Genomic DNA, 57,223 nt, shown 5'->3' with positions numbered 1-57,223 from the left:
TTCGCGGCGTTCATGAAAGGCTGATCTTCAGGCCGCGTGCTTTTTCGGCCCGCGCTTCTGCGCCACGGCCTTCTTGGCGGCCATGGCGGCGATATTCTCGTCATGCCGCTTCGCCGCACGCTCGCATTTTTCGCGGATCTCCTCGACTTCGGATTCGGTCAGGTGTTCGATGCCGATGAAGTGGTTTTGGCCCTTGCCGACCCGGATCAGTTCGTCGAGCTTGGCCTGGATCGCCGCGCCGTCGCGGTTCTGGGTGTTCTGGATGAGAAACACCATCAGGAAGGTGATGATGGTTGTGCCGGTATTGATCACCAGTTGCCAGGTATCCGAAAAGCCGAAGAACGGACCTGTCACTGCCCAGACGACGACGATCAGGCAGCAGACGGCAAATGTCAGCGGCAGGCCGGTTACATGGGCGACCCAGTTGGCTATCTTGGTGAAAAGCTTTTCCATCTATCCAAATTCCTCAATGCCGCGGCGCGATGAGAAACAACCGGCGACCGCTCCAGGTTCCCGGCGCAAACAAATACGTCAGCTACAATTGAATACACGCATAGGGAGAATAGAGCGAAAACACGCTTTATGGGTTTAATGTCACAGTAACCGTGCAGGCAAGAGTGCCTGTTCCTTCCGCTTCACGGCGGTTTACCTCCAGCCCCTTCCGCTGCGCCACCCCCGCATGGCGGAAGGGGTTTCAGTCCGGAAACGCAGCCCGCTTCAGGTCAGCTGACGTCGTTTTCCCAGCGATCGAGGAAGGCTTCGATCGGCATTGCCTGCATGTCGGGAACCGCTCTGGCGAGCTTTTCGACCGGCCAGTCCCACCAGGCGAGACGCTCGATGCGTGCCGCGACAGTGGCCGGGAAGCGTGGTCTGAGGGGTCTGGCGGGCACGCCTGCGACAATCGTGTAGGACGGCACGTCCTGTGTCACCACCGCATTGGCGCCGACCACCGCGCCATTGCCGATGGTGATCCCGGGCATGATCACCGCGCCGTGGCCGATCCAGACATCGTGGCCGATGGTCACGGCTTTCGCCTGCCGCCGCGCGCGGAATTCGGCGTCGACGCCCAGCCAGCGAAAATACTCGTTCGGCCGGTAGCTGACCTTATGCTGGGTCAGCCGCTCGATGGGATGTTCCAGTGCATTGATGCGGCTGTTGGCGGCGATCGAGCAGAATTTCCCGATCGTCGTGTAGATCGCTTCGCAGTGGCGTTCGAAATAGGAGAAGTCGCCGACAGTGACCTCGCGCAGCACCGCCCGCTCACCGATCGAGGCATAGCGGCCGAGCTTGCACGCCTTCAGTTCCGCGGTCGGATGGATGCGGGGCTCGGAGTCCTTCGGGACGAGATCTTCGGAACGGTCCATGCCGGCGGCTTTACGTCAGAGCGATTGGTCCCGCAAGCGGGACCAATCGTCCGTCATACCGGTTCCGCGAAGGAGTTCGACCCGCCTATTTCGGCTTGCCGTTGCTCCACACCACGTTCTGGCCGTAGAGCGGCACGGTGGTGACCGACATTTTGGCCGAGCCGTTCTGCACCTGGCGCGAATGCGAGAGATAGATCAGCGTCTCGTTGGCCTTGTCGTAGATGCGGTTCACCACCTGCTTCTTCCAGATCAGGCTGATGCCTTGCTTGAACACTTCCTCGCCGCCCTCGCTCATGTCGATGTCGCCGATGCTGATCGGACCGGTCTGGCGGCACGAGATCGAGGAATCGGAAGGGTCCTCGAACCAGTTGCCCTTGTGCAGGCGGTCGATGATGCCGCGATCGAAATAGGAGACGTGGCAGGTGACGCCCTCCACCTTCGGATCCTTGATCGCCTCGACGATGATGTCGTTGCCGAGCCAGTCGACGCCGACCTTGCCGACTTCCTCGGCTACGGCGGCACCAGCGCCAAGGACAACGCACGCGGCCAACGCGCCGCCGATCAGTTTTCGCCCAATCAGTCGTCGCCCAGTCAGTCGTCGCAAACTAGCCTCCTGCGGTTCGAGTTGCCGGTCTCAGGTGGGGCGAAGAGCACGGCATTGCAAGCGGCGGCACCGGATGAAACCGCCGCATCCGCCATGGCCGGTTGCGTCAACGCGGCACCTTTGCGTGTACCCGGTCAAACCGCTAAGACTGTTCGCCGAACCAAAGGCTTGCCTGTGGCCTTGGCCGGCACGCCGAAGAAATTGCAAGACGGACCTTACTGATGATGCGTTCTATTCTGGTCGGCATTCTCGTCCTGATGGCGGCCGGCATCGGCTGGCTGACCTTCGACTGGTACCGCGGCCACTATGGCGGCGAACCTTTCGGCGCCGCCTTTACGCTGGTCGACCAGAAGGGCGCGCCGATCACCGAGGCTGCCTTCAGGGGCCAGCCCAGCGTCGTCTTCTTCGGCTTCACCCATTGCCCCGAGGTCTGCCCGACCACGCTGTTCGAGCTGGCCGGCTGGCTGAAGACGCTCGGCGACGACGGCAAGAACCTGCACGCCTATTTCGTCTCGGTCGATCCGGAGCGCGACACGCCCGATGTCATGAACGCCTATGTCAGCAATTTCTCCGACCGGATCACCGGCATCACAGGCGATCCGGACAAGGTCCATGCGATGGCCAAGTCGTTCGGCATCTACTGGAAGAAGGTCGACACCGGCGACGGCGACTACACGATGGATCACACCGCCTCGGTGCTGCTGCTCAACGCCAAGGGTGACTTTGCCGGGACCATCGCCTATGGCGAAAGTTCGGAAACGGCCGTCGCCAAACTGAAGCGGCTGGCGGCGAAAAGCTAGAGCTTGATCCCGAAAAGCGGGACCCGGTTTTCTCGGACAAACGGAGACCCCGTTTGTCCTGAGATCATGCTCAAAAAGAAACACATTTCATGACCCAGACGCGCCTCTATTTCACCACCGGAAAGACCGAGTCCGTCAGCATTTTCGCGGCGCTCGAAGCGGCTTTCGAGGATGAAGGCCTGCCGATCGCCCTGCTGGAGGTCGACGAGGACAAGGACATCCACGAAGTGTCGCTCTACGCCGATGACGACGTCGATGCGGTCGAGACCCGCTTGAAGGACATCCTTGCAGGGCTTTCCCTGTCGAAGCCGATCGAGCGCGAGAGCCTGCCCGACATCGACTGGGTGGCGCGCTCGCTGGAAGGGCTGAAGCCGGTGCGCGCCGGCCGTTTCTTCGTCCACGGCGCGCATGACCGCAGAAAGCGCCACAGCGGCGAACTCGCCATCGAGATAGAGGCCGGCCTCGCCTTCGGCACCGGCCATCACGGCACCACGGCCGGCTGCCTGGAAATGCTGGAAAAGGTGGTGCGGCGCGAACGCCCGCGCAACGCGCTCGACCTCGGCACGGGTAGCGCCGTGCTGGCCATTGCCGTCGCCAGGCTGGCGCATATTCCAGTGCTGGCAACCGATATCGACCCGGTGGCGGTGCGGGTGGCCGCCGCCAATGCGCGGCTCAACCACGTCAAGGCGTTGGTGGAAACAGTGACCGCGCCGGGCTTTCACCACCCGATCTTCGGCAAGCGCGCGCCTTTCGATCTGATCGTCGCCAACATACTGGCACGGCCGCTCATGCGGCTGGCGCCGCAAATGGCCGATCACATCGCCCTCGGCGGATCGATCGTGCTGTCAGGCATCCTCGAGCGGCAGCGCGACGCCGTCGTCTCGGCCTATGTCGGCCAGAACTTCCGCCATGTCAGAACCTTGCGCCGCGAAGGCTGGGTGACGATCCACCTCAAACATTGAAGCCGAGAACGAGCTTGGACCAAGGCCCGGCGGTTGTCAGTCAATTGATGCCGTAGCAATTTGCCGTTGCCGGAAATCGATTCCGGTTTCCGCGACCGTACGCTACGGTTGTGCTGACTGCAGGAGGCCACCATGTTCCAGACCTTCGATTCCGCGGGCGAACCGGCCGTCGGCAAACCGCGCGTGGCGCTGCTGCGCCAATGGCTGGCTGCCAACGGACTGGATGGCTTCATCGTGCCTCGCGCCGACGAGCATCAGGGTGAATATGTCGCGGACCGTTCGGCGCGGCTGAAATGGCTGACCGGCTTCAGCGGTTCGGCCGGCGTCGCCATCGTCCTGCGCGACCGCGCCTTCGTCTTTGTCGACGGGCGCTACACGCTGCAGGTGCGGGGCGAGGTCGATCTCGACGTCTTTTCGATCGAAAGCCTGGTCGACAACCCGCCCGCCGTCTGGCTCAAGGACAACATCGGCAAGGGCGCGCGGCTCGGCTTTGACCCATGGCTGCACACGATCAGCGAAGTCAAGGCGCTGCAGGCCTCTGCCGACAAGTCGGGCGCGGTGCTGGTGCCGCTGGACAGGAATCCGATCGACATCATCTGGAACGATCAGCCCGACGCGCCGGTGGCGCCTGTCGAGCTTCACCCGATCGGCTTTGCCGGCGAGCTCGCCAAGGACAAGCTGGCGCGGCTGGCGGCCGCGATCGGCAAGGACGGCGCCACCCATGCGGTGCTCACCGACCCCTCCTCCATCGCCTGGGCCTTCAACATCCGTGGCGGCGACGTGCCGCACACGCCGCTGGCGCTCGGCTTCGCCATTCTCGCCGCCGACGGGTCGCACCAGATTTTCATGGACAGGCGCAAATTCTCGCGCCAGGTCGCGGCCTACCTCACCCAGCTCGCCCAGCCGCATGAGCCCGGCGAATTCGAAGCGGCGATCGTGGCGCTTGCCAAGAGCGGGGCGAAAGTCGCGCTCGACCCGGTGCTGGCGGCCGACAAGCTGCGCATGCTGATCGAGGCCAATGGCGGCACCGTGATTGCAGCAGTCGACCCCGCCCGCATTCCGCGCGCGACAAAAAACCAGGCCGAGATCAACGGCTCGCGCGCCGCGCATCGGCGTGATGGCGCCGCCGTGGCGAAGCTCTTGTGCTGGCTGGAGCGGCAAGAACCCGGCTCGCTCGATGAGATATCTGTCGTCACCAGGCTGGAGGAGTCGCGCCGGCGGACAGGCGAGGAAACGCAGATGCCGCTGCGCGACGTCTCCTTCGACACCATTTCCGGCGCCGGCCCGAACGGCGCCATCATGCATTACCGCGTGTCGCGCGCCACCAGCCGCAAGCTGCAGGCCGGCGAACTGTTCCTGCTCGATTCCGGCGCGCAGTATCAGGACGGCACCACCGACATCACGCGCACCGTGCCGATCGGCCAGCCGACCGAGGAGATGCGCGAGCGCTTCACGCTGGTGCTGAAAGGCATGATCGGCATTTCGACGCTGCGCTTTCCCGCCGGCACGCGTGGTTCGGAAATCGATGCGGTCGCCCGCATGGCGCTATGGAAGCACGGCTGCGACTTCGCCCACGGCACCGGCCATGGCGTCGGCTCGTATCTGGCGGTGCATGAAGGGCCGCAGCGCATTGCCCGCACCGGCACCGAAAAGCTGTTGGAAGGCATGATGCTGTCCAACGAGCCCGGCTACTACAAGGAAGGCGCCTACGGCATCCGCATCGAGAACCTCATCCTGGTGACGCCAGCGGAGGAGATCGAGGGCGGCGACATCGCCATGCACGGCTTCGAGACATTGACGCTGGCGCCGATCGACACCCGCCTGGTGCGCACCGATCTCCTGACGCGTGACGAACTGCACTGGCTCGACACATACCATGCCCGCGTGCTGGCCGAGATTGGGCCGATGCTCGACGGCGAAACGCTGGCCTGGCTAGGAAAGGCCACCGCGCCATTGCCGCACGATCTCAAGCAATAGTCGCGGCGGCAACCTTGCTCGGTATTGGGGAGCCTTGCTCCACAAGCAGCTCCCGCAAAGCCTGGACATTGGGAGAGCCTGCTCCCTTGCGCCAAAACAATACCGTCAGGGCACTGTCCTCGTCCGAAGGCAGTTCATGCTCCTGCAGCCTGCCACTTTCAGGGAAGCCCTTGAGCACGCTTTTTGGCATCAGCGCTATGCCCATGCCGGCCGCCACGCAACCGAGCATCGCATGATATGAACCAAGCTCGACGATTTGCTCGGCCATGAAGCCTCGGCGCGCATACCATTCTTCCAGCCGCCTGCGATGTGGACAGCCATGCTCGAAGGCTATCATGGTTTTGGGCATGTCGCTGCGGTCCTCGATCGAACCGCGCGATGCCGCCGAGACAATGACCAACTCCTCGCGAAATGCAGCCTGCTTCGTCTGCGATCGGCTCGGCCGCGAGCGCGGCGTCGAGTTCGCCGGCGAGCATGGCGGCCGCGAGAACCTGCGGGTTGCCGGTGCGCAGTTGGATCTCCACCTCGGGATAGCGAGCGTGGTACTCGGCGAGCAGGCCAGGAAGCCGAGCCGCGGCGGTGCTCTCCATAGCGCCAAGCCGCAGCTTACCGCGTGGGCGCGGATCGAGGACCGCCGTTCGCGCTTCCTCGGCAAGCGCCAGCAACCGGTCCGCGTAGACAATCAACCTTTGGCCGGCGGCCGAAACCTGCAGCCGCTTGCCTTCGCGGATAAAGAGCCGCACGCCCAGATCCTCTTCAAGCTGCCGGATGCGAGTGGTCACGTTGGACTGCACGCGAAACAGCTTTTCCGCCGCCTTGGTGATACCGCCCTCGCGCACCACCATGCGAAAGATGCGAAGGTCGGTCAAATCCATCCATCTCTCCCGGAGAATAAAATGATCTTAATAATTCATTTTATCTGATGATCAACGGCGCGTAAACCGCCTGTTATTGACGCCGATTCGGGCGGTCAAACACGGGAGATGGAAATGTCACCTGAACCTGCCGGCCGCTGGCCGATCGATCTTGGCGCATTGACTCCGATGCAGCGCAACGCCCTTTACACCGACGTTGTGCGTCGCGCCCATCAGGAGAGATCGGAGGCAATTCGGCTGAGCGCGGTGTGGATCGCTTCGATTTTCAAGAAGCGCCTGACAGGAATTATTGCCTCGATCATTACGCGTGTCGGCGCTGGGTCCGTGAGCATACATGGACTGACTGGGACAAAAAGTCAGCCGGCGAACTGCCTGGCAACGATCAACGCCGCCGCCCCGGCCAAGAACATCGCCATCAGCCCTCCGCGCAGTGACACGACTGATGTGACGACCAATGCCGCCCATTCCGCCGGTCCCGCGTTCAGCAGCTCGGGCGCCACCAGTGTCGTCAGCACCGCCGCCGGCACGGCATTGAGCCCTGCCTCGACGCGCGGATGGATGGTGTCGAAACGGGAGATGACCAGATGCCCGCCGACCCGGGTGAGATAGGTGGCGATCGCACCGGCGATGATGATCCAGAATGTCGTGCTCATGGCCGTGCCTTCACGCCGCTGTGGTGGGGTGGCAGGATAACAGCCAGCAGCACACCGGCAATCGCGCCGATCGAGACATGCCAGGGCGAGCCCACCGTCTTGTAGGCGATGATCGAGGCGGCACCGCTGGCAATGACCACCGGCAGCCACAGCGGCCGCTTGCGGAAGCCCAGCACAAGACCAAGAAAATAGATCGGCAGCAGGAAATCGATGCCCAGCGCATGCGTGTCGGGGATAAGCTTGCCGAACACCGCGCCGAGCGCGCTTTCGACGATCCAGAACAGATAGACCGGCAGGCCGAGCCCCAGATACCAAGCAAAGCCGACCGTCTGCCCGGATTGCGCCCGCGCCTCGGCCACCGCGAATTGCGGGTCGGTGAGGATGAAATAGCCGAGCGCTTGGCTGATGACAGGCCAGTGCGCGATGCGCCGGCCAATGCCGGCGGAATAGAGCACATGACGAAAATTGACGGCGAAGATCGACAGCACGACCAGCCACGGCGCCACATGCTGGCCGAACAGCTGGATGCCGACCATCTGGCTGGCGCCGCCATAGACCAGCGCGCTCATCAGGAAGGCTTCCAGGACCGAGAAGCCGTTGTCGACGGCGAGTGCGCCGAACAGCACCGCGAACGGCGCCGACGCCACAACGACAGGCATCGAGAGCCGCACGCCTTGCCAGAAATCGCTGCTCACGGAATTCGCGGTCAAAGTCTCAGCCGACATGTCACATTCCTAACGTCGCGCCGGTATTTAGGGGTGCGCGGTTGAAAAGTCAGACGAATTCGCTTGAGCCAACAAATCAGCGAAACTGATATGTCCTGGATCGAGCAAGGCCGCGATACGCGCCCTTCGGGATCCCCTGATTCAGTTGGCTCCCTGGAGGCGCACATGCCTGTACTTCATCGGCTGCGCAGGATGACGCCAGGGCCCGAAACGCAAAACCCGCCTCTGCGGCGGGTCGTTGGCGCAAATCAGCACCATGGTTATATGGATAGCATAACTGCCCTCATAACGCAACCAGGCCGTGCATCGGCCGGCGCCTCGACTTGAAATCCGAAACGGCTACGGGATGGCCGAATGCTCCGAAACCTTGCCCTCGATCGCCCTGCCCCAATCGAGCAGCGGCTTGGCGCGCAAGGTGAAATCGACGAGTTCGTCGACCAGATCAGCCGTATGGATTCCCGCCGGATCGATGACATGCTGGACGACAAAATGCCGGTTGCGGATGGCGGCGACCAGATCTGCATCGCTGATATGCTCGAAGCCGCGTGGCGTGCGCTTCATGCGGCCTTCCGTCTGCAGTTCAAGACGGTTCTTCTTCAACGCCATCACCAGGGCACGAAACCTGTCCGGCCAGGTCGCGATGGCATTGCGCATCGCCAGCAACAGCGCCGGCTCCGGCTGCCACCAGGCAATGTCGGCGAAGCAGCGCTCGAGCCCGATATGCACGTAGAACACCCCCTGCTCCATCTTGGTGCCGTCGGGCGACAGGATGGCCGACAGATGCCGGTTGTAGGGCCGCTTGTCCTTGGCGAAGCGGACGTCGCGATTGATCCGGAACAGCGACTTCTTGCGGTCGCCGCGCAGGCCGATGCCGGCCTTCGCGAAGCGCTCGGTCAGCGTCTCGACAAGATCGCCGAAGGGATCGCGCAAATCCTTTTCGAAGAGGTCGCGATTCTCCAGGAACCACTCGCGGCTCTGGTGGAAATCCAGCGCCTTAAGGAACGGAATGGCTTTGGGGCCGAAGCCGGTGAACGATCCAGTCATGCCTTGCCGATCCGCGCCAGCCAGGCGTCCTCGTCGATCACCTCGATGCCGTGTTCGCTGGCGAGCTTCAGCTTGGAGCCGGCACCCGGCCCGGCCACGACAAGATCGGTCTTCGCCGAAACCGAGCCTGCGACCTTGGCGCCGAGGCGCTCCGCCATCGCCTTGGCTTCGGAGCGTGTCATCTTCTCCAGCGAGCCTGTGAACACGATCGTCTTGCCGGCGACCTCGCTGTCGGCAGAGACGTTGACGATATAGGGCTTCGGCTTGACCTGCTTGAGCAGCGCGTCGAGCACGTCGTCATTGCGTTGATTGCCGAAGAAATCGCGCAGCGCATCGATCACCGTGTCGCCGATGCCGTTGACCGATGGGAAAACCGAGTGCGGATCGGCAGCGGCCGCTGTCTCCTTGCCGACGCGGATCAGCTCCTCGATGGTCGAGAACGTCCGGGCAAGCACCGCGGCCGTCGTTTCGCCGATATGGCGGATGCCGAGCGCGAAGATGAAACGGTCGAGCTCCGGCTCGCGGCGCGAATCGATGGCCGCGAACAGCTTGTCGAGCCCTTCGTAATTGCGATCCTCGACGCTGCGCACATTCCTACGCGTCTTGCCCGATGCGGCCTCGCGCTGCCTGGCCTGCTCCTCGCGGCGCTCGGCCAGTGCCCTGGTGACGGCCGGACGGCGATCCCTGAGCGTGAAGATATCGGCGGCGGTCTTGATCAATCCCGCATTGAAGAAGGTGTCTATGTTCTCCGCCCCCAGGCCTTCGATGTCCAAGGCGCCGCGTGACACGAAGTGGCGCAATCCTTCCACCGCCTGGGCAGGGCAGATCAGTTCGCCGGTACAGCGGCGGCGGGAATCTTCCTTGCCGGTCTTCTCGTTGATCTCGCGCGTCGCCGGCGAGCCGCAGATCGGACAGGTGTGCGGGAACTCGTATGGCACGGCATCGGGCGGCCGCTTGTCGATGACGACGCTGACGATCTGCGGAATGACATCGCCTGCCCGCTGGATCACGACCGTGTCGCCGATGCGCACGTCGATGCCGTCGCGGATCGGCTGGCCGGTGCTGTCCAGGCCCTTGATGTAGTCCTCATTGTGCAGCGTCACGTTCTCGACCACGACACCGCCGACCGTGACCGGAGCCAGCCGCGCAACCGGCGCCAGCGTGCCCGTGCGGCCGACCTGGATATCGATCTTGAGCACCGTCGTCATCGCCTGTTCGGCCGGAAACTTGTGCGCGACGGCCCAGCGCGGCTCGCCGGTGACGAACCCCCATCTGCGCTGCAGCTCCAGCTGGTCGACCTTGTAGACGACGCCGTCGATGTCGTAGCCCAGCGCCGAGCGCTGCTCCTCGATCCGGTGATAATGCGCGATCAGGTCATCGGCCGATTTCGCCCGTACCATCAGAGGACTGACCTTGAATCCCCACTCCGCGAACTTCTGCACCGAATCATACTGGGTCGGGGCCGGATCCGCTGTCGTGTAGCCCCAGGCATAGGCGAAGAATTTGAGGTTGCGGCTGGCGGTAACGGACGGATCCTTCTGGCGCAGCGACCCGGCCGCCGTGTTGCGGGGATTGACGTAGTCCTGGCCGCCGACCGCCGCCGAGCGTTGCTTCAGCGCTTCGAATTCCGCATAGGTCATGTAGACCTCGCCGCGGATCTCGATGATTTCGGGCCAGCCCGAGCCTCTCAGCTTCGAAGGAATGTCGGCGATGGTCCTCAAATTGGCGGTGATATCCTCGCCGACGGCACCGTCGCCGCGCGTCGCACCCTGCACGAACACGCCCTTCTCGTAGCGCAGCGAAGCCGACAGCCCGTCGATCTTCGGCTCGGCCGTGAAGGCGATATCGAGATCCTTGTCGCGGTCGAAGAACCGCCGGCCGCGCTCGATGAAATCGATGACATCCTGGTCGGTATAGGCCTTGGCAAGACTGAGCATCGGCACCGCATGGCGCACCTTGGTAAAGCCTTCCGCGGGTGCCGCACCGACCCTGCGCGACGGCGAATCCTCGCGCACCAGCGCCGGAAAGCGCTCCTCGATGGCGAGATTGCGCCGCGCCAGCGCATCATACTCGGCGTCGGTGATAACAGGCGCGTCTTCGGTATGGTAGCGCCGGTCGTGCTCGGCGATCTGTTCCGCCAGGCGCTTCAGCTCGGCTTCGGCCTCGATTTCGGTCAGGGCATCGACTGGTTTTTCGGACATGATTTGCACCTGGCTGCTGTTGGCCCGGGACAATAGATCAGGATTCGGATGGAAGGGAGCTGAATTCTGACAAAACCACGCTGAAACAGCGGGATGGAGCCATATGCTGACTCTGTTCGGACGCCGAATTTCACCGACCAGAAGCAGCCCGATCGAGAAGTAGCGCCGTCAGGAAGCGCCGGTGTTCTCACGCAGCAGCCGCTCGGCGGCGGCGCGGGCCTCGTCGGTGATGGTGGCGCCGGCCAGCATGCGCGCGATCTCCTCCTGCCGCGCCGGCCGGTCCATCTCGGCAATGCCGGTGGCGACACGGTCTGTGGTACCGGATTTGGAGATCAGGAAATGCGTCGCCGCGCGCGCTGCCACCTGTGGCGCGTGCGTCACCGACAGCACCTGGACGCGCTTCGACAATCGCGCCAGCCGCTGGCCGATGGCATCCGCCACGGCGCCGCCCACGCCGGTGTCGATTTCATCGAAGACCAGCGTCGGCGCCGAGCCACGATCGGCCAGCGCCACCTTCAGCGCCAGCAGGAAGCGCGACAGCTCGCCGCCGGACGCGACCTTCATCATCGGGCCCGGCCGCGTGCCTGGATTGGTGCGCACCCAGAACTCGATCTGGTCGATGCCCTCTTCCATGCGGCTCTCGGCCTCGCTCTTCATTTCCACGATAAAGGCGGCGCGTTCGAGCTTCAGCGCCGGCAATTCCGCCATAACCGCCTTGGTCAAGCCGACCGCCGCCGCATGACGAAGCGAGGACAGCTGCGCGGCGGCGATGTCGTATGTCTCGCGCGCCGCTCCGGCCTGCTTTTCCAACCCGTGCAGGCGCTCCTCGCCGGCGTCGAGATCGGCAAGATCGGCAACCATCGTGTCGCGCAACTGCGCCAGGTCGTCGACGGCGACGCTATGCTTGCGCGAGGCGGCGCGCAGCGAAAACAGCCGCTCCTCCGCCTTCTCCAGCCGCTGCGGATCATATTCGGTGGCGCGCAGCGCTGCCTCGACGCCCGATTGCGCCGCGTCGAGCGACAGCATCGCTTCGTCCAGTGACTTGACCACTTCATCGAGCAAGCCCGGCGCCTCCGTCACCTTGCGCTGCAACCGCCTCAGCAGGCTCGCCAGTTGCGGCAAAGGCGAGGACGGACCGGACAGCACATCCTGCGCATCATGGATTTCCGAGGCGATCTTCTCCACCCGCATCATCGACGCGCGCAATTCGGCAAGGTCCGTCTCCTCACCCGGCTGCGGATCGAGCTTCGTCAGTTCCGCCACCGCAGCCCGCAAATAGTCGGCCTCGCGCGCGGCCGCCGCCACCTTGGCGCGGTGTCGCGACAGCTCCTGCTCGCAGGCGCGCCAGTGCCGCCATGCCTCGGCCGTCGAGCGGACGGCGCCGAGATGGCCGCCGAAAGCGTCGAGCACCTCGCGGTGCGCGCCGGGATCGACCAAAGCGCGTTCATCGTGCTGGCCATGGATCTCGACCAGTGCACGGCCGACATCACGCATCAAGGTCACGCTCGAAGGCTGATCGTTGACGAAAACGCGGGTGCGGCCATCCGCCGTCTGCAAGCGGCGCAGGATGATGTCGCCGTCATCCTCGATGGCGTTGTCGGCAAGCAGCGTGCGGGCCGGATGGTTGCGCGGCACGTCGAAGACCGCGATGACCTGGCCTTGCGCCGCCCCATGGCGCACCAGCGATGCGTCGCCGCGCGCGCCGAGCGCCAGCGACAAGGCATCGAGCAGGATGGATTTGCCGGCGCCGGTTTCGCCGGTCAGCACCGAAAGACCCGGCTGGAAGTCGATATCCAGCTTCTCGATCAGGACGATATCGCGGATCGACAGTCTGGAAAGCATCAGAACCCGAATCTAGAACGGCACGCGACCATTGCAGCCGCAGCGCCGCACTATCTTTTTGTTTGAGCATCGGATCAATCCGAAAAAGCGCTTCGTGCGCTTCGGTCCGACAAACAAAGAAAAACCAAGCAGACGGCGCGTTGGCGAAGCCCGCGAGCTTGCTTGGGGTCAGGCGCCGGTGATCATCTTCCCGGCCTTGGATATCCACGACCCGGCATTTTCGCGCGGTGCAAGCCCATTGCTCTGCAGGAGCTTGTAGGAATCCTTGTACCACTGGCTGTCAGGATAATTGGTGCCGAGCACTGCGGCGGCGGTCTGCGCCTCGGAGGTCAGGCCCATCGCGTAATAGCTTTCGGTCAGGCGGGCAAGCGCCTCCTCGACATGGCGCGTGTTGGAATAGGTCTCCACCACGGTGCGGAAGCGCTTGACGGCGGCGATGTATTCGCGGCGCTCGAGATAGTAGCGGCCGATCTGCATTTCCTTGCCGGCCAGCTGATCGTTGGCGAAGCGGATCTTTTCCTTGGCGTCGTCGACATATTCCGATGTCGGCCAGCGCGTCACCAGATCCTGCATCGTCTGAACGGTCTGACGCGCTTCTTTCTGGTCCTGCGTCACGTCCTTGATCTGGCGGTAATAGCTCAAGCCGATGATGTACTGCGCGTAAGCGGCGTCATCGGTCGACGGATAGAGCGTGAGATAGCGCTTGGCCGAGCCGATCGCCTCGTCGTAATTGCCCTGGCGGTAATCGGCGAAAGCGCCCATCACCATCGATTTGCGGGCCCACTCCGAATAGGGATGCTGGCGGTCGACAGCGTCGAACTTGCGGCTAGCCTCTTGCAGGCGTCCGGCGTTGAGATTGGCAAGGCCCTGATTGTAGAGAACATCGGCCGGCTCGGTCTGGTCGACATAGGTCGACAGGTCGATATCTTTCTCCGACGACATGCAGGCCGACAGGAAGAGCGATGGAACAACCACCGAAAGCGCCAGGAAAACAGCCCTCCGCGGCGCTTTCAATTGACCGACTCGCTTGAAGAACATGATTGGATTCCGCCCTTTCGGCGTTATTTTAATGTCCGCTGCACGCCGTTGTCTCAAAACTGGTCCCCACTTTTGAGCGCCATGCACTAATCGACGGCAGCAGCCATAAACCATTACCGCCTTGCCCGGCAACGCTATCTCCGGCCAATCGCGCATTTTTATGGCGGCCGGACACAGCTTGAATATCGGTGCAATTTCACCGACAGGTGGTGCATTCGTGCAACACCGGCCGCTCGCCATGGAACCCTAGAAATGAAAAAAATCAGATCATCCAGGGCGCGTAGAGCGGTGCGTTGACGGCGTTCATCTCGGCGCTGCGGCCGCGCTCGCGGCGTGTCGTCTCGACGATTTCGAACGCGGTGCGGTCGGACAGCAGCCGGCGCAGAGCCGCGGCATTCATTCTGTGACCGCCGCGATAGGAACGGAAGCAGCCGATGAAGCGGGCGCCGGCCAGTGCCAGGTCGCCCATGGCGTCCAGCGTCTTGTGGCGCACGAATTCGTTGGGATAGCGCAGGCCGCCCATGTTGATGACGCGGTTGTCGTCACCGATCACCAGCGAATTCTCCAGCGAGGAGCCGAGCGCGTAGCCGGCGGCCCACAGCCGCTCGACATCCTTCATGAAGCCGAAGGTGCGGGCGCGCGCGATGTCGCGGCGGAAGATATCGGCATTGAGGTCGGACGCAAACAGCTGACGGCCGATAGCCGGGCTTTCGAAGTCGATCTCGATCTCGAAACGAGTGCCGTCATAGGGTCTGAATTCCGCCCAGGAGGCGCCGTTCTCGATGCGGACCGGCTTGATGACCCTGATATAGCGGCGCTTGACCGACAGCGTCTCGATGCCGGCCTGGTCGATCGCTTCGACAAAGGCCATGGCGCTGCCGTCGAAGATCGGAACCTCGGAACCATCGATCTCGATGGCGACATTGTCGATGCCGACCCCGAACAGCGCCGCCATGATGTGCTCGACCGTGGCGATGTGCTCGCCAGCGGGATCACCAAGCATCGTGCACAGGTCGGTAGCGCCGACTTCCGAGACCAGGGCGCGGAACTCGCGACCCTGCTCTGCACCGTCGAAAAGCTGGAAAACGACGCCGGTGTCGGCATCCGCCGGCACGAAGCTGATGGACACTTCCTTGCCGCTGTGGACGCCGGTGCCGGTAAGCGACGCGCGCGTCTTCAATGTCGTCTGATAGTCGTGCAAGACAATCCCCATAAGCCCGTAATGCCTAGGTCCGCTTCTCCAGCCCGAGGGCGCGGCTCTTGTGTGAATCGGCAGGCAGGGTCACTTCCCCCGAAATCCCGGCAAACCGACGATGGTAGGCAGCGAAGATAATGTCCCGTCAGGGAGACTCCAAATCACGGTTTCTTACTCCGTGTAACCGCGAACTGAAGCAGGCATGACTTTGTAAGTGATTGAAATCACATAACTTAAAACGTTAACAGGCAAGCGATTCCTCGCTTGCCTGTTAACAATCGTTACAGTCCGTTTACCAGTCAGTTGGCCTGGCGGCGCAGGAACGCCGGAATCTCCAGCTGATCGTCTTCCTGAGTCGCCCTCACCTGCGGTGTAAGACGGCCGTGGTCGTCGAGCTGGCCACGGCGCGGTGCGTAGAGCTGCGCGTCCTGGCTGGCAAGACGGCGCACTTCGGGCGCGGCCTGGCGCAGCTTGGGTTCGCGCGGCTGCGCCGGCTGCAGCCGCGCAGGCTCTTCTTCGCGGCGGGTCAATCCGTTGGTCAGGCGCTTCAGCAGGCCCATCGGTCCGCTGTTGTTCTCGTGGTCGGCCGGGCGGCTCTTGGCATCCACCTCGGCCTTGACGACGGGCGGAAAGTCCTCGACGCGCGGCATACGCTGCGGCGCCATGGCAACCGGCTGCGGGGCTTCGCGCAGCATCTCGCGCGGCTGCGGAGCCGGCTGCATCTGCTGGACCACGGGCTGCGCCATCGGCTGTGCTAGCGGCGCCTGGAAGATCTTGCTCTGCGGGCGGAAGTCTTCAGCGTGAGCAACCGGAGCCGGGCGCGCCTGTGCCATGGCCGCGGCATTGGCTTCAGCCAGTTGGATGGCTTCGGCGACCGGGTCGATGGCACGCGGTTCGTAGGCGGTCTGCTGGACCGGCGCCGGGCGGTTTTCCACCGCGGCAACGGCCGGGCGGCTGGCTGGCTTCGGAGGCGCCGTGCGGATCGAGATCGGCGCGGCGGCGATTTCCGCCGCCGACTTGTCGATACCGGTGGCAACCACCGAGACGCGGATGACGCCTTCGAGTTCCTCGTCGAAGGTGGCGCCCAGGATGATGTTGGCGTCCTGATCGACCTCCTCGCGGATACGGGTTGCCGCTTCGTCGACCTCGAACAGCGTCAGGTCGCGGCCGCCGGTGATCGAGATCAGCAGGCCCTTGGCGCCCTTCATAGAGGTCTCGTCGAGCAGCGGGTTGGCAATCGCCGCCTCAGCGGCGGCCATCGCGCGGCCCTCGCCCGAAGCTTCGCCGGTGCCCATCATCGCCTTGCCCATCTCGCGCATGACGGAACGGACGTCGGCGAAGTCGAGATTGATCAGGCCTTCCTTGACCATCAGGTCGGTGATGCAGGCAACACCGGAATAGAGCACCTGGTCGGCCATGGCGAAGGCGTCGGCGAAGGTGGTCTTGTCATTGGCCAGCCGGAACAGGTTCTGGTTGGGGATGACGATCAGCGTATCGACGCATTTCTGCAGTTCCTCGATGCCGAAGTCCGCGGTCTTCATGCGGCGCTGACCTTCGAAATGGAACGGCTTGGTGACGACGCCGACGGTGAGGATGCCCTTTTCGCGCGCGGCGCGGGCAACGACCGGAGCAGCACCCGTACCGGTGCCGCCGCCCATGCCGGCGGTGACGAAGCACATATGGGTGTTGGTCAAGTGATCGAGGATCTCATCGATGCACTCTTCCGCCGCCGCACGGCCGACTTCCGGCTGCGAGCCGGCGCCGAGGCCTTCGGTGACATGCGCCCCAAGCTGGATCAGGCGGCCTGCCTTCGACATGGTCAGCGCCTGCGCGTCGGTGTTGGCCACCACGAACTCGACACCGCGCAAACCGGCGGTGATCATGTTGTTGACGGCATTGCCGCCGCCGCCGCCGACACCGAACACGGTGATGCGTGGCTTTAGCTCGGTGATGTCCGGCTTTTGCAGATTGATGGTCATTGTCTCCGTCCTTTGCCTTTCACGCCGCTTCGCCGCCGCGGCCGCCTATGGGGCTGTCCCCGTCAATTAGAAACTGTCTCTCAACCACTGACTCATGCGATGCAGTTTTCCGCCCGTTCCGGTCATTCTGAGACCGGAAATTCCTTTCGCCGGATGGCTCTCGAAGCTCGCCATCTGCGGATAGATCAGAAGCCCCACCGCGGCCGAGAAGGCCGGCCCCTTCGCCGCTTCCGGCAGGCCGGCCACGCCGAGCGGACGGCCGATGCGCACATTGCGTCCCAGAATGCGGCGCGCCGCCTCCGGCAGGCCGGCAAGCTGGCTGGCGCCACCGGTGAGCACCACGCGCTTGCCCACCGCATTGCCGTAGCCGGACTTGTTCAGCCGGTCGCGAAGCAGTTCCAGCGTCTCGTCGATACGGGCGCGCACGATGCGCGTCATCACCGAGCGCGGGATCTGCAAAGGCACGTCGCCATCGTCGCCGATCGGCTGGATCGAGATCAGGTCGCGGTCGTCGGCACTGCCCGGCAGCGCCGAGCCATGCATCACCTTCAGCCGCTCGGCGGCATCGAGCGAGGTCGAAAGCCCCTTGGCCATGTCAAGCGTGACGTGATTGCCGCCGATGGCGATGGCATCGCCATGGACGAACTTGCCTTCCGAAAACACCGAGATCGTCGTCGTGCCGCCGCCCATGTCGATGCAGGCCGCGCCCATTTCCAGTTCGTCGTCGACCAGGGCCGCCAGCCCGCTGGCATAGGGCGTCGCCACCATGCGCTCGACCGACAGATGCGAACGGTTGATGGAAAGCTCCAGGTTGCGCATCGGAGCGGCGTCGCCGGTCAGCACATGCATGTCGACGCCGAGTGCGTCGCCGACCATGCCGCGCGGATCGCGCACGCCGCGTTCGGCATCCAGCGAGAAGCCGACCGGAAGCGAATGGATCACCTCGCGCTCGGCCTTCAGCGCCTGCTTGGCGCCGGCGCCGAGAACGCGCTTGATGTCGGCCTCGTCGGCCTCGTGGCCGCCAAGGTTGATGGTTGCCGAGAAGGCTTCGCTCTTCAGCCGGCCGGCTGTCATGTTGACGATCAGCGAATCGACGGTCAGCCCGGCCATGCGCTCGGCCGCGTCGACGGAAAGGCGGATGGCATGCTCGGCGCGGTCGAGATCGACGACAACGCCCGACTTCACGCCTTGTGATTTCTGATGGCCGATGCCGATCACCTGGATCCGGTGCGAGCGGCCACGCAGCAGCTTGCCGTCATCGCTCGGCTTCAGCTTGGCTACCATGCAGCAGACCTTGCTCGAACCGACATCCAGCACCGTCAGGGTGCCGGACCGGCGTGACGAGGCATCGCCATGACCGCCAAGCCAGCTCATATCTTCGTCTCCGGCTTGCGCTTCAGGCTCTTGGGTTTTTCGTTGAGTGCGGCTTCGCGCTGCGTCGCCGCCTCAGGCGTCAACTGCACGACCAGCCGGTCGGTCAGGCGCATGTCGACGGCGGCGATATCGCGCGACAACAGGCCCATGTCATGGTCCATCTTGACGAGTTCGGCGAGCGCCTGATCCTCGCCGTCCTCGGGAAGCTTGACGGTGATGCCATTGTCCAGCTTCAGGTCCCAGCGCCGCTCACCGACACGGATGTAGCCTTTGATCCGACTCGCGAGCTCGGGATATTTTTCGATCTTGGCCAGGAAGTCGGGCGCGCTCGCAGGCGCGCCAGTGCCGATCAGCAGCGGCAGCAGCACCTGCTTGCCGCCCGAGAACGGCGCGATCACGGCGCCATCCTTCTCGATGACAGATAGCTCGTCGCCCTGCTGCCAGAGCGCGAAGGCGGCGCGCTCCTCGACACGCACTTCCAGCGTGTGCGGATAAACCTTGCGCACCGCCGCGACCTCGATCCACGGCAGGGTGTCAATGCGCTCCCGCGCGGCCTCGGCGTCGAAGCCGATCAGGGATGTCCAGCCGTCGAGTTCGAGCCTGTCGAGGATATCGATCTCCGAGGTCTGGCGATTGCCGACCACCTTGACCTGATCGACGGCAAAGCCGGTACGGGCAGTGATGCTCTGGACGATGCCGTCGATATGGCCGCCGAGATAGGCGCCATAGGCTCCGCTCGAGGCGATCAGCACGGCCGACATCATGGCAGCGGAAAAGCGCGGCGCCTGGAACTCCCCGACACCGAGGCGCGCCAGAATGCGCACAGGGCGGCGAAGCACGCGCGGCAGCACGAAATGGCCTGATGACAACGGCAGGCCGAACAGCGTCGGCTCGGCCGCGCCCCTCTCCTTACCTTGTCCCCATTTCAACGCAGACACGAAGCGTCCTCCACCATCCAACTCAACAAATCGCCAAACGAGTGCCCAGCCTGGGCGGCGATTTCAGGCACCAAGGACGTCGGCGTCATACCCGGCTGGGTGTTGACCTCGAGCCAGACAATCTCGCCGTTTTCGGAATGCCGATCGTCATAACGGAAGTCCGATCGGGAAACGCCCCGACAGCCGATCGCTTGGTGAGCCTTGAGCGCCAGTGTTTGTATTTTTTGGTAAATATTCGGTGAAACTTTTGCGGGGCATTCGTGCTTTGATCCCCCAGCGACATATTTTGAATCATAGTCGTAGAAGGAATGGCCGGTCGGGATGATCTCGCAGACCCCCAGCGCCACATCGCCCATCACCGCGCAGGTCAGCTCCCTGCCGTGGATGTAGCGCTCGACCATGACGGTATCGCCATATTTCCATTCGGACGAGCCGATCACCTGCGGCGGATGCGACTGGCCTTCATGCACGATGACGACGCCGAAGCTCGAACCCTCATTGACCGGCTTGACCACATAGGGCGGCTTCATCGGGTGCTTGTTCTGAATGGCGAAGCGGCTGGCAACCTTCGATTCGGCGACCGGAACACCGACCGATTTGGCAACCCGCTTGGCCTGCTCCTTGTTCATGGCCAAAGCCGAGGCGAGCACGCCGGAATGGGTGTAGGGAATGCCGAGATACTCGAGGATGCCCTGGACGGTACCGTCCTCGCCAAAAGGGCCATGCAGCGCGTTGAAGACGACATCGGGCTTGAGTTCGGCAAGCACGGAGCCGACATCGCGCCCGACATCGACGCGGGTGACCTGGTAGCCCTCCTGATCGAGCGCATCGGCGCAAGCCTTCCCCGAAGACAAAGACACGGGCCGCTCGGACGAAAAACCACCCAGCAGGACAGCCACATGCTTGCTTTTCATTCCCCGGTATCCCCTCTCACGGCGGACCAAAAACCAAGATTTTCCGCAACATTGAGTCCGAGTCTCCCGGCAGGTTGCCCCCCAGACGGAAAAACGCGGGTAACGCGTCGAACGACTCAAATCAGGAAACGCTTTCGAGCAGAGAATCAGAGAGTTGATTCACTGGCAAGTGCTTACGATTCCGAGAGATTCACTTTCTGAGAAAATGGATGCGAAAAGCGTGTCGTTGAGTCTTTGCGGCAACGGCCGCGAGCCGTTTCGAACCTTTTGAAGTTCATGCATCACATGAACTTCAAGGCGGGCTAGAGAAGCTGCCCGAGAAACTCCTGGACGGCATGTCCCGGCCGGAAATTGCCGATGCGCTGGATTTCCCAATGCAGCCGGATACCGGAATTCTCCAGCACCCGCGTGCGCACCGTCTCGCCGAGATATTCAAGGTCGTAGCCGGTCGCGGTTCCCGTGTTGATCATGAAGTTGCAATGCATCGGCGACATCTGCGCGCCACCGATCATCAGGCCGCGGCAGCCAGCCTTGTCGATCTCCTTCCAGGCCGATGTGCCTTCCGGATTCTTGAAGGTCGAGCCGCCGGTCTTCTCGCGGATCGGCTGCACGGTCTCGCGGTGGTTCTGCACGGCATCCATCGCCGCCTTGATCGCCGCCTTGTCCTCGGCAAAGCCTTCGAACACGGCCGAGGTGAAGATCAGCCCGGCAGGTGCCGCCGAATGACGGTAGGCATAACCCATATCGGCATTGCTCAGCGTCTGCACATTGCCCTTGCGGTCGAGCGCGCGTACCTCGACGACGCGCTCGCGCGTCTCGACGCCATTGGCACCGGCATTCATCCGCAGCGCGCCGCCGATGGCGCCCGGAATGCCATGGTAGAAATGAAAGCCGCCAATGCCTGCCTCGAGCGCCACCGCGGCGACGCGCTTGTCAGGCGTGGCCGCGCCGGCCTTGATCCTGATCGGCGAAATGACTTCCGCTTCACCAAACCCCTTGGCTGAAAGCCTGACGACAAAGCCCGGAATACCGCCGTCGCGGACCAGAAGGTTCGAACCGACGCCGACGATGGTCAGCGGTATTTCCTCCGGAACGGCTTTGAGGAACGCGGCGAGGTCCTCCTCATCGGCCGGCTGGAACAACGCTTCCGCCAGGCCACCGGCACGGAACCAGGTGATCTTGTCCATCTCGGCATTCGGCGTCATACGGCCGCGCAGGTCGGCAAGCCGGTCGCCAAGTTTGTCGATCAGGGCCTGGCCGTGCATCATGAGACCGTCCCGCCAAGCTCCTTGGGCAACGCATAGGCCCATTGGGTGATGTTGCCGGCGCCAAGGAAGACGACGAAATCGCCTGATTTGGCCAGATCGCGGATGATGGGCGCGATTGCCGCCGGCCCCTCGATGTAGCGCGCGTCACGATGGCCGCCAGCGCGGATGCGCGATACCAGCGCGTCCGAGCTGACGCCGTCGATAGGCTCCTCGCCGGCCGCGTAGACCGGTGCCACCATCACCGTGTCGGCGTCGTTGAAGCAGGCGGAAAACTCGTTGAACAGATCATGCAGCCGGGTGAAGCGATGCGGCTGCGCAATGGCGATGACGCGACCCTTGGTGGCGCTGCGCGCCGCCTTCAGCACCGCCGAGATCTCGACCGGATGGTGGCCGTAATCGTCGAACACATCGACGCCGTTCCACGAGCCGGTATGGGTGAAGCGGCGCTTGACGCCGGCGAAGGACGACAAGCCCTTCTTGATCGCCTCGGCCGACAGGCCAAGCTCATGCGCGACGGCGATGGCGGCGGTCGCGTTGGAGACGTTGTGACGGCCGGGCATCGGCAGGCGCAGGCCCGCTATGGTCGTCTGGCCGCCGGTCTTGCGGTCACGGATCACCACGTCGAATTCCGAAATGGCACCCGCCATGCGGTGGTTGGTGAAACGCACATCGGCTTGCGCGTTCTCGCCATAGGTGACGATGCGGCGGTCCTCGATGCGGCTGACCAGCGCCTGCACCTCGGGATGATCGGTGCACATCACGCCAAAACCGTAGAACGGCACGTTCTCGACGAACTGGCGGAACGCCTCGCGCACCTTGTCGAAACTGCCATAGTGATCGAGATGCTCGGGATCGATGTTGGTGACGACCGCGATCTCGGCCGGCAGCTTCAGGAAGGTGCCGTCGCTCTCGTCGGCCTCGACCACCATCCACTCGCCGTCGCCCATGCGCGCGTTGGTGCCATAGGCGTTGATGATGCCGCCATTGATGACGGTCGGATCGAGCCCGCCGGCATCGAGCAAGGTCGCCACCATCGAGGTCGTCGTCGTCTTGCCATGCGTGCCGCCGATGGCCACCGCCTGTCGGAAGCGCATCAGTTCGGCCAGCATCTCGGCCCGGCGCACGATCGGCAGCAGCTTTTCGCGCGCGGCCTTGAGTTCCGGATTGGATTTCTTGATCGCCGTCGAGACGACCACAACCTCGGCATCGCCGAGATTTTCGGCCTTGTGGCCGACAAAGCATTCGATGCCCTTGTCGCGCAGCCGCTGGACATTGGCGCTCTCGGCCTGGTCGGAGCCTTGCACCTTGTAGCCGAGATTGTGCAGCACTTCGGCAATGCCGCTCATGCCGATGCCGCCAATGCCGATGAAATGCACAAGGCCGATGGTCTCCGGCATCTTCATGCGTGCGTCCCTTCCCTGAAATCCGAAACGGCTTTTTTGGACGCAATAGCCTCTGTGAGATCGGCGAGCAACCGTGCCGCGTCCGGCCTGCCGGCCGATTTCGCGCCCGCCGCCATCGCCGCCAGCCGCTCGGGGGCGTCCATCAGCCCGCCGATGAGCGCTGCGATCCGTTCGGGCGAAAGCGAGGATTGCGGGTGCACCTCGCCACCGCCGGCGGCGGCAAGGGCCGCCGCGTTCGCCGCCTGGTCGTGATCAAGCGCGTACGGGTAAGGCACCAGCAGCGCCGGCCGGCCGATGACGGCGATCTCGGAGACGGTCGAAGCGCCGGAGCGCGAGATCACCAGATGCGCGGCCGCCATGCGTGCCGCCATGTCGGTGAAGAAGGGTGAGACCTCGACAGCGACGCCAAGGGCGGCATAAGCGGCCTTGACGCGCGCCACGTCGTCCGCGCGCGCCTGCTGCGTGATCACAAGCCGCTTGCGCTGGGCATCGGAAAGCAGCGCGATCGCCCCCGGCACGGCGTCGGAAAAGAACTGGGCGCCCTGGCTGCCGCCGAACACCAGCAGGCGGAACGGCTGTTCCCCGGCCGACGCCGCATAAGCCGTCTTGGCCGCTTCCAGCACGGCGGGCCTGACCGGATTGCCCGTCGTCACCGTCTTGGCGCCGGCGGCACTGGTGTCCTGCGGCAGGAAGCCGCCGGCGATCGCATCGACACGGCCGGCCAGCGCCCGGTTGGCGCGGCCCATCACCGCATTCTGCTCATGGATCAGCGTCGGCACCTTGCGCCGTGTCGCCGCGTAGAGCGGCGGCAAGGTCGGATAGCCGCCGAAGCCAACGACGGCATCCGGCTTGATCCTGGCGATGACGGCGGAAGCCTGACGCACGCCGCGCCAGATTTTCCAGAAGGCGCCAAGCAGGGCAAAGGGATTTTTCGAACCCATCGTTGCCGACTGGATCGGATGGATGGCTGCCGCCGGGAAATGGCCGGCAAACCGCTCGGCACGGTCGTCGGTCGCCAGATGCACCAACCAGCCGCGCCCGTTCAGCTCATGCGCCAGCGCCTCGGCCGGGAAAAGATGCCCACCGGTTCCGCCCGCCGCGAGAAGGATGACGCCTCTGGCCATATCACTCCGCCGGCACGCCGCGCTGCGACAGGCCAAAGCCCATCTGCTTGCGCTTTTCGGGCCGCTTGCGTGTCAGCGCCAGCACCATGCCCATCGAGATGGCGATGGCGATCTGCGAGGAGCCGCCATAGGAGATGAACGGCAGCGTCATGCCCTTGGCCGGTACAAGCTGCAGGTTGACGCACATGTTGATGACAGCCTGCAGGCCGAACACGGTGACGAGGCCGCCGACCGCATAGCGGGTAAAATCGTCATGCTCCTTCAGCGCCGTGTTGAGGCCGCGCAGCACGATGAACGCGAAGATAGACATGATGAAGAAGCACATGATCAGCCCGAACTCTTCGCCGGCGACCGAGAAGACGAAGTCGGCATGGCTGTCGGGAATGACCCGCTTGACGGTGCCCTCGCCCGGTCCGACGCCGAACCAGCCGCCATTGATCAGCGCCTCGCGCCCCATGTCGACCTGGAACGTGTCGCCTTCGCCGGTGAGGAACTTGTCGATGCGCAAGGCGACGTGCGGAAACACCGTATAGGCGGCAAAAACACCGCCGACGCCGGCGGCACCCAGCGCGACGATCCACAGCCAAGGCAGACCCGCCATGAAGAACATGATGCCCCAGGTGCCGGTCGTCAGCATGGTCTGGCCGAGGTCCGGTTGCGCCACCAGCAGCGACACGACCAGCACCAGCAACAGCATGGCGAACAGATTGCCCGGAATGTCGGGCTGGCGCTTGTGCTCGGCAAACAGCCAGGCGCACATGATGACGAAGGCGGGCTTGAGGAATTCCGACGGCTGGATCGACAGGCCGGCAAGCGACACCCAACGGCGCGCCCCCTTCACCTCGACGCCGATGTAGAGCACCGCCACCATCAGCACCAGCATCAGGCACAGCATGATCAGCGCCATGCGCCGGATCTGCCTGGAATCGAGGAACGACACGGCCAGCATCACGCCGAGCGCCGGCACCGTGAAGATGATCTGCCTGGTGGCGAAGTGGAAACTGTCGAGACCGATGCGTTCGGCCACCGCCGGGCTGGCGGCGAAGGACAGCACGATGCCGAGCCCCATCAACGACAGGAACGCTGCCAGGAACCAGCGATCGATCGTCCACCACCAGGTCGCAACCGGGCTTTTGTCGAGACGGCTCTGCATTATCGTGCCCCTCCGATGGGTTTCATACCCTCGATAGCATTCGCAGCTTGCCTGAAGGCTTCGCCGCGGACTTCGAAATTCTTGAACTGGTCGAAACTCGCGCAGGCCGGCGACAACAGCACCACCGCCTCGCTGCTGTCGTCCTGCGCCGCATCATGTGCGGCGTGCTCGACCGCTGCCGCCAGCGTGCCTGAAATCTCGTAGGGCACGGCCTCACCCAGCGTCGCCGAAAAGGCAGGCGCGGCCTCGCCGATCAGATAGGCCTTGGCGATGCGCGGGAAGAAGCCGCGCAACGGCTCGATGCCGCCTTCCTTGGGCAGGCCGCCGGCGATCCAGTAGATGCGCGCAAAGCTCGACAAAGCCGGTGCCGCCGCATCGGCGTTGGTCGCCTTGGAATCGTTGATGAACAGCACATGGTCCTTGCGGCCGACCTGCTCCATCCGATGCGCGAGGCCGGGAAAGCTTTCCAGCCCTGACTGGATTTCGCCAAGCTCCAGTCCGACCTTGAGGCAGGCGGCGACCGCTGCCAGCGCATTTTGCGCATTGTGCTGACCACGCAGCGAGCCGATGCCTTCAAGGAAGGCGACACGGCTGTAGCGGCCGTGCACGGCCTCCATCAAATCTCCGCCGTCGGCGAAATAGCCGTCGGTCAGCGGCAGCCGCTTGGAAATGCGGATGACATGCCGCCCCGCTCGCTCCAGCCGTTCGGCGATCTGCGCGCACCAGGAATCGTCGATGCCGACGATCGCCGTCTCGCTACCGGTCACCAGCCGCTCCTTGATCGCGGCGTAGTGCTGCATGGTGCCGTGGCGGTCGAGATGGTCGGGCGTCAGGTTGAGCAGGATACCGGCCGTCGGGTCGATCGAGGGGGCGAGGTCGATCTGATACGACGAGCATTCGACCACATAGTGCCGATCGGGCCGCGGCGGATCAAGTGTCATCACCGCGCGGCCGATATTGCCGCCCATCTGGGTGTCGCGCCCGGCTGCTTTCAGGATGTGCGCGGTCAGCGCGGTCGTCGTCGACTTGCCGTTGGTGCCGGTGATGGCAATGAAGGGCGCCGTTGGCGCGCCGAGCATCCGTTCGCGGCAGAAAAGTTCGATGTCGCCGATGATCTCGACACCGGAACCGCGCGCCAGCTCCACCGTCCAGTGCGGCTTGGGATGCGTCAGCGGCACGCCCGGCGACAGCACGAAAGCCGAGAACTTGGCCCAGTCGGCCCCGCGCAAATCGGCGGTTGCGATCCCGGCGGCGGCGGCCTTGGCGACGCTTTCGGGATTATCGTCCCAGGCCAGCACGTCCGCTCCGCCCGCAATCAGCGCGCGCGCCGTCGCGATCCCCGAGGCACCGAGCCCGAAGAGCGAAACGCGCTTGCCTGAAAAGGATGCGGCGGGGATCAAGCGGCCTCCTATCTCAGCTTGAGGGTCGACAGGCCGACCAGAGCCAGGATGACGGCGATGATCCAGAAGCGGATCACCACCTGGCTTTCGGTCCAGCCGAGCTTTTCGAAATGATGGTGGATCGGCGCCATCAGGAATACCCGCTTGCCGGTCATCTTGAAATAGCCGACCTGGATGATGACGGAAAGGATTTCGACGACGAACAATCCCCCGACGATGACCAGCACGATCTCGTGCTTGGTGGCGACCGCCACCGTGCCGATCAGGCCGCCCATGGCCAGCGAGCCGGTGTCGCCCATGAAGATCGCCGCCGGCGGCGCGTTGAACCAGAGGAAGCCGAGGCCGGCACCGATGACCGCGCCAAGCACGACAGCCAGTTCGCCGGTGCCGGGCACGAAATGGATCTGCAGATATTCGGCGAAGACGGCGTTGCCGGAGAGATAGGCGATGACGCCGAAGGAGGCCGCCGCGATCATGATCGGCACGATCGCCAGTCCGTCCAGGCCATCGGTCAGGTTCACAGCATTGCCGGCGCCGACGATGACGAAGCAGGAGAACGGAATGAAGAACCAGCCGAGATTGACGATGAATTCCTTGGCGAAGGGAAATGTCAGCGACGAGGAGAACGGCGCCTGGCCGTTATGCATGATCACCCATGCGGCGATGCCGGCGATGACAAATTCGAGCGCCAGCCGCGCCTTGCCGGAAAAGCCGAGATGCGACTGCTTGGTCACCTTCAGATAGTCGTCATAGAAGCCGATCGAGCCGAAGCCCAGCGTCACCAGCAGCACCACCCAGACATAGATGCTCGACAGGTTCGCCCACAAAAGCGATGAGCCGATGATGCCCGACAGGATCATCAGCCCGCCCATGGTCGGCGTACCTGCCTTCTTGAAATGCGTCTGCGGCCCGTCGGCGCGGATCGGCTGGCCCTTGCCTTGCCGCAGCCGCAGCGAATTGATGATCGTCGGCCCGAAGATGAAGACGATCAGCGCCGACGTGATCAGCGCCCCGCCGGTGCGGAAGGTGATGTAGCGGAAGACATTGAAGACCGAGACCTTGTCCGCAAAATCGACGAGCAGTGTAAACATGCGCTTTTCGTCCCCGACCTAGGTCTGTTTTCTGGTTGTCGATTCAGCCGGGAATTTGCCCAGCAGCGCATCGACCAGTTTTGCAAAACCGATGCCCTTCGACGATTTGATCATCACCACGTCTCCCGGTTTCAGGGCCGCAAGCAGCACCGGCTTCAACTCCTCGACGCCGGCGCGGTATTCCGTCTCGACCTCGCCGGGCAGTATCTCGGCCAGCGCCCGCATTTCCGGGCCAGCGAGAAAGACGGTCTGCGTGCCGGTGCCAACGATAAGGTCGGCGAGAGCCGCATGCAGCTTGGCCGAATGGTCGCCGAGTTCGAGCATGTCTCCGAGCACGGCGATGCGGCGGCCCTCGCCGGTCACCGGCGTCGCGTTGAGCAATGCCATGGCGGCAGCCATCGATGCCGGATTGGCATTGTAGCTCTCGTCGATCAGCGTGATCGGTCCTCCCGGGTGGTCCGAAGTCGGGCCACCGGGATGGCGCAGCACATGGCGCTTGCCGCGCCCGCGCTCGGCCGAAAGATCGGCCAGTGCGAGTGCCACTCTGTCGAGATCGGCGCCGACCAGATGCGCCGCACCCAGCACCGCCAGCACGTTCTGCACCATGTGGCGCCCGGGCGCACCGATCCGCGCCGTCACCTCATGGCCGCTGATCCTGGCGGCGATGTCGGAATGATCCGCATGCAGTTCGCATTTGACCAGCTTGAAGGTCGAGCGCGCATTCTCGCCGAAGCCGTAGACGTGCTCGACACCGGCGGCATGCGCCATCTTGTCGAGAAGCTTGAAGCGCGCATCGTCCCGGTTGAGAATGGCGGCGCCCTCAGGCTCCAGCCCTTCGAAAATCTCGGCCTTGGCCTTGGCGATCTCGTCTAGGTTGCGGAAGAAGCCAAGGTGGGCGGCCGCGATCATGGTGACGATGGCGACATGCGGCCTCACCATCTTGACCAGCGGCCGTATCTCGCCGGGATGGTTCATGCCGATTTCGAACACGGCATAGTCGCAATCGGCGGGCATGCGCGCCAATGTCAGCGGCACGCCCCAGTGATTGTTGAACGACTGCGCCGAGGCATGCACCTTGCCGACGGCCTGCAGCACGTGGCGCAGCGCTTCCTTGGTGGTGGTCTTGCCGGCAGAACCGGTCACGGCGATGATTTTCGCGCTGGAGCGGGCGCGCGACGCAACCCCGAGCTTTTCCAGCGCGGCGAGCACATCCTCGACGACGATGATCGGCGCCGTCAGCCGGCCGAGCGACGGTAGCTTGCCTTCGGCCACCACCAGCACCCCGGCGCCGGCCTTGATGGCAGCGGTCGCGAAGTCATGGCCGTCCATCGCCTCGCCCTTGATGGCGAAGAAAGCGTCGCCCGGCTGCAGGCTGCGGCTGTCGATCGAAATGCCCGATATGCCGTCCGGCATCGGCCCGAGCGGCCGCCCGTCCATGGCGGCAACCAGCGTCTCGGTGGTCCACAGCAAGCTCATGCGGCGCGCTCCGCGAGTGCTGCGCGAACTTCCTCATGATCGGAGAAATGCAAGGTCTCGGAGCCGATCGTCTGGCCTTCCTCGTGGCCCTTGCCGGCCACGATCAGCGTGTCGCCGGCATGCAGCATGGCGACCGCCTCGTGGATCGCCTGGCGCCGGTCACCGATCTCGATGGCACCGGGAGCAGCCGCGAGGATGGCGGCACGGATCGTTTCCGGCACTTCCGAGCGCGGATTGTCGTCGGTGACGATAACGACATCGGCAAGCCGCGTCGCGATTTCGCCCATGATCGGCCTTTTTCCTCTGTCTCGGTCACCGCCGCAGCCAAACACGACGATGACGCGGCCGGTGGTGAATGGGCGCACCGAGGCCAGCACGTTTTCCAGCGCGTCGGGTTTGTGGGCATAGTCGACATAGACCGGCGCGCCATTGGTAGCGGTGCCAACGAGGTCGAGGCGACCCGGCGCGCCCTTCAGTTTCTCCAATGCCATCAAGGCCTTGGCGACAGGTGTTCCCGTGGAAATGGCGAGCCCCGCCGAAACCAGCGCGTTCGATATCTGGAAGTCGCCGGCCAGCGGCAGGTCGATCTCGTAGAGCACGCCGTCGGCCTCGACCTCGGCGCGCTGGCGGTGGCGCTCGTGCTCGACCCGCTTCAGCCTGAGGAAATCGCCATGGCGACCGACCGTCAGCACCTCGAGCCCGGCGGCCCGGGCCGCCTCGATCGTCGGTGCCGCCCATGGATCGTCGGCAAAGATGACGGCCGGCGCGCCCTTCGGCAGCAGCGTGTCGAACAGGCGCAATTTGGCGCGGTGATAGTCCTCGATGGTCGGATGATAATCCATATGGTCGCGGCCGAGATTGGTGAAACCGCCGGCCGCCAGCTTCACACCGTCGAGGCGGCGCTGGTCGAGCCCATGGCTGGAGGCTTCCATCGAGGCGTGGGTGACGCCGGCATCGGCCAATTCCCGCAGCAGCTGGTGCAAGGCAACCGGATCGGGCGTCGTCAGCGAGCCATAGTCGTTGCGGCCAGGCGCCACCACCCCGGTGGTACCGATCGAAGCGGCGGCATAACCCGCCTGCTCCCAGATCTGCCTGGTGAAGGCGGCGACCGACGTCTTGCCGCTGGTGCCGGTCACCGCGACCATGGTCTGCGGCTGCTTGCCGAAATAGCGGGCCGCGCTCAGCGCCAGCGCCAGGCGCGGATCACCGACCGCCAGCACCGGAACCGACAGCCCGGCAATGGTGGCGCCCTTGCCCGTCACGATCGCCGCCGCACCACGCGCGGCGGCGTCGGCGGCATAAACGGCACCATCGGCCTTGGTTCCGGCGAGCGCAAAAAAGACAACGCCCGGTTTTACCTGGCGGGAATCCGACGAAATCCCGATGACCTCCAGATCGGCGGAAGTTGTTCCTTCGACTGGCAGGATACCGGCTAGATCTCTGAGCTTCATCGAGTCCCGTTCACCGCAACAAAATAGCGCGCAGTTACCGGCGCGCCCCTAAGAATCACTGATAGGAAACCAGCGTTGCACCATTTTCATGGCTGAAATCTGGCTTCACGCCAAGCATGGCAGCCGCACGCCGGATAATGTTGCCCGCCATAACGCCCGCATTCGAGGCCGCGACGTCTGTCATGCCAGGCTTTTCAGGGTGCGGGGCGTCGGCGATCGTAAACACCAGGTATTGTGGATCGTCCATCGGAAAGGCGGCGACGAATGTATTGAAATTCAATTCCTTCGAGTAGCGGCCATTGATGACCTTCTCGGCCGTTCCGGTCTTACCGCCAACGCGATAGCCGGGCACTCTGGCGTTTCTGGCCGAGCCCTTCTCGGCGTTGAGCGTATAGAGATAGCGCATGCCGTCGACCGTCTTGTCGCTGACCACTTTCTTGGCCACCGCCATCGCTTCTTCCTGTGTACGGATCAGGAAGGTGGGGTTCATCAGGAAGCCGCCATTCATCAGCGCGGCGCAGCCGACAGCCGCTTGCAGCGGCGTCGTCGACACGCCATGACCGAAGGCGATGGTGAACGAATTGACCTGCTTCCAGACCTTGGGTTCAGTCGGGCGGGCGACTTCCGGCAGTTCGGTCTGCATCTTGTCCAAAATTCCAAGGCGATGCAGGAATTCGCGATGCCCCGCGATGCCGACCATTTCGGCCTCCCTGGCCGACCCGATGTTGGACGAATAGAGGAACACCTCCGGCAACGACAGCACACGGTTCTTGCCGTGGAAATCGTGAATGGCCTGATGGCCGACTCGGATTGGATGCGAAGCATCGAAGCGGCTCGCCATCGTCGCCTTGCCCGAATCGAGCGCCATGGCGGAGGTGAAGCTCTTGAAGGTCGAGCCCATCTCGTAGAGGCCCGCCGACATCCGATTCAGCCTATCCTTGTCCTGTGCATTGTAAGGATTGTTCGGATCAAAATCCGGCACCGAGGCCATGGCCACCACTTCGCCGGTCTTGACGTTGAGCACAACGGCGCCAGCCCCCATGGCGCGATAGCGATCCAGGCCGGCGGCAATCTCGTCGCGCACCACGTGCTGGACGCGCAGATCGATCGAAAGCTTCACCGGCTTGAGATCCTTGGCAACCGCGAGGCCCGATGCCTGCAGATCGCTCAAGCCCTGCTCATCGACATATTTCTCCATGCCGGAGATGCCCTGGTTGTCGATGTTGGTAAGCCCGACAATGTAGGACGAGGTCTCGCCGCTCGGATAGAAGCGGCGCTTCTCGGTACGGAAACCGAAGCCGGGAATGCCGAGCTGCATGATGTCGGACTGTTGCTTGGGCGTCAGCTGCCGCTGCAACCAGACAAAACCGGCGCCGCTCTTCAGCTTGCGGTAGGTCTGCTCGTAGTCGATTTCCGGAAGCACCGTCGACAGCTTCTCGATCGCCTCGTCGGCGTCGACGATGCGGCGCGGTTCGGCAAACAGCGACGCCGTCTTGATGTCCGTCGCCAGCACTTCGCCGTTGCGGTCGACAATGTCGGGCCGCGACGCCGTCACCCGGCTTTGCGGGCCACCCGACATGTCAGGGGTCTGGAAGCCGAGATAGACCAGGCGTCCGGAAATGGTCGAGAAGATACCGAAGAACACCGCCATCGTCATCACGATGCGCGTCCTGCCCTTGCCGCCGGTCGCCTTGCGGGCGCCCTCGACGACGATCGATCCGTCTTCACCCGTCCTGACGTGACGCTTCAGCAGTTTGCCGATCATTGGGCGATGCCTCCGGTCACCACGGGATCCCTGCTGCCCGGAGGTACTTGGTCGGAATTGTCGGCCATGCCACCCTGGCGTCCGGACAGGATGTCCTGAATGTCCAGGGATTTGGCCGGCAGGTCGCCGATGCCAACGATCTGGCGAGCGCTGACCGGCTCGAGTTCGAGCTGCGACTTGTAGAGTTCGGCCAGCTTCTGCAGCCGCGATGGCTGGGTGAGCAGGCTCCAGTCGGCCTTGAGCAGGTCGATCGTGTCCTCCTCATAGCGGATCTGCGCATGGATCTTCTGCACCGAAGCCAATTGTTCCTCGGCCTCGCGCTTGGCCTTGTAGGTAAGGGCAGCCGCCGCAACCATGACGGCGATCAGGACGATGTCGCTGGTACGAAACACGTGCTTACCTCTCCCCCGGACGGTCGATGCCGGGAAGCTTTGGAAGACCGAAAATCGAAAAGTCGCTGCCGCGCGCCGGCGCCTCGGTGCGGATTGCCGCGCGCAGCCTGGCCGAACGGGCGCGCGGATTGGCCGCCACCTCGGCGTCGCCGGCGGTCACGCCGCCACCCGCCTTGCGGAAGGTCGCGGTGCGCGCATGAGCCTCGGGCAGGTGACGCGAGCCGGTCGCGACGTCGGCCCGGTCGGCGATGAAACGCTTGACGATGCGGTCTTCCAGCGAATGGAACGTCACCACGGCGAGCCGTCCGCCCGGCTTCAGCGCGCGTTCGGCCGCGAACAGGGCCTTGGCCAGTTCGCCAAGCTCGTCATTGACGAAGATGCGCAGCGCCTGGAAGACGCGCGTGGCCGGATGGATCTTGTCCTTCGGCGCACGACCGATATGCGTCTCAATGGCGTCGGCGAGTTCCAGCGTCCGTTCGAACGGGCGCTTTTCGCGACGAGCCTCGATCATGCGGGCAATGCGCCCGGCATGACGCTCTTCGCCGAGAAAGCCGAAGATGCGGGCAAGGTCGCCCGGCTTGAAGCTGTTGACGACGTCGGCGGCGCTCAAACCGGCCTGCGCCATGCGCATGTCGAGCGGCCCGTCGGCGCGGAACGAAAACCCACGCTCGGCCTGGTCGAGCTGCATCGAGGACACACCAATGTCGAGCACGACGCCGTCGGCACTCTCGACATGTTCGTCCAGCGTGGAGAACGGCGCCTGCACCAGCCGTAGCCGGCCGCCCGACTGCGCCTCGAGATCGCGCCCGGCGGCGATGGCATCGGGATCGCGGTCGATCGCCACCACGGAGGCGCCCGTCGCCAGGATGGCCCTGGTGTAGCCGCCGGCGCCGAACGTGCCGTCGATGATCGTGTCGCCCTCCGCCGGCGCCAGTGCTTCCAGCACTTCGCCAAGGAGGACCGGAATGTGGCGGGCCGGTCCGCCAACGGCGTGCCCATCTACGGCGTGAGAAAGGTCATCGCCGTGGCCCACCGTCATTCCGGTCGCTCCCCAGCCTTCGTCCCCTGCCGAAGCTGCAAAAGCCGGGCCCGTGCCTGCGCCCCATAGGCAGCAAGCCGTCCCGGCTCCCAGATCTGAAAGAAATTGCCGCGTCCGACAAAGGTCACTTCCGCCGAAATGCCGGTGTGTTCGCGAATGAAATCGCTCATCGTGATGCGGCCGTCCTGGTCGAGTTTCAAGAATGTTCCGTCGCCATGGCAGAAGAACGACATATCGTCCGCCGTCTGCAGGAAGGGATCTTCGAGTGCGATGCGCTGCTCGTAGCGGTCGAGCAGGTCGGGCCCGCCGACATCCATCGCCGGCAGATCGAGGCAGCGCAGTGCATAGAGTTCCGAATAGCCGCGCTTCTGCACAACGGTACGGAAAGGCGCCGGAACGGATACCCGTCCCTTCGCATCGATCCTGCTCACCGTGTTCGAGAGAAACCGGTCCATTAAACGCTACAGCCGCTTGCGCCGCCGCACCCCTCTTCATCGTCTCGCACGCGCCGCCGCGGCGCGTTCCCCGCCCCGTACCAACCCCGTTCGCGCGGGCAAGAAACGGCAAACGCGCAGCCGCCGCGGCTGCCCGATTGGCGTACGCTTTACCCTGACGCGGAACGAAGGCTTTGATGTCTAAATGGGATATCATGGGGTACTATGGGCGTCAACGGGATGGCTTCACAAACACGCACGCCGCGACCAATGAGAGCAGCCTTGACGGCACGTCTCGTGTTTATGCTCTATTAAGCCTAACGAAGCGTTTAGAGCCGCTTGGCCCAACCAGACGCGCCTTGCCGCGAGGCGCTACCCGGCATAGCGTTTCGCCGCATCCGGTCGGTCACCAAAGGGTTTGAGAATCGATGTCTGAAACAGCGAACAGTCGCGCTGCGGCACTATCCCATCTGCGTAGCAGCGGGCTTGCCAGGGGCGATTCCATCCCTCTGCCCCTGACCATGGCCGCCATTTTTCACGCGCCTGGCGACGCCACCGGTTTCAACCAGTACGGCCGCTTCAGCAACCCGACCTGGGATGCGGTCGAACATATGCTGGCCCATCTGGAGGACGCGCCCTGCGTCGCCTTTCCTTCGGGAATGGCGGCGATCTCGGCAGCATTTTTTGCCGTGCTCAAGGCCGGCGATCGCATCCTGCTGCCTTCGGACGGCTATCACACGACACGGGCTTTGGCCGAACGCTTCCTGAAGCCCCTTGGCATCACCTACGATGTCAGGCCGACCTCGACCTTCCTCGATGGCGGCTTCGATGGATATCGCCTTGCCTTTGTCGAAACCCCTGCCAATCCGGGGCTGGATATCTGCGACATCGCGGCCGTAGCCGGCGCTGTTCACAAAGCCGGCGCGCTGCTGGTGGTCGACAACACGACGATGACACCCTTCGGCCAGCGCCCACTCGACCATGGCGCCGATATCGTCGTTGCCGCCGACACCAAGGCACCCAATGGCCATTCCGATGTGCTGTTCGGCCATGTCGCCAGCCGCAATGCCGAAATCATTGCCGCCGTGACCGGCTGGCGCGATTCCCGGTCCGTTCGAAGCCTGGCTGGTGCATCGCGGCCTGGAGACACTGGACGTGCGCTTCGATCGCATGTGTTCCTCGGCGGAAGTGATCGCGCGGCGGCTGAAAGGCCACCGGGCGATCAGCGGCCTGCGGTTCCCCGGACTGGAAAGCGATCCGTCGCACAACCTTGCCCGCGCCCAGATGGAGCGCTTCGGCTTTCTCATCTCTTTCGAACTCGCCTCGGAGGACAAGGCAGAGGATTTCATCAACAATTGCGAACTGATCCAGGCCGCGACGTCCTTCGGCGGCGTCCACACCTCCGCCGAAAGGCGCTTGAAGCGAGGCGATGCGGTTTCCGCCGGTTTCGTGCGCCTCTCGGTGGGCTGCGAGCCAGTGGAAGAGCTTTGGAAGGCGATCGAGACATCGCTGGACAAGATCAGCGGCTGACCGAACCGATCACTGGCCGAGATCATCGGCTTCTATGTTGCGATGGCCGTGCAGCACGCGGATGATCTCGATCGCGCCGTCACCGACGCGATACAAGGTGAGATAGTCGCCAACGACCAGATGACGGATGCCGGGTGCAATATCGTCACGCGGCGCACCTGAGAAGGGATGCAAAGTCAGCAAATCCCAACGTCTTTCCAGCGCATCCACGAGACGGACAGCGGCCCGCGGATCGTGCCCAGAGATGTAGTCACCGATATTTTCGAGGTCGATCACCGCTTGGGGAAGCAGGCGATACTTCACTCGTGGAACAGGTATTTGGCGCGCAATCTTTCCATGATTGCCTGGCCGTCTTGCGCCGGCCCGCTGTCGATCCCCTCCTGCGTCAGCTTGCGCAATTCCTCGACCGTATAGCCATGCAGGTCGCGCCGGTCTTTCCATTGCCTGAGCGCATCACGGATTACCTCGCTCGCCGATGCGTATTCGCCGGCGGCGACCACATCGTCCACCGCCTGCGCCAATTCCGGCGACAGCGTTATGCTGCGTTTATCGACCTGTCCCATGATGGCTCCCGATATATTTTGCCGATCCATGGTACGATTTAATCGCACCAATTTCAAGCAATCGCCGGTCCAGGCTTGCATGGCAGATCGTTGAACAAACCTGAATCACCAGGCGCGCCCGAGGGCGCACCCTGCTGATTTCAAGAGACTTCTCTTCGATATCGCGGGAGAAAAATTGCCAGCTGGCCTGTAAGCCGGGTTTTGTATGGCCCTCGCCCCTTGCGGCGCGAGAACGTGGCGGCCATTCATCTTGGGCGCATGTTGCCATGCGCCTCACGCAACCTACCCGGACGGTGGGCCGGAAACAGCCCTCGAGGGTTTCCCCTCGCACCGCCCCTATTCGGTCTTGCTCCCGGTGGGGTTTACCGTGCCGCTCCTGTTGCCAGTCGCGCGGTGGGCTCTTACCCCACCCTTTCACCCTTGCCCCGAATCCGGCAAAGCCGAACCGTGGCGGTTTGCTTTCTGTGGCACTTTCCCTGGGGTCGCCCCCGCCGGCCATTAACCGGCACCGTGTTTCCATGGAGCCCGGACTTTCCTCACCCGCGGCCTTTCGGCGTTTGCGGGTGCGGCCGCCCGGCCAGCTGGCAAGGCGTATAAAGGGGTTCACGCTCGAAAACGCAAACGAAAAAGCAGACTTATGCGGGCGATCCAAGCGCGGCCATCTGCACCTTGACCTTGCCGCAATAGGCGGCCGACACCGGGTTCATTCGCGTTGCGGCGTGCCCGGCGTTGTATTTCAGAATCGTGCCACAGGTCGAGCCACCGCCGAGATTCCGCGCCATGGCGAGGTATTTCATGCCGTATTTGATGTTGGTGTCGGGATCGAACAGGCCCTTGGCGGAACCGCTATAGCCCATCATCCGCGCTGTTGCCGGCTTGATCTGCATCAGGCCGATCTCGCCGGCGCTGCCGACGATGTTGGGCCGGTAGTTGCTTTCGATCTTGATGACCGCCGTGGCGAGCGACACCGGCACGCCTTCGATCGCCGCATAGCGGGCAACGATTGCGGAATACTGGCCGCTGCTGGCCACCGCGGCCGTCGATGCCGCCGCCTTCCTCACACCAACCGACGCCGTTGTCGTCATGTCGACGGTCTTGCGGCCGCGCTTCGTCCTTTTGGCGGTGGACTTCTTGGGCTTGGACCAGCTTGCTTTTTCCACTTTGGCGGAAACCCGCTTCGTTGCCTTGGCGTCGTGGCTTGCCTTGTCGCTTTTGGCCAGGGTGGTCTTGCCGCTTTTTGCGGGTACCGAGGCAAACCCTTGATCGGCCCGCGGGCTGAATGGCGCGGCATGCGCCGCGCTGAAGGCAAAGGTCATTACGCCGGCAGCAAGAGCTGCCGTTAAAACGGTCGATTTCTGCATGTGATCCTGTTCTGTCTGAACCGCGTGAAGATGTTCACGCAGCATCGCTTAATCAATATCGGAACATCCGGGGGTTTGGGGGTCCGACAACTTGCACGTCAGCCGTTTGACGCTCGAATTGGTGTCAAACAAGGCCAGGCAAGTCACTTTGAGTGACAGCTTGTAATTTAAAGATTGGTAGGGGTTGCTTGGGAGCGGCTTGCCGGAGGTCAGCGCCTCACGGAAGCAAGCAGGTTTTGCAGCGTCCGCAGTGTCGAGCCATCGGCAATGCCGTCCACTCTACGCGGCCGGAAATGCCTCTGAAACGCCTCGACGACGACCTCCGTCTGAAGGTCGAAAATGCCCGATATCTCGACGCCATAGCCGTAGAGCGCCAACATCGACTGCAACGCCTCCACATCACCGCCGGTATCGCCGAGCCTGAGCACGGCTCCTCGACGGATGGGTGCGGCCGCCACCAGATGGCCGACACCGGCCTCGAACAGCGTCCGCCAGGGGAACTTCTCGCCCGGATCGATTTTGCGTCCCGGCGCCACGTCGGAATGCGCGAGCACCCGCTCGGCGGCAATCGAATGCCGCCCGGCGATCCCCCTGCACAGCCCGATCACCGCGTCGATCTGCCGCTTGGGAAAACCGGGGTAGCCCAGCGAATGTCCCGGATTGACGATCTCGATGCCGACCGAACAGGAATTGATGTCGGCGCGTCCAAACCACGAACTCTTGCCGGCGTGCCAGGCGCGGTCGCTCTCCCTGACCATTTGCACGATGTGGCCATTCTCATGGACGAGATAATGCGACGATACCTCGCTGGCCGGGTCGCACAGCCACGCCTCGGCCCCGATGCCGGTCGCCATGCCGGTGTAGTGCAGCACGATCATGTCAGGCTTGAGTGTCTCGCGCCGCGGGCCGAAATTCGGCGATACCCTGACCTCGGCACGTGGCTCGTCGGGCAGGAAACCGCTCATGCGTGGCGAAGACCCCGCTCGATCATCTCATAAGCGGCATTGATCGCCGCCACCCTGGTGGTCGCGATCTTGATGAATTCCTGCGGCAGGCCGCGCGCGATCAGCCGGTCCGGATGATTGTCGGAAACCAGCTTTCGATAGCGCTTCCTGACCTCTTCGAACGGCTTACCGCGTTCGATGCCGAGCACGACATAGGGATCCCCGGCGCCCAGATTGACGTGCCGCGCCATGATGCTTTCGTAATGTGCCTCGTCGATGCGGAAAATCTCGGCGATGCGATGCAGAAAGAGGCCTTCGCGCTCATGCACCAGCCCGTCGGCCTTGGCGATGTGGAACAAGCCGTCGAGTATGTCTTCCAGCATCGCGCAGTTGGAATGCCCCGAGCCGCACAGCTGCGCCATCCGCTCGGCATAGGTCTCGAAACCGGCCACGTCGCGCTGGGCGAGATGGAATAGCCGCGCCACATTGCGCGTCTCCTTCGGCGGCACGTCGAAGATTTGCTGGAAGGCGCGCACCTCGTCCTGGGTGACGATGCCGTCGGCCTTGGCCATCTTGGCCGACAGCGCGATCATCGCCACCGAGAAGGCGACACGCCGGCGCAGATCCGCATCGCCTGAGAAAACCGTGCGCACGGCCTCCACGACGTCGGCGACACCCGACGAGGCTGAAGATGAAACACGCGTGATGAATTCGCCGAGGCGATCCCAAATCGACATGGCCTGCTTCTTAGTGCCACCGCCCCCTGCTATCAAGCCGGGACAGTGCCGCAGGCTTTGCACGACAAATCGGTCCGGCGCTGACGCGCGATGTCGCCCGGCGCTCGGACAGAATGAAAAAGGCCGACGTGAGTCGGCCTTTCTCATTCATCACACGAAGTACTGCGTTACTGACTACTGCGCGGGCGCAGGAGCTGGTGTTGCCGGAGCCGGCTCGGCAGGCTTCTCGGGTGTGATGCTCTTCGTGGTCGAATTGTCGGTGGCCGGAGGCGTTGCGGCCGGCGGCGTTGCTTCCGGCGTGGCCGGCTTCATCGGCTGTTCGGCCGGTGGGTTGGTGCTCTGGGTGGTGGTGTTATCCGTGCCGCTGTCACTGCAGGCGGCGACGCCAAGCAAGGCCAACGCGGAAACGGACGCAAGAATGAGCTTTTTCATCTTAATCTCTCCTTCAACACACGCTCACGTTGCCGTGAACGGTCGAAGGGGAAATGCATCAGATGGCCATGAGTTTCGTAACGTTGCGTTTCCGCATGTAACATCGTCTGGTCCATTTGCGATTGCCGGCCGGGCGATGGCGAACTAACAGAATGTGCTGAACCACGGATCGAGCAGAAAAGTGCCAGGGCTGTCATGACCGAAAAATGGGATTTCTGGATCGACCGCGGCGGCACGTTCACCGATGTCATCGGCCTCGACCCGCAAGGCGGCCTGCATCCCCGCAAGCTTCTCTCCGAAAATCCCGAGGCCTATACCGATGCCGCCATCCAGGGCATTCGCGACCTTCTCGGCCTGTCCTGCGGCGACGCGATTCCGCCCGGTCTGATCGGCGACATCAAGATGGGCACCACGGTCGCCACCAATGCGCTGCTGGAGCGCAAGGGCGACCGCGTCCTTTTGCTCATCACCAAGGGCTTTCGCGATGCGCTGAAGATCGCCTATCAGGCGCGCCCGGACATCTTCGCCAAGGAGATCATCCTTCCCGAACAGCTCTACGAGCGCGTCATCGAGGTCAACGAGCGTGTGCGCGCCGATGGCCGCGTCGAACAATTGCTCGACATCGCCGCCTGCCGGCCGGCGATCGAACAGGCGAAAGCCGATGGCATCGATGCCGTGGCCATTGTCTTCATGCATGCCTGGAAATATCCCGACCACGAGAAGGCGGTGGCAAAAGTCTGCCGCAAACTTGGTTTCGCCCAGGTCTCGGTCAGCCATGAGGTCTCGCCGCTGATCAAGCTGGTCGGCCGCGGTGACACCACGGTGGTCGACGCCTATCTGTCGCCGATCCTGTCGAGATATGTACGGAGGGTGGCGGGAGAGTTGGGCGCGGCGCCAATCTCCCCCCTTGTGGGGGAGATGTCGGCGAAGCCGACAGAGGGGGGCGCTGTCCCGCCGACGCCTCGTTCTGTCACGCCCCCCTCTGCCCTGCCGGGCATCTCCCCCACAAGGGGGGAGATCAGCCAATCCCCCCGCCTCATGTTCATGATGTCGTCCGGCGGGCTGACCGCCGCCGACATGTTCCAGGGCAAGGACGCGCTGCTCTCGGGTCCGGCCGGCGGCGTCGTCGGCATGGTCGAGACAGCCAGGCTCGCCGGTTTCGGCAAGGTCATCGGCTTCGACATGGGCGGCACCTCCACCGACGTCGCCCATTATGACGGCGAGTATGAGCGCGCCTTCGACACCGAGGTCGCCGGAGTGCGCATCCGCGCGCCGATGATGCGCATCCACACCGTCGCCGCCGGTGGCGGCTCGATCCTGCATTACGAGGCCGGCCGCTTCCGTGCCGGACCTGACTCGGCTGGCGCCAATCCCGGCCCGGCCGCCTACCGGCGCGGCGGCCCGCTCGCCGTCACCGACGCCAATGTCATGCTGGGCAAGCTGCAGCCCGATTTCTTCCCGGCCATCTTCGGACCCGGCCAGGACCAGCCGCTCGATGTCGAGACGGTGCAGGCAAAATTCGCCATGCTGGCCGCCGAAATCGGCGATGGCCGTACGCCCGAGGCGGTCGCCGAAGGGTTCGTCACCATTGCCGTTGAGAACATGGCTAACGCCATCAAGAAGATTTCCGTCCAGCGCGGCTACGACGTCACCGAATATCTCCTGAACTGCTTCGGTGGCGCAGGCGGCCAGCACGCTTGCCTGGTCGCTGACGCGCTCGGCATGGAGGCGGTGCTGATCCACCCCTTCTCCGGCCTGCTGTCGGCCTACGGCATTGGCCTGTCCTCGGTTTTTGCCTCGCGCCAGCAGGCGCTGCTGAAGCCGCTTGCCGAAGAGTCCAGAACGGAGATCGGCAACCTCATTGCCACCTTGAAAAAAGCCGTCATCGCCGAACTCGCGGCACAAGGCATCGCCGAGGATACGGTTGCCGCGAAGCCCGTGCTGCATATTCGTTATGACGGCACCGACACGACACTGCCGGTGAATTTCGGGGAAGACTCGATTTTCCAGGCCAAGCGCGATTTCGAAATCGCCCACAAGGCGCAGTTCGGTTTCGTCTATGACGACAAGCCGATGATCGTCGAGATCGTCGGCGTCGAAGGCACCGATACCGGCGGCACTGGCCGCGACGAGAGTGAATCGCAAACCGAAAACCTTGCCGTAAGCCCTTCGCAGACCCGCGAAATCTTCACCGAGGGTGAGTGGCGTGCTTCAGGCATCTTCCGCCGCGAGGCGCTGAGGCCGGGAAATACGGTTGCAGGTCCTGCCTTGATCATCGAACCGAACCAGACGATCGTCATCGAGCCGGGCTGGCACGCTGAAATCACCCCCAGGAACCATGTGCTCCTGCGCCGCGTCGAGAAAAAGCGCCGGCAGGCAGCGCTCGGCACCGAAGCCGACCCGGTCATGCTGGAGGTCTTCAACAACCTGTTCATGTCGATCGCCGAACAGATGGGCGTGACGCTGCAGAACACCGCCTACTCCGTCAACATCAAGGAAAGGCTGGATTTCTCCTGCGCCGTCTTCGACCGTACCGGTGCGCTGGTCGCCAATGCGCCGCACATGCCGGTGCATCTCGGATCGATGGACCGTTCGGTCGAAACCATCATCCGGCTGAATTCCGGCGACATCCACCCCGGCGACGTCTTTGCCCTCAACGCGCCCTACAATGGCGGCACGCACCTGCCCGACATCACCGTGGTGACGCCGGTGTTTTCCCTCCCCCTCGAGGGGAGGGTGGCCGCGCAGCGGCCGGGTGGGGTCCTCTCAGAAGGCATCGCCAGAACGTCGAGCACTGCCGCAACGGCCCCATCCGGCGGCTTCGCCGCCACCTCCCCCTCAAGGGGGGAGGAAATCCTCTTCTGGGCCGCCTCGCGCGGCCATCATGCCGACATCGGCGGCACGGCACCCGGTTCGATGACGCCGCTTGCCACCACCGTCGACGAGGAAGGCGTGCTGTTCGACAATTTCCGTATCGTCGATCGTGGCCGCTTCCGCGAGAAGGAGCTGGAGACGCTGCTCACCGACCATCCTTACCCGGCCCGCAATCCGCACCAGAACATCGCCGACCTCAAGGCGCAAATCGCCGCCAACGAGAAGGGTGTCGCCGAACTGCGCAAGATGGTCGCGCATTTCGGCCTGGATGTCGTCGAAGCCTATATGGGCCATGTCCAGGACAATGCCGCCGCAAGTGTGCGCCGCGTGCTGGAGCGGCTGCCGGATAGTTCTGAGTACGAATACCCGACCGACACCGGACAGATCATCAAGGTCAAGATCACGGTCGACCGAAAAAGGCGCGAGGCGACCGTGGACTTCACCGGCACGTCGCCGGTCATGAAGAACAATTTCAACGCGCCCGAGCCGGTCGCCCGCGCGGCCGTGCTCTATGCCTTCCGCGTCATGGTCGAGGACATGATCCCGATGAATGCCGGGTGTCTGCGGCCAATCAACATCATCATTCCCGATGGCTGCATGCTGAAACCCGCCTACCCCGCCGCTGTCGTCGCCGGCAATGTCGAGACCTCGCAGCACGTCACCAATGCGCTGTTCGGCGCCATGGGCGCCATGGCCAACGCGCAAGGCACGATGAACAACCTGACCTTCGGCAACAAGACGTACCAATATTACGAGACGATCTGTTCCGGCTCGCCGGCCGGCCAGATGAACTCCGGCCGCGGCTTTGCCGGCACCTCCGGCGTCCACACCCACATGACCAATTCGCGCCTCACCGATCCCGAAGTGCTGGAGCTGCGCTTTCCCGTGCTGCTCGAGGATTTCCATATTCGGGAAGGTTCCGGCGGCAAGGGCAAATGGAACGCCGGCGACGGCACCAAGCGCACCATCCGCTTCCTCGAAAAGATGGAATGCGCGATCCTGTCCTCGCACCGCAACCGTCCGCCGCAAGGCCTGGACGGAGGCGGCGACGGCGAGGTCGGCTCGACCAAGGTCCGCCGCAAGGACGGCACGATCGAGATGCTGAAAGCCTGCGACCAGACCGTGCTGCAAGCCGGCGACGCCGTCATCCTGACGACGCCGACGCCGGGCGGGTTCGGCAAGCCGTAAGCAGGCATCAACAGGCTGTCACCGGCCTGTCATCACCCTGGGTTACCCGCTTGCGGCAAAGCAAATGGGGAATCATCTTCCATGACGGACATCTCCGCAGATCTGGTTTTTCGCCGCGGCAAGGAAGTTGGAAAGGCCGTCTACCAGAACCGTCCGCTGTCGAAGGCAGGCATTTCGGAGCGGTTGTTCGCCTTCCTGTTTTCCGGCCTCGTCTATCCGCAGATCTGGGAAGACCCCGACGTCGACATGGAGGCGATGCAGCTTGGCCAGGGTCACCGGGTCGTCACTATCGCCTCGGGCGGCTGCAACATCCTGGCCTACCTCACCCGCTCACCGGCACGGGTCGATGCCGTCGATCTCAACGCCGCCCACATCGCGCTGAACCGCATGAAGCTGGAGGCGGTGCGTCATTTGCCTTCGCAGGGCGATCTGTTCCGCTTCTTCGGCGCCGCCGACACCAGCCACAATTCGCAAGCCTACGACCGTTTCATCGCGCCGCATCTCGACCCGGTTAGCCGTCACTACTGGGAGCGCCGCAACTGGCGCGGCATCAGGCGCATCGCCGTCTTCGACCGCAATTTCTATCAGACCGGCCTGCTTGGCCTGTTCATCGCCATGGGCCATCGCACGGCAAAGTTCTTCGGCGTCGACCCAGCCGGCATCATGCAGGCTCGCAACATCGGCGAGCAGCGTCGCTTCTTCCATGAGGAGTTGGCACCGGTCTTCGACAGGAAGCTTTTGAAATGGGCGATGTCGCGCAAGGCCTCGCTGTTCGGCCTCGGCATTCCGCCGGCGCAGTACGATTCGCTGATCACCTCGGGCGACGGCACGATGGCCAGCGTGCTGAAAGCCCGGCTGGAAAAGCTCGCTTGCGATTTTCCGCTGCGGAACAACTACTTCGCCTGGCAGGCCTTCGCCCGGCGCTATCCGAACCCCGGCGAGGCCGCCCTGCCCGCCTATCTCGAAAAGCAGAACTACGAGGCCATCCGCGGCAATGTCGACCGCGTTGCCATCCACCATGCCAATTTGATCGAATTCCTCGCCGGCAAGGATGCCGGCGCGGTCGACCGATTCATCCTGCTCGATGCGCAGGACTGGATGACCGATGAACAGCTCAACGCACTGTGGGCGGAAATCACGCGCACCGCGTCGGCCGGCGCCCGCGTCATCTTCCGCACCGCCGCCGAGCCCAGCCTGCTGCCCGGCCGGGTCTCCAGTTCGCTGCTTGACCAGTGGGCCTATCAGGACGAGGCGTCGCGGGAATTCTCGGCCCGCGACCGCTCGGCCATCTATGGCGGCTTCCACCTCTATGTGAAGCGTGCGGCATGAGCACGAACGAGCTGCCGGCCAGCCCCGAATTTAAGGCAAACCATGCCGAATTGATGGACGGCGTCTACCGCTGGCAGCGCCACATCTACGACCTGACCCGCAAATACTACCTGCTCGGCCGCGACCGGCTGATCGCGGAGCTTGATGTGCCGGCCGGCGGCACCGTGCTTGAACTCGGCTGCGGCACCGGCCGCAACATCATCCAGGCCGCGCGCCGCTATCCCGACGCGCGCTTCTTCGGCCTCGATATCTCTGCCGAAATGCTGGAGACGGCGCGCGCCGCAATGACGCGCGATGGCCTGTCCGGCCGCGTCCTGCTGGCAAGGGGCGACGCCACCGACTTCGATGCGAAGGCACTCTTCGGCATCGAACGGTTCGACCGCATCTTCGTGTCCTACTCGCTGTCGATGATCCCCGGCTGGGAAAAGACGGTATCGGCGGCACTTGCCGCGCTGTCACCGACCGGTTCGCTGCACATTGTCGATTTCGGCCAGCAGGAAGGCCTGCCACCCTGGTTCCGGGCCTTGCTGCGCGGCTGGCTCAAAAAATTCCACGTCGCGCCGCGTGAATCGCTGCGCGAGATCCTGGATTCGGAATCTCGGCGAACCAGCGCAAGCTTCCGTTTCCGCACGCTTTATCGCGGTTATGCCTGGCTGGCGGTTATCAAGATCGCCATCTGAACATTGCCGTGGCAAGCGCATGCAAGGGCGAGGCAGCCGCGATCAGTCGGATCTACATTGCCAGATGACCCCGAGAACGGTACATTATCTCACATGCATGGAAGCATGTGATGATCGTCGGTTTTAGGGATGAATGGCTGCGGGCCTTCTTCGTGGAAGACACCCACTCTCGCAACATTCCGTCCGATCTCGAAAGCCGTTTGTTCCGCAAGCTCCAGATGATTGACGACGCGATGATCGATCAGGATTTGCGTGTGCCGCCCAGCAACCATTTCGAGAAGCTGCGCGGCAATCTCGAAGGCTTCCATTCAATACGCGTCAACAAGCAATGGCGGCTGGTCTTCCGCTGGGACGGCGGCCGCGGTGAGGCGTCGGACATCTATCTCGACGACCACAGCCATGGTGAGGTGAGACATGTTGATGACCGCACGCAAGCCAGTAACGGTTGGCGAAATTCTCACGGAAGAATTCATGCAGCCGCTTGGCCTGACGCAGGCGGCTTTGGCCGAGGCGATGGGGGTCCAGCGCAAGCATGTGAACGAATTGTGCAACGACCGCCGCAACATGACGGCCGCCACCGCGCTCATTCTGGCGCGGGTATTCGGCAACAGCCCGGACTTCTGGTTGAACGTCCAGCGCCGCAGCGATCTTTGGCAGGTCATGAACTCACCCGACGAGCGGGCGCGGGTTGATCGCGCCAAGCCTTTGGCGACAGCTGCATAGCAAGAGTTGCGGTGCGCTAGTTCTAATGCAGCGCCTTCACCAGCGCCCCCACCATCGTCTGCGGCCGGTAGCCGAGCTTGGCCGGCGTCAGCCCCAGCCGCACCACCACTAGTTGCTCCGAGGGAATGATGGCGACCGTCTGCCCGTCATGACCTTCCATCCAATAGGTGTCCTTGGGCAGTCCGGCGGCAACGCCGGCGCCGGGGTTTTCCTCATCGCCCGGGGCCTCGATCCACACCTGGCCCTTGCCGTAGACTTTCGACGCCGATGCCGGCTCCCGCATCCAGTCGACGAAGCCGGCCGGCAGGATTTGGTTGCCGTTCCACACCCCGCTTTGCAGCAGGAACTGACCGAAGCGCGCCCAGTCACGCGCGGTTGTGTAGAGATAGGAAGAGCCGACAAAAGTGCCGTGCTCGTCGGTCTCGAGCACCGCGCGGTGCATGCCGAGCGGCTCGAACAGCGCGGTGCGCGGCCACGTCAGCGCCTTGGCCTTGTCGCCGACCGCGTCCTGCCAGAGGCGCGACAGCATCACCGCCGTGCCGCTCGAATAGGAAAACAATTTGCCGACCTCGGCCGTCAGCGGCTTTGATTCGGCAAAGCCCGCCATATCAGGCTCGAGATAGAGCATGCGCGTGACGTCGGCGACGTCGCCATAATCCTCATTGAACTCCAGCCCGCTCGACATCGCCATCATGTCGGCAAGGCTGATGGCACTGCGGCCGTCCGCCTTCCACGGCCCGAACAGTCCCTTGTCGGTAAAGGTCATCTTGCCGTCCTTGACCAGCGTGCCGACGATGGCGGCGTTCACCGTCTTGGTCATCGACCATCCGAGCAGCGGCGTCTTGGCGGAAAAGCCGTCGCCATAGCGCTCGGCGATGACACGACCGTTCTTGACCACCACCACCGCACGCATCCCAGGGCCGGTCAGTGCCGCATCGTCCAGCAACTCAGCAATCAGCGGGTCCTGTGATGCCTCGATCCGCTCACCTTCCGGCCAAAGCGCATCCTGGCTGACCGCCGAGGGCTCCGCATGGATTGCCGTCCGCCGAACCTTGCCGACGTCGCCGTCGGGGACCGAAGCGCAGCCCAGCCCATCACGTGCGACGGCGACGCTCTTGCCGAGGAAACCAAGCAAGCCCGCGGAGACCGTTCCCCTGTTCTTGTCCACCGAGACCCGCATCAGCCGCAGCAGCGGGTGCCCTGGCGCCTGCACATCGACGGCTAGCACCTCATTGGCGTCACGACCGGCGATGAAGACGTTCGAACAGACGATCTTGGCCGAGTAGCCAGAGCCGACGCGGATCAATTCCGGCGGCGCGATATAAAGCCAGGCAAAAAGCGCTGCGATCGCCAGCACGATCAGGCCAAGCAGCCCTTTGACGATCTTGACAACGATCCGCATTTCTTTTCTTTTCCTCCAAGGCCCTGCCCGACCTTTTGTCATCGATTTGCCGCCATTGCTTTCGCAAATCATGGTGCTTGTCGAGCGCCGTCAACGGATTATCAACCATGATCGGCGATCACAGGATAGGTTGGGGCGATGCTGTGGGGCGATCGCTCGGAGAGGCCAGTCGAGGGGGCCACCCGCAACAAGACCCATCAGCGACCGGCTGAATCCGGCTCGGGAGTTGCGATGCGCCGTCTTGCGGTCCTTTTCATACTGACGCTGCTTGGCGCCTGTTCGACCATTGACGACCTCTCGCCGCTGTCGCCGTCCGCGTCGAACAGCCTGGCGGTCGCCGTGCGCGCGCCGCGCTTTGCCGATTCCAAGCCGCATGAATGGGAAAGCGGCGCGCCGTGGAGCTACGCCGTCCACGGCACCGATGTCTCCAAATACCAGACCTCGGTCGATTGGCCGGCAGCCAGGGCCGGCGGCATCTCTTTCGCCTTCATCAAGGCGACCGAGGGCGGCGACCGTTTCGACGAGCACTTCAACGAGCATTGGGCGCGCACGAAGGCCAACGGGATTCCGCGAGCCGCCTATCACTTCTACTATTTCTGCACCCCGGCTGCCGTGCAGGCGCGCTGGTTCATCCGCAACGTCCCCGTCGATCGCTCGGCAATGCCGCCGGTTCTCGACATGGAATGGAACCCGCAATCGCCGACCTGCAGGCTGCGTCCCGACGCGGCCACCGTGCGCGCGGAGATGAGCACCTTCCTCGAAATCGTCGAACGGCACTACGGCAAGAAGCCGATCATCTACACCTCGGTCGACTTCTTCGAGGACAACGAGCTGTCGAGCTTCCGCGGCTACCCCTATTGGCTGCGCTCCGTCGCCGGCCATCCGCGCGAAAAGTATGGCAGTCACCCTTTCACCTTCTGGCAGTACACCGGAACCGGCATCGTTCCGGGCATGACCGGCAAGTCCGACATCAACGTCTTCAACGGCAGCGAAGCCGCCTGGAACAAGTGGCTGCGGCAGAACACCCGCTGACACCGGGTTCAACGGCAGCGAAGTCGGCTGCAACAAGAGGCTAGGGCAGAAGAACCGTTGACACCGGGGCTGCCGCCTGCTTTCGACACTGCCTGCGGTAAAGAGTGCAACCGCCGGTAATTCAGGGCGTTGGGCTTCCCGGCGAAGCACGACAAAATGCCCCCATTCGTTTCGAAAGGAAGCTGATGCGACTGCGTTCTCGAGCCCTCGCTGCGCTCACCCTGTGCGCCACGGCCTTGCCGGCGATGGCGCAGGAATGCGGCGGCGACTTCGAAGCCTGGAAGCAGGGCGTGGCGGTGGAAGCCAAGGCGGCTGGCGTCGGCCCCGTCGGTCTCGACGCACTGGAGGACGCCACCATAGACGAGAAGGTTCTGGCACGCGACCGTGCCCAGGGCGTCTTCACCCAGACCTTCATCGAATTCTCCAACCGCATGATCTCGGCTTACCGGCTGAAGCAAGGTGCGGCGAACCTGACGAAATACGCCGATGTCTTCGCCCGCGCCGATCAGCAGTTCGGTGTCCAGGCGCCGATCATCGCCGCCTTCTGGGCGCTGGAGACCGATTTCGGCGCCGTGCAGGGCGATTTCCACACGCTGAGCGCCCTGGTGACGCTTTCCCATGATTGCCGCCGCCCGCAACTGTTCCGGCCTCAGTTGATACCGCTTCTGCAATTGATCGATCGCGGCGTGGTGCCGGCCGACGTCAAGGGTGCCTGGGCCGGCGAGATCGGCCAGACGCAGATCCTGCCTTCCGACTATCTGGCGCGCGGCGTCGACGGCGATGGCGATGGCAAGGTGGACCTGCGCGGCAGCGTGCCGGACGTGATCATGACCACCGCCAACAAGGTGCTGTCGCGGGGCTGGAAACGCGACGAACCCTGGATCCAGGAAGTCCGCGTGCCCGAAGACATGCCGTGGGACCAGACCGGCCGCACCAACAAGCTGCCGCTATCGCAATGGGCCCAATGGGGCGTCACCAACCCCGACGGTACGCCGCTCATCGACAACGGCCTCAAGGCCGGCCTGGCGCTGCCCATGGGCCGCAAGGGGCCCGCCTTCCTTGCCTATGACAATTTCGACGTCTATCTCGAATGGAACCAGTCCTTCACCTATGCGCTGACCGCGGCAAATCTCGCCGCACGGCTGGGCGGGGCAAAGCAATTCGACCCGCGCAATCCCGAAACTGGTCTCGACAACGAGCAGATGAAGGCTTTGCAGACAAAGCTCGAAGCCAGGGGCTACGACGTCGGCACCGTCGACGGCATTCTCGGCACCAACACCCGTGAAGCGATCCGCAAGGAGCAGATGCGGCTTGGCCTGCCCGTGGATGGCTGGCCGACGCCGGATCTGCTGGCGAAATTGTAAGCAGTAGGCAGTAGGCAGTAGGCAGTAGGCAGTAGGCAGTAGGCAGTAGAAAATTACTCCGAAAGCAGTGACTGCCACCCCTATTCCCTATTCCCTATTCCCTATTCCCTATTCCCTATTCCCTATTCCCTATTCGCTAGTCCGCCATCGTCTCCAGACTCGCGAACCCCTGCGGCACGTCGCCCTCGTCGAAGGGCGTCGTCACCTCGACGAAGGTGTCTGGGTAAAAGCCGTTGAAGCGGGTCCTCAGCGACAGCGAATAGGCGCCGATATGGCCGATCTCGATCCAGTCGCCGGTGTCGACCGTCTCCGGCAGCCAGAACGGCCGCGACAGGATGTCGACGGAATCGCAGGTCGCCCCGCAGACCTTGAACGGCACGATGTTCTTTTCCTCGCCATTGCGCGAGCGGATTGCCGGATCGGGAATGAAACGCGCCGGCAGCGTGATCTTGCCGGTCCATGAATCCGACAGCGATGCCCAGATGCCGTCATTGATGTAGAGCCGTTTGCCCTTGCGCAGCAGCACGCGCACGATCAGCGACAGGCAACGCGCCACGATCACCCTGCCCGGCTCGGCCACCAATGGCATCTGATCGAACTGGTACTCCTTGAGATCGCCCGACAGCCGCGACATGATCTGGCCGAGCGACGGCATCTCGATCTGCTTGCGGTTCGGGTCATGGCCGTATTCGGCGGGAAAGCCGCCGCCGACATCGAGCCCGGCAATATCGAAGGTCAGCCGGTTGCGCACCCAGTCGGCCGACGCTAGCGCCCGCTCATAGGTATCGGGATCCTCGATCTGGCTGCCGACATGGAAACACAGGCCAACCTTGTAGCCGGTGCGGTTCAGCCGCTCGGCGAGTTCGACGGCATAGGCCGGCCCGGCGCCGAACTTCTTCGACAGTTCGTAGGCGGCAAGCCCCTTGGTCTGCACCCGCACGAAGACGCTGATCGAGCCCGGATCGACGTCGAGCGCCCGCACCACGCGGGTCAGCTTGGTGATCTCGTCCTCATGGTCGAGCGAAATGACGCGAATGCCGTACTTCTCCAGCGCCAGCTTGATGTCCGACTGCGCCTTGACCGGGTGCATGTAGAGCATCTCGGCATCGGCGGACACCGCGCGCACGGCGGCGAACTCCCCCGGCGAAGCCACGTCGAAAGCCTTGACGCCGGCCTCCACCAGGGTCTTCAGCACGATCTGCTCGCCGTTGGTCTTGACCGCATAGGCGGTCTTGCCGGGGAACATGCCCATGAACTGTTTGGCATCGGCCATCAGCACCCGCGGGCGGAAGCAATAGACCGGATCGTCCGGACGAAGCGCCAGTGCCGCCTCGCGGGCATTTTCGAATCGCTGCATCGACGAATCCTTGACCTAGCCTGCGCACAATTAATCCAAGCTAGCGGCTAATGAAAACAATTCTGTGTCTCGCGGCCCTGACGCAGCGGCGCTAGGTCTTGGCGTGAAGGCTTGCCATCAATCAGGTTTCGGGTGGCCCTTGCGGCCTAACCCGATATGCGTTTCGCCTGACCGGTTGGCATTCAGGCCGTCTGGGGGAGAGCGATTCACATGGCGATAGCCGGGGCGACTGCATCACGCGGGCCGATGGTGTTCAAGGACTGGGGCCAGCTCCTGCTGCTCGGTGCAATTTGGGGCGGCTCGTTCTTCTTCGCCCGCATCGCGGTGGCGGAACTCCATCCGCTGGTGCTGGTGCTGTTTCGCGTCGCCATCGCGGCGGTCGCGCTGCATATCTATCTCGGCCTGCGTGGCCCCTCCTTCCGACTCGCGCTTCCGCATGCCGGCCTGTTCTTCCTGCTGGCACTCACCAACAACGTCGTGCCCTTCTCGCTGATCTTCGCCGGCCAGACGGAGCTTGGCGCCGGCATCGCCTCGGTGCTCAACGCGACGACGCCGTTCTGGACATTGATCCTCGCCAATGCGCTGACATCGGACGAAAAGCTCTCCTGGAACAAGCTCGCCGGCATTGCGCTCGGCATCGCCGGAACGGCTGTCATGATCGGCCCCGGCCTGCTTGCCGGACTCGGCGGCCCGGTCTGGGCCAAATTCGCGCTGATCGGCGCTTCGCTGTCCTATGGCATCGCCCTGATGGTCGCTCGTCGCTTCAAGGGCGTGCCATCGCCGGTCATCGCCACCGGACAATTGACCGCCTCGACCATCATCATGATCCCGATCGTGCTCTTCACCTATGGTCCATCAGGCCTGTTCCTGGCCTCGCCGCCGGTCTGGGCCGCGGTGCTGGCGCTGGCGCTTTTGTCCACCGCCTTCGCCTACATCCTCTATTTCAACATCGTCGCTTCGGCCGGCGCCACCAACGCTTCGCTGGTCACGCTCATCGTGCCGGCCAGCGCCATGCTGCTCGGCTTCCTGTTCCTTGGCGAGCGGCTCGAACTGTTCGAAATCGGCGGCGTGGTGATGATCGCCCTTGGCCTCGTCACCATCGACGGGCGACTGTTCGGAAGACGTTAGCCGTGCGTCCAACTGGAGGCGCCGCATCGCCAAAGTCGAATTCGGCTTTCGCGGGGGGTACGCTGCCATGACACGACAGAGACACATCACCGCCATAATTTATTCACAGGCCCGAAGCCGGTTTTTGCCTAGGAGTTTCAATGCCTAACGGCAAAAGGCGGGTCGCGAATTTCACAATCACGTCGCAATGCAGCATATTTTCCGCTTGCCTGTGGCACAAATGAACCTAGACTCGTAGGCATAGCTCTTTAAGAGGAGGCTATGTCATGGGACTTACGAGGCCTATCAACGCATTGATGATCTGTGCTGCGTTCGCCTTTATCGGAGCGCTCATTATGGGCTTCCTTCCCTGACCGCCAAAGCGGGGAAGACCAGCACCCAAAATAGTCCAACCAATTCAAAAGGCCGGGTTTTCCCGGCCTTTTGTTGTTGAGCCTGGGTCATGCGGCGGCTGATCCAGCGGCCGCTGCCTCATGCGAGCGGATGCCGATCATATGGCAGATGGCAAAGACCAGATCGGCCCGGTTCATCGTGTAGAAGTGGAAATCGCCGACACCGCGCTCGACCAGATCCATGACCTGTTCGGCGGCCACCGCCGACGCCACCAGCGCATGCGTCTGCGGGTCTCGGTCAAGGCCCTCGAACCGTTCCGCCAGCCAGCCGGGCACATGCGCGCCCGCCCTCGCGGAAAAGTTCGCGACTTGCTTGAAACTGTGAACCGGCTGGATGCCCGGCACGATGGGGATGTAGATGCCGGCGCGGCGGACGCGCTCGACATAGCGCTCGTAGAGATCATTGTCGAAGAAGAACTGAGTGATGGCGCGCGTCGCGCCATTGTCGACCTTGCGTTTCAGCATCTCGATGTCGGTGGCGAAATCGGGGCTCTGCGGATGCTTCTCCGGGTAAGCCGCGACGGAGATGTCGAAATCCGCGATCGACTTAAGCCCGGCGACCAGTTCCGCGCCATTCTCGTAGCCACCGGGGTGCGGGCGATAGGGTTCGCCGACGCCGGAGGCCGGGTCGCCGCGCAGCGCCACGAACCGGTTGATGCCGATTGACTTGTAATCCTGGATGACCGCGTCGACCTCTTCGCGCGTTGCACCAACGCAGGTCAGATGCGCCGCGGCAGGAATATCGGTTTCCGTCAGGATGCGCTTCACGGTGCGCGCGGTGCGCTCACGTGTCGAGCCGCCGGCGCCGTAGGTGACCGAGACGAATTTCGGCTTCAGCGGCTCCAGCCTTGTGACTGTGTCCCAAAGCTTGGCCTCCATGTCGTCGGTCTTCGGCGGGAAGAATTCGAAGGAAACCCTGACCTTGTCACCGATGTCGGGGCGGCGGGAAAAGCGGAACTGGTTCATCAGGCGATTTCCCTTATCTGCTTGCTGTCGTTGGAAGGATCGGCGATCAGCAGGCGCCGGTCGCGGCCGAGCCAGAGTTTCACCGTGAGCCTGGCCTCGTTACCGCCGCGCGGCTCGAATTCCTGGCTGTCTTCGAGATCGAGGCCGGCTTCCTCGAACCAGTCGGCGATCTGCCGGTCGGAAAAGCCGAGCCGCATATGCGCGTGCTCGTCGCGCAGGAATTCCAGCGTGTGCGGCGCGAAGTCGACGATGACCAGGCGCCCGGCCGGGCGCAAAAGCCGCGCCGCCTCATGGATGGCGCGGGCGGGATCGTCGAGATAGTGCAGCACCTGATGGATGGTGACGAGATCGAAGGCATCGCGCTCGACCGGCGGCGCGAAGATGTCGCCCTGCCGCACCTGCGCATTCGAAACGCCGGCCTTGTCGAGATTGGCGCGCGCCACGGTCAGCATCTCGCGCGACATGTCGATGCCGACACCGCGCCGGTAGAGCGGCGAGAAGATTTCGAGCAGCCGCCCGGTGCCGGTTCCGAGATCCAGCATGGACTGGAACGGCCGCTTGCCGACCAGCTTCAGCATTGCGGCTTCGACGGCGCGGTCCGGCACATGCAGCGAGCGGATATGGTCCCAACTCGCCGCATTCACGGAAAAATACTCGACCGCCCGGTCCTGCCGCTTGCGCTTGACCGAGGCCAGCCGCTCGAGATCGCGCACGACCTGCGGATCAGCACCGCGAATGCCGGAAACCAGCCCCATGACGAAGTCCCGCGCGGAATCCGCATCCGACAGGCGGAAGAAGGCCCAAGACCCTTCCTGGTAGCGGCCGATCAGCCCGGCTTCCAGCAAGAGCTTCAGGTGCCGCGAAACGCGCGGCTGCGACTGGCCGAGAATTTCGGTAAGATCGGAAACGGTGAGGTCGCCGCGCGACAACAGTGCCAGTATGCGCAGACGGCTGGATTCGGCGGCCGCCTTCAATGTATCCACCATGGTGTCGAGCGAGACATGCATCAGCGTATTCTCTTTGAAAAGATATAAACATATGTTTATGTCGATTTTCAAAACCTTGCAAGCGCTATGTCGCTTCCGGACAAGAAAATGGCGCTTGCGTGGCCGCTCGGTGCCTGTTCTCCAAAAGTGCGTTGCGGTTTGGGACAACGACCTGCACACGCAGAAAACGAGGGCAGAATGACCGGATCGCGTGAGATGTTCGAGGAACGCGAAGGCGAGCGTAGGCTGGAAAACGATCCGGCATCGATGCCGACGGATGGCGGCATCGTCTTCATCGGCCGCATCGCCTCGCCATGGATAACGCGGGAGTCCTGCCCGAAGAACATGCATGCCGCGCGCGAAACCGGACAGCCCGCGGTGCTGACCATCGACGCGCTTTATCGCGATGGCCTGCAAGGACTGGAGCGCGCCAGCCACGTCATCATCCTCTCCTGGCTGCATCACGCGCCGCGTGATCTGATTGTGCAGAAACCGCGCCATGCGGCTGAAGCGAGAGGCGTGTTTTCGCTGCGCTCCCCTGCCCGCCCGAACCCCATCGGGCTGCATATGGTTAGGCTCGTCGCACTCGACCAAAACACCGGCCGCATCGATCTCGACGCCATCGACGTGCTCGACGGCACGCCGGTCATCGACATCAAGCCTTATTTTGCCTCGACCGACGCCATATCGGAGGCGACCATCGAAGGGCGCGACGAGGCCAATCGGGTGCGGCGATGACGGCGCCTACCGGCCGACGCCGCGCCATCGCCAAGGCGCTGACGGCACTGCTGCCGCTGGCGCCCTATGCCGACATGGAGAAGATCCGCACAGACGCCGGCGCGGTCCACATGAAAACCTTGCCGCCGGGCATCGCTGTATGGCTGGCGACGATTGCCCATATCCGCCACATGCACACCGACTACGAGAAACTTCTGGCCGAAGGGTACGATCGCGACTCGGCGCGTTTCTTCGTCATCGAGCAGACCAACATCGTGCTCACGCGCTGGCGCGCGACACGCCTGCTCGACGCCGACGACGAGGAATGAACGGCCGCTACTGCCGCTTCAGGACGGCGACGGCATTGTAGGGCTGGCCGTCCGCCTGGCCAACCCACGTCCAGGACAGATTTCCCTTGAAGAACCTGACGGTGATGTCGCCGCCGTCGATGCATTTGTCCTGACCGTAGGTGATGCTCTCGTGGTATTCCGCCGACGTATCGTCCCTGGACGTCTGGGATAGGGATCCGCCGCAGCCGAGCGACGGATAGTCGATCGACGCGCCGCCATCCTCGATCGTCATGGAGATCGACCAGTCGGCCCCGGCATCGCCGGCCGGGCTCTGGTGGCCGCTGCCTACCCAGGTGCCGCTCAGCGACGGCACCGCGCAAGGCACATTCTGGAAGATCGGCGTCAATTCGCTGCCGGTTTTTTCGCAGCGATAGGTCTGGCCGCCCTGGCACAGTTCTTCACCCTCCCGCGCGCACTGGGCGCTGGCTTCGCCCGCGGCAGCGAACATCATCATGGCTGCCATGACGACCCCAACCTTGTCCATCTTCCCCTCCTGTTCGGAACCGGAATGGTAGGGCAATTCCAATCCAATGTATCGTTCAGATCATCACGGAGGCCGAACAGCGCCGAGCGGGTGGCTCTATGCCTTCTGGCCAGCACCGCTAGCCCGGATATCTCACACTGTCTTTTGGCGTAGGTCTGAAGCGGGGATTTTGCGAGCGCGTGAGTTGCAGGCAAGGGCTGTCG

51 protein-coding genes, 1 other RNA gene and 3 pseudogenes (1 of these 55 cut by a window edge) are annotated in these 57,223 nt (G+C 63.5%); 15 read left to right on the top strand and 40 right to left on the bottom strand.

Annotated elements, in window-relative coordinates:
• On the top strand, positions 1-24 hold the end of the coding sequence (locus NKH02_RS15985; RefSeq protein ID WP_352879960.1) for an SDR family NAD(P)-dependent oxidoreductase. It extends 843 nt beyond the left edge of the window; only the last 24 of its 867 coding nucleotides appear in the window; its start codon lies off the left edge, out of view; its stop codon occupies positions 22-24.
• Between the two features lie 3 nt (positions 25-27).
• Here the strand turns inward: NKH02_RS15985 and NKH02_RS15980 are convergent, their stop codons facing one another.
• From NKH02_RS15980 to NKH02_RS15970, 3 genes are all read right to left on the bottom strand, one after another.
• Positions 28-453 (bottom strand): low affinity iron permease family protein, encoded by a 426-nt coding sequence (locus NKH02_RS15980; RefSeq protein WP_352865287.1) that lies wholly within the window; start codon positions 451-453, stop codon positions 28-30.
• Between the two features lie 269 nt (positions 454-722).
• Positions 723-1,364, bottom strand: a complete 642-nt coding sequence (locus tag NKH02_RS15975; protein WP_352879959.1) for a transferase hexapeptide repeat family protein — start codon at positions 1,362-1,364, stop codon at positions 723-725.
• A gap of 85 nt (positions 1,365-1,449) precedes the next feature.
• Positions 1,450-1,968, bottom strand: a complete 519-nt coding sequence (locus NKH02_RS15970; RefSeq protein WP_352879957.1) for a CreA family protein — start codon at positions 1,966-1,968, stop codon at positions 1,450-1,452.
• 221 nt (positions 1,969-2,189) lie between these two features.
• Between NKH02_RS15970 and NKH02_RS15965 the strand changes: the two genes are divergently transcribed.
• The 3 genes from NKH02_RS15965 to NKH02_RS15955 all read left to right on the top strand — a co-directional run bounded on the left by NKH02_RS15965 (position 2,190) and on the right by NKH02_RS15955 (position 5,707).
• Complete coding sequence (locus tag NKH02_RS15965; protein WP_352865294.1) at positions 2,190-2,768, top strand: SCO family protein; 579 nt, start codon at positions 2,190-2,192, stop codon at positions 2,766-2,768.
• 89 nt (positions 2,769-2,857) lie between these two features.
• On the top strand, positions 2,858-3,730 hold the full coding sequence (locus NKH02_RS15960) for a 50S ribosomal protein L11 methyltransferase (protein ID WP_352879955.1): 873 nt from the start codon (positions 2,858-2,860) through the stop codon (positions 3,728-3,730).
• Positions 3,731-3,862: 132 nt separating this feature from the next.
• Positions 3,863-5,707, top strand: a complete 1,845-nt coding sequence (locus NKH02_RS15955; protein ID WP_352879954.1) for an aminopeptidase P family protein — start codon at positions 3,863-3,865, stop codon at positions 5,705-5,707.
• Here the strand turns inward: NKH02_RS15955 and NKH02_RS15950 are convergent.
• From NKH02_RS15950 to mraZ, 25 genes and pseudogenes are all read right to left on the bottom strand, one after another.
• Positions 5,697-6,107 (bottom strand): LysR substrate-binding domain-containing protein, encoded by a 411-nt coding sequence (locus NKH02_RS15950; protein ID WP_352879952.1) that lies wholly within the window; start codon positions 6,105-6,107, stop codon positions 5,697-5,699. The genes NKH02_RS15955 and NKH02_RS15950 overlap by 11 nt on opposite strands.
• Before the next feature lie 76 nt (positions 6,108-6,183).
• Positions 6,184-6,552: pseudogene (locus NKH02_RS15945) on the bottom strand (LysR family transcriptional regulator); the annotation flags it as partial.
• A 386-nt stretch (positions 6,553-6,938) separates the two neighbouring features.
• Positions 6,939-7,235 carry an AzlD family protein gene (locus NKH02_RS15940; RefSeq protein ID WP_352865302.1) on the bottom strand — a complete coding sequence of 99 codons (297 nt, stop codon included), beginning with the start codon at positions 7,233-7,235 and terminating at the stop codon, positions 6,939-6,941.
• Positions 7,232-7,960, bottom strand: a complete 729-nt coding sequence (locus NKH02_RS15935) for an AzlC family ABC transporter permease (RefSeq protein ID WP_352879950.1) — start codon at positions 7,958-7,960, stop codon at positions 7,232-7,234. Before NKH02_RS15935 ends, NKH02_RS15940 begins: the two co-directional genes overlap by 4 nt.
• Positions 7,961-8,299: 339 nt before the next feature.
• The gene (locus NKH02_RS15930) at positions 8,300-9,004 is read right to left on the bottom strand and encodes a DUF2461 domain-containing protein (protein WP_352879948.1); all 705 of its coding nucleotides are present in this window, start codon (positions 9,002-9,004) and stop codon (positions 8,300-8,302) included.
• Positions 9,001-11,205 (bottom strand): NAD-dependent DNA ligase LigA, encoded by a 2,205-nt coding sequence (ligA, locus tag NKH02_RS15925; RefSeq protein ID WP_352865307.1) that lies wholly within the window; start codon positions 11,203-11,205, stop codon positions 9,001-9,003. The genes NKH02_RS15930 and ligA overlap by 4 nt, the downstream gene beginning before the upstream one ends.
• Before the next feature lie 168 nt (positions 11,206-11,373).
• Complete coding sequence (recN, locus tag NKH02_RS15920; RefSeq protein ID WP_352879946.1) at positions 11,374-13,047, bottom strand: DNA repair protein RecN; 1,674 nt, start codon at positions 13,045-13,047, stop codon at positions 11,374-11,376.
• A 168-nt stretch (positions 13,048-13,215) separates the two neighbouring features.
• Complete coding sequence (locus tag NKH02_RS15915; protein ID WP_352865311.1) at positions 13,216-14,085, bottom strand: outer membrane protein assembly factor BamD; 870 nt, start codon at positions 14,083-14,085, stop codon at positions 13,216-13,218.
• A 262-nt stretch (positions 14,086-14,347) separates the two neighbouring features.
• Positions 14,348-15,298 (bottom strand): UDP-3-O-acyl-N-acetylglucosamine deacetylase, encoded by a 951-nt coding sequence (gene lpxC, locus NKH02_RS15910; protein ID WP_352865313.1) that lies wholly within the window; start codon positions 15,296-15,298, stop codon positions 14,348-14,350.
• A 281-nt stretch (positions 15,299-15,579) separates the two neighbouring features.
• On the bottom strand, positions 15,580-17,259 hold the full coding sequence (gene ftsZ, locus NKH02_RS15905; RefSeq protein WP_352879944.1) for a cell division protein FtsZ: 1,680 nt from the start codon (positions 17,257-17,259) through the stop codon (positions 15,580-15,582).
• A 66-nt stretch (positions 17,260-17,325) separates the two neighbouring features.
• A complete protein-coding gene (gene ftsA / locus NKH02_RS15900; RefSeq protein WP_352865317.1) occupies positions 17,326-18,633 on the bottom strand; it encodes a cell division protein FtsA in 1,308 nt (435 codons plus the stop codon).
• Positions 18,630-19,571 (bottom strand): cell division protein FtsQ/DivIB, encoded by a 942-nt coding sequence (locus tag NKH02_RS15895; protein ID WP_352879942.1) that lies wholly within the window; start codon positions 19,569-19,571, stop codon positions 18,630-18,632. The genes ftsA and NKH02_RS15895 overlap by 4 nt, the downstream gene beginning before the upstream one ends.
• Positions 19,559-20,485, bottom strand: coding sequence for a D-alanine--D-alanine ligase (locus NKH02_RS15890; RefSeq protein ID WP_352879941.1), 927 nt, complete (start codon positions 20,483-20,485; stop codon positions 19,559-19,561). Before NKH02_RS15890 ends, NKH02_RS15895 begins: the two co-directional genes overlap by 13 nt.
• A gap of 302 nt (positions 20,486-20,787) precedes the next feature.
• Positions 20,788-21,753 (bottom strand): UDP-N-acetylmuramate dehydrogenase, encoded by a 966-nt coding sequence (gene murB / locus NKH02_RS15885; RefSeq protein WP_352879939.1) that lies wholly within the window; start codon positions 21,751-21,753, stop codon positions 20,788-20,790.
• Positions 21,750-23,156, bottom strand: a complete 1,407-nt coding sequence (gene murC / locus NKH02_RS15880) for a UDP-N-acetylmuramate--L-alanine ligase (protein WP_352865325.1) — start codon at positions 23,154-23,156, stop codon at positions 21,750-21,752. The genes murB and murC overlap by 4 nt, the downstream gene beginning before the upstream one ends.
• A complete protein-coding gene (gene murG / locus NKH02_RS15875; protein WP_352879937.1) occupies positions 23,153-24,280 on the bottom strand; it encodes an undecaprenyldiphospho-muramoylpentapeptide beta-N-acetylglucosaminyltransferase in 1,128 nt (375 codons plus the stop codon). The genes murC and murG overlap by 4 nt, the downstream gene beginning before the upstream one ends.
• A 1-nt stretch (position 24,281) precedes the next feature.
• Positions 24,282-25,433 (bottom strand): putative lipid II flippase FtsW, encoded by a 1,152-nt coding sequence (gene ftsW / locus NKH02_RS15870; protein ID WP_352879935.1) that lies wholly within the window; start codon positions 25,431-25,433, stop codon positions 24,282-24,284.
• Entirely contained in the window at positions 25,433-26,833 is a 1,401-nt protein-coding gene (gene murD / locus NKH02_RS15865) for a UDP-N-acetylmuramoyl-L-alanine--D-glutamate ligase (RefSeq protein ID WP_352879933.1), read from the bottom strand. The genes ftsW and murD overlap by 1 nt, the downstream gene beginning before the upstream one ends.
• Before the next feature lie 8 nt (positions 26,834-26,841).
• Entirely contained in the window at positions 26,842-27,924 is a 1,083-nt protein-coding gene (mraY, locus tag NKH02_RS15860; RefSeq protein WP_013530954.1) for a phospho-N-acetylmuramoyl-pentapeptide-transferase, read from the bottom strand.
• Between the two features lie 18 nt (positions 27,925-27,942).
• Positions 27,943-29,400 (bottom strand): UDP-N-acetylmuramoylalanyl-D-glutamyl-2,6-diaminopimelate--D-alanyl-D-alanine ligase, encoded by a 1,458-nt coding sequence (locus NKH02_RS15855; protein ID WP_352879931.1) that lies wholly within the window; start codon positions 29,398-29,400, stop codon positions 27,943-27,945.
• Positions 29,397-30,851 (bottom strand): UDP-N-acetylmuramoyl-L-alanyl-D-glutamate--2,6-diaminopimelate ligase, encoded by a 1,455-nt coding sequence (locus NKH02_RS15850; RefSeq protein WP_352879929.1) that lies wholly within the window; start codon positions 30,849-30,851, stop codon positions 29,397-29,399. Before NKH02_RS15850 ends, NKH02_RS15855 begins: the two co-directional genes overlap by 4 nt.
• A gap of 55 nt (positions 30,852-30,906) precedes the next feature.
• Positions 30,907-32,616 (bottom strand): peptidoglycan D,D-transpeptidase FtsI family protein, encoded by a 1,710-nt coding sequence (locus tag NKH02_RS15845; protein WP_352879927.1) that lies wholly within the window; start codon positions 32,614-32,616, stop codon positions 30,907-30,909.
• Positions 32,613-33,008 carry a cell division protein FtsL gene (ftsL, locus tag NKH02_RS15840; protein ID WP_352865337.1) on the bottom strand — a complete coding sequence of 132 codons (396 nt, stop codon included), beginning with the start codon at positions 33,006-33,008 and terminating at the stop codon, positions 32,613-32,615. Before ftsL ends, NKH02_RS15845 begins: the two co-directional genes overlap by 4 nt.
• 4 nt (positions 33,009-33,012) lie before the next feature.
• A complete protein-coding gene (rsmH, locus tag NKH02_RS15835) occupies positions 33,013-34,047 on the bottom strand; it encodes a 16S rRNA (cytosine(1402)-N(4))-methyltransferase RsmH (protein WP_352879925.1) in 1,035 nt (344 codons plus the stop codon).
• A complete protein-coding gene (mraZ, locus tag NKH02_RS15830) occupies positions 34,044-34,502 on the bottom strand; it encodes a division/cell wall cluster transcriptional repressor MraZ (RefSeq protein ID WP_352879924.1) in 459 nt (152 codons plus the stop codon). The genes rsmH and mraZ overlap by 4 nt, the downstream gene beginning before the upstream one ends.
• Positions 34,503-34,909: 407 nt before the next feature.
• On the opposite strand from mraZ, the pseudogene NKH02_RS15825 reads away from it, so the two are divergent.
• A pseudogene (locus NKH02_RS15825) lies at positions 34,910-36,011 on the top strand (cystathionine gamma-lyase).
• Positions 36,012-36,020: 9 nt separating this feature from the next.
• Here NKH02_RS15825 and NKH02_RS15820 read toward each other — a convergent pair.
• The 7 genes from NKH02_RS15820 to NKH02_RS15790 form a co-directional block, all read right to left on the bottom strand.
• A complete protein-coding gene (locus tag NKH02_RS15820; protein ID WP_352879922.1) occupies positions 36,021-36,314 on the bottom strand; it encodes a type II toxin-antitoxin system RelE/ParE family toxin in 294 nt (97 codons plus the stop codon).
• On the bottom strand, positions 36,311-36,574 hold the full coding sequence (locus NKH02_RS15815; RefSeq protein ID WP_352879920.1) for a type II toxin-antitoxin system ParD family antitoxin: 264 nt from the start codon (positions 36,572-36,574) through the stop codon (positions 36,311-36,313). The genes NKH02_RS15820 and NKH02_RS15815 overlap by 4 nt, the downstream gene beginning before the upstream one ends.
• Positions 36,575-36,748: 174 nt before the next feature.
• An RNA gene (gene rnpB / locus NKH02_RS15810) (RNase P RNA component class A) lies at positions 36,749-37,159 on the bottom strand.
• A 50-nt stretch (positions 37,160-37,209) separates the two neighbouring features.
• A complete protein-coding gene (locus NKH02_RS15805) occupies positions 37,210-37,935 on the bottom strand; it encodes a lytic transglycosylase domain-containing protein (protein ID WP_352879918.1) in 726 nt (241 codons plus the stop codon).
• Between the two features lie 209 nt (positions 37,936-38,144).
• The gene (locus tag NKH02_RS15800; protein ID WP_352879916.1) at positions 38,145-38,900 is read right to left on the bottom strand and encodes an N-acetylmuramoyl-L-alanine amidase; all 756 of its coding nucleotides are present in this window, start codon (positions 38,898-38,900) and stop codon (positions 38,145-38,147) included.
• Positions 38,897-39,616: a TerB family tellurite resistance protein gene (locus tag NKH02_RS15795; RefSeq protein ID WP_352879914.1), complete on the bottom strand. Its 720-nt coding sequence runs from the start codon at positions 39,614-39,616 to the stop codon at positions 38,897-38,899. The genes NKH02_RS15800 and NKH02_RS15795 overlap by 4 nt, the downstream gene beginning before the upstream one ends.
• Before the next feature lie 174 nt (positions 39,617-39,790).
• Complete coding sequence (locus NKH02_RS15790) at positions 39,791-40,048, bottom strand: hypothetical protein (RefSeq protein WP_352865355.1); 258 nt, start codon at positions 40,046-40,048, stop codon at positions 39,791-39,793.
• A 195-nt stretch (positions 40,049-40,243) separates the two neighbouring features.
• On the opposite strand from NKH02_RS15790, the gene NKH02_RS15785 reads away from it, so the two are divergent.
• The 5 genes and pseudogenes from NKH02_RS15785 to NKH02_RS15765 all read left to right on the top strand — a co-directional run bounded on the left by NKH02_RS15785 (position 40,244) and on the right by NKH02_RS15765 (position 46,842).
• The gene (locus tag NKH02_RS15785) at positions 40,244-44,110 is read left to right on the top strand and encodes a hydantoinase B/oxoprolinase family protein (RefSeq protein ID WP_352879912.1); all 3,867 of its coding nucleotides are present in this window, start codon (positions 40,244-40,246) and stop codon (positions 44,108-44,110) included.
• 81 nt (positions 44,111-44,191) lie between these two features.
• A complete protein-coding gene (locus NKH02_RS15780) occupies positions 44,192-45,439 on the top strand; it encodes a BtaA family protein (protein ID WP_352879910.1) in 1,248 nt (415 codons plus the stop codon).
• Entirely contained in the window at positions 45,436-46,119 is a 684-nt protein-coding gene (locus NKH02_RS15775) for a class I SAM-dependent methyltransferase (protein ID WP_352879908.1), read from the top strand. Before NKH02_RS15780 ends, NKH02_RS15775 begins: the two co-directional genes overlap by 4 nt.
• Before the next feature lie 110 nt (positions 46,120-46,229).
• Positions 46,230-46,520: pseudogene (locus NKH02_RS15770) on the top strand (type II toxin-antitoxin system RelE/ParE family toxin); the annotation flags it as partial.
• 13 nt (positions 46,521-46,533) lie between these two features.
• Positions 46,534-46,842, top strand: coding sequence for a HigA family addiction module antitoxin (locus NKH02_RS15765; protein ID WP_352865363.1), 309 nt, complete (start codon positions 46,534-46,536; stop codon positions 46,840-46,842).
• Positions 46,843-46,864: 22 nt separating this feature from the next.
• On the opposite strand, the gene NKH02_RS15760 is transcribed toward NKH02_RS15765, so the two are convergent.
• A complete protein-coding gene (locus tag NKH02_RS15760) occupies positions 46,865-48,244 on the bottom strand; it encodes a serine hydrolase domain-containing protein (RefSeq protein ID WP_352879907.1) in 1,380 nt (459 codons plus the stop codon).
• Between the two features lie 231 nt (positions 48,245-48,475).
• Here NKH02_RS15760 and NKH02_RS15755 point away from each other — a divergent pair, with 231 nt between their 5' ends.
• Complete coding sequence (locus NKH02_RS15755) at positions 48,476-49,276, top strand: glycoside hydrolase family 25 protein (protein WP_352879906.1); 801 nt, start codon at positions 48,476-48,478, stop codon at positions 49,274-49,276.
• Between the two features lie 185 nt (positions 49,277-49,461).
• Complete coding sequence (locus NKH02_RS15750; protein ID WP_352879904.1) at positions 49,462-50,640, top strand: lytic murein transglycosylase; 1,179 nt, start codon at positions 49,462-49,464, stop codon at positions 50,638-50,640.
• A 136-nt stretch (positions 50,641-50,776) separates the two neighbouring features.
• Here NKH02_RS15750 and NKH02_RS15745 read toward each other — a convergent pair whose 3' ends face one another.
• Entirely contained in the window at positions 50,777-51,997 is a 1,221-nt protein-coding gene (locus NKH02_RS15745) for an alanine racemase (RefSeq protein ID WP_352865374.1), read from the bottom strand.
• A 210-nt stretch (positions 51,998-52,207) separates the two neighbouring features.
• On the opposite strand from NKH02_RS15745, the gene NKH02_RS15740 reads away from it, so the two are divergent.
• Positions 52,208-53,125: a DMT family transporter gene (locus NKH02_RS15740; RefSeq protein WP_352879902.1), complete on the top strand. Its 918-nt coding sequence runs from the start codon at positions 52,208-52,210 to the stop codon at positions 53,123-53,125.
• A gap of 440 nt (positions 53,126-53,565) precedes the next feature.
• On the opposite strand, the gene metF is transcribed toward NKH02_RS15740, so the two are convergent.
• Together metF and NKH02_RS15730 are read right to left on the bottom strand one after the other, a co-directional pair.
• Entirely contained in the window at positions 53,566-54,483 is a 918-nt protein-coding gene (gene metF, locus NKH02_RS15735; protein ID WP_352879901.1) for a methylenetetrahydrofolate reductase [NAD(P)H], read from the bottom strand.
• Positions 54,483-55,490, bottom strand: coding sequence for an ArsR/SmtB family transcription factor (locus NKH02_RS15730; protein WP_352865383.1), 1,008 nt, complete (start codon positions 55,488-55,490; stop codon positions 54,483-54,485). Before NKH02_RS15730 ends, metF begins: the two co-directional genes overlap by 1 nt.
• Positions 55,491-55,667: 177 nt before the next feature.
• Between NKH02_RS15730 and tsaA the strand changes: the two genes are divergently transcribed.
• Both tsaA and NKH02_RS15720 read left to right on the top strand, forming a co-directional pair.
• Positions 55,668-56,207, top strand: a complete 540-nt coding sequence (gene tsaA / locus NKH02_RS15725) for a tRNA (N6-threonylcarbamoyladenosine(37)-N6)-methyltransferase TrmO (protein WP_352879899.1) — start codon at positions 55,668-55,670, stop codon at positions 56,205-56,207.
• Positions 56,204-56,515, top strand: a complete 312-nt coding sequence (locus tag NKH02_RS15720) for a DUF2293 domain-containing protein (protein WP_352865389.1) — start codon at positions 56,204-56,206, stop codon at positions 56,513-56,515. The genes tsaA and NKH02_RS15720 overlap by 4 nt, the downstream gene beginning before the upstream one ends.
• A gap of 7 nt (positions 56,516-56,522) precedes the next feature.
• Here the strand turns inward: NKH02_RS15720 and NKH02_RS15715 are convergent, their stop codons facing one another.
• Positions 56,523-57,020, bottom strand: a complete 498-nt coding sequence (locus NKH02_RS15715; protein WP_352865392.1) for a hypothetical protein — start codon at positions 57,018-57,020, stop codon at positions 56,523-56,525.
• Positions 57,021-57,223 lie beyond the last annotated feature (203 nt).

The organism is Mesorhizobium sp. M1396 (genome assembly GCF_040317725.1).
Classification (GTDB): Bacteria; Pseudomonadota; Alphaproteobacteria; order Rhizobiales; family Rhizobiaceae; genus Mesorhizobium.
Note: the sequence above shows the minus strand (reverse complement) of the source record. Positions and strands in the feature narration are given on the sequence as shown.

Excerpts from the sequence above, each read along its gene's own strand:
- NKH02_RS15980 (WP_352865287.1), bottom strand. The coding sequence starts at position 453 with ATGGAAAAGCTTTTCACCAAGATAGCCAACTGGGTCGCCCATGTAACC.
- NKH02_RS15975 (WP_352879959.1), bottom strand. The coding sequence starts at position 1,364 with ATGGACCGTTCCGAAGATCTCGTCCCGAAGGACTCCGAGCCCCGCATC.
- NKH02_RS15965 (WP_352865294.1), top strand. The coding sequence starts at position 2,190 with ATGATGCGTTCTATTCTGGTCGGCATTCTCGTCCTGATGGCGGCCGGC.
- NKH02_RS15960 (WP_352879955.1), top strand. The coding sequence starts at position 2,858 with ATGACCCAGACGCGCCTCTATTTCACCACCGGAAAGACCGAGTCCGTC.
- NKH02_RS15955 (WP_352879954.1), top strand. The coding sequence starts at position 3,863 with ATGTTCCAGACCTTCGATTCCGCGGGCGAACCGGCCGTCGGCAAACCG.
- NKH02_RS15940 (WP_352865302.1), bottom strand. The coding sequence starts at position 7,235 with ATGAGCACGACATTCTGGATCATCATCGCCGGTGCGATCGCCACCTAT.
- NKH02_RS15935 (WP_352879950.1), bottom strand. The coding sequence starts at position 7,960 with ATGTCGGCTGAGACTTTGACCGCGAATTCCGTGAGCAGCGATTTCTGG.
- NKH02_RS15930 (WP_352879948.1), bottom strand. The coding sequence starts at position 9,004 with ATGACTGGATCGTTCACCGGCTTCGGCCCCAAAGCCATTCCGTTCCTT.
- ligA (WP_352865307.1), bottom strand. The coding sequence starts at position 11,205 with ATGTCCGAAAAACCAGTCGATGCCCTGACCGAAATCGAGGCCGAAGCC.
- recN (WP_352879946.1), bottom strand. The coding sequence starts at position 13,047 with ATGCTTTCCAGACTGTCGATCCGCGATATCGTCCTGATCGAGAAGCTG.
- NKH02_RS15915 (WP_352865311.1), bottom strand. The coding sequence starts at position 14,085 with ATGTTCTTCAAGCGAGTCGGTCAATTGAAAGCGCCGCGGAGGGCTGTT.
- lpxC (WP_352865313.1), bottom strand. The coding sequence starts at position 15,298 with ATGGGGATTGTCTTGCACGACTATCAGACGACATTGAAGACGCGCGCG.
- ftsZ (WP_352879944.1), bottom strand. The coding sequence starts at position 17,259 with ATGACCATCAATCTGCAAAAGCCGGACATCACCGAGCTAAAGCCACGC.
- ftsA (WP_352865317.1), bottom strand. The coding sequence starts at position 18,633 with ATGAGCTGGCTTGGCGGTCATGGCGATGCCTCGTCACGCCGGTCCGGC.
- NKH02_RS15890 (WP_352879941.1), bottom strand. The coding sequence starts at position 20,485 with ATGAAAAGCAAGCATGTGGCTGTCCTGCTGGGTGGTTTTTCGTCCGAG.
- murB (WP_352879939.1), bottom strand. The coding sequence starts at position 21,753 with ATGATGCACGGCCAGGCCCTGATCGACAAACTTGGCGACCGGCTTGCC.
- murC (WP_352865325.1), bottom strand. The coding sequence starts at position 23,156 with ATGAAGATGCCGGAGACCATCGGCCTTGTGCATTTCATCGGCATTGGC.
- murG (WP_352879937.1), bottom strand. The coding sequence starts at position 24,280 with ATGGCCAGAGGCGTCATCCTTCTCGCGGCGGGCGGAACCGGTGGGCAT.
- ftsW (WP_352879935.1), bottom strand. The coding sequence starts at position 25,433 with ATGCAGAGCCGTCTCGACAAAAGCCCGGTTGCGACCTGGTGGTGGACG.
- mraY (WP_013530954.1), bottom strand. The coding sequence starts at position 27,924 with ATGTTTACACTGCTCGTCGATTTTGCGGACAAGGTCTCGGTCTTCAAT.
- NKH02_RS15855 (WP_352879931.1), bottom strand. The coding sequence starts at position 29,400 with ATGAGCTTGCTGTGGACCACCGAGACGCTGGTTGCCGCCATGGACGGG.
- NKH02_RS15850 (WP_352879929.1), bottom strand. The coding sequence starts at position 30,851 with ATGAAGCTCAGAGATCTAGCCGGTATCCTGCCAGTCGAAGGAACAACT.
- NKH02_RS15845 (WP_352879927.1), bottom strand. The coding sequence starts at position 32,616 with ATGATCGGCAAACTGCTGAAGCGTCACGTCAGGACGGGTGAAGACGGA.
- rsmH (WP_352879925.1), bottom strand. The coding sequence starts at position 34,047 with ATGACGGTGGGCCACGGCGATGACCTTTCTCACGCCGTAGATGGGCAC.
- mraZ (WP_352879924.1), bottom strand. The coding sequence starts at position 34,502 with ATGGACCGGTTTCTCTCGAACACGGTGAGCAGGATCGATGCGAAGGGA.
- NKH02_RS15815 (WP_352879920.1), bottom strand. The coding sequence starts at position 36,574 with ATGGGACAGGTCGATAAACGCAGCATAACGCTGTCGCCGGAATTGGCG.
- NKH02_RS15805 (WP_352879918.1), bottom strand. The coding sequence starts at position 37,935 with ATGCAGAAATCGACCGTTTTAACGGCAGCTCTTGCTGCCGGCGTAATG.
- NKH02_RS15800 (WP_352879916.1), bottom strand. The coding sequence starts at position 38,900 with ATGAGCGGTTTCCTGCCCGACGAGCCACGTGCCGAGGTCAGGGTATCG.
- NKH02_RS15795 (WP_352879914.1), bottom strand. The coding sequence starts at position 39,616 with ATGTCGATTTGGGATCGCCTCGGCGAATTCATCACGCGTGTTTCATCT.
- NKH02_RS15790 (WP_352865355.1), bottom strand. The coding sequence starts at position 40,048 with ATGAAAAAGCTCATTCTTGCGTCCGTTTCCGCGTTGGCCTTGCTTGGC.
- NKH02_RS15785 (WP_352879912.1), top strand. The coding sequence starts at position 40,244 with ATGACCGAAAAATGGGATTTCTGGATCGACCGCGGCGGCACGTTCACC.
- NKH02_RS15780 (WP_352879910.1), top strand. The coding sequence starts at position 44,192 with ATGACGGACATCTCCGCAGATCTGGTTTTTCGCCGCGGCAAGGAAGTT.
- NKH02_RS15775 (WP_352879908.1), top strand. The coding sequence starts at position 45,436 with ATGAGCACGAACGAGCTGCCGGCCAGCCCCGAATTTAAGGCAAACCAT.
- NKH02_RS15765 (WP_352865363.1), top strand. The coding sequence starts at position 46,534 with ATGTTGATGACCGCACGCAAGCCAGTAACGGTTGGCGAAATTCTCACG.
- NKH02_RS15760 (WP_352879907.1), bottom strand. The coding sequence starts at position 48,244 with ATGCGGATCGTTGTCAAGATCGTCAAAGGGCTGCTTGGCCTGATCGTG.
- NKH02_RS15755 (WP_352879906.1), top strand. The coding sequence starts at position 48,476 with ATGCGCCGTCTTGCGGTCCTTTTCATACTGACGCTGCTTGGCGCCTGT.
- NKH02_RS15750 (WP_352879904.1), top strand. The coding sequence starts at position 49,462 with ATGCGACTGCGTTCTCGAGCCCTCGCTGCGCTCACCCTGTGCGCCACG.
- NKH02_RS15745 (WP_352865374.1), bottom strand. The coding sequence starts at position 51,997 with ATGCAGCGATTCGAAAATGCCCGCGAGGCGGCACTGGCGCTTCGTCCG.
- NKH02_RS15740 (WP_352879902.1), top strand. The coding sequence starts at position 52,208 with ATGGCGATAGCCGGGGCGACTGCATCACGCGGGCCGATGGTGTTCAAG.
- metF (WP_352879901.1), bottom strand. The coding sequence starts at position 54,483 with ATGAACCAGTTCCGCTTTTCCCGCCGCCCCGACATCGGTGACAAGGTC.
- NKH02_RS15730 (WP_352865383.1), bottom strand. The coding sequence starts at position 55,490 with ATGCATGTCTCGCTCGACACCATGGTGGATACATTGAAGGCGGCCGCC.
- tsaA (WP_352879899.1), top strand. The coding sequence starts at position 55,668 with ATGACCGGATCGCGTGAGATGTTCGAGGAACGCGAAGGCGAGCGTAGG.
- NKH02_RS15720 (WP_352865389.1), top strand. The coding sequence starts at position 56,204 with ATGACGGCGCCTACCGGCCGACGCCGCGCCATCGCCAAGGCGCTGACG.
- NKH02_RS15715 (WP_352865392.1), bottom strand. The coding sequence starts at position 57,020 with ATGGACAAGGTTGGGGTCGTCATGGCAGCCATGATGATGTTCGCTGCC.